The organism is Streptomyces sp. NPDC006193 (assembly GCF_040613915.1).
Taxonomy (GTDB): Bacteria; Actinomycetota; Actinomycetes; order Streptomycetales; family Streptomycetaceae; genus Streptomyces.
This window is the reverse complement of record NZ_JBEXTB010000039.1, coordinates 1-57671: the sequence shown is the minus strand read 5'-3', so window position 1 is coordinate 57671 and position 57671 is coordinate 1. Positions and strand designations below refer to the sequence as shown.

The 57671-nt window shown below is 74.2% G+C and carries 38 protein-coding genes (1 of these 38 running past the window's edge); 22 read left to right on the top strand and 16 right to left on the bottom strand.

All coding sequences use genetic code 11. The features are described from left to right. A protein-coding gene (locus ABZ261_RS26900) for a protein kinase (RefSeq protein WP_356863492.1) crosses the window boundary here: on the bottom strand, positions 1-162 show its 5' portion. Its footprint begins 1560 nt before the window's first position; the window shows 162 of its 1722 coding nt (coding positions 1-162); it begins with the start codon at positions 160-162; its stop codon lies off the left edge, out of view. Positions 163-531: 369 nt separating this feature from the next. Here ABZ261_RS26900 and ABZ261_RS26895 point away from each other — a divergent pair, with 369 nt between their 5' ends. The 6 genes from ABZ261_RS26895 (at position 532) to ABZ261_RS26870 (ending at position 13969) form a co-directional block, all read left to right on the top strand. Continuing rightward, positions 532-4296, top strand: coding sequence for an FHA domain-containing protein (locus ABZ261_RS26895; RefSeq protein ID WP_356863490.1), 3765 nt, complete (start codon positions 532-534; stop codon positions 4294-4296). A 179-nt stretch (positions 4297-4475) separates the two neighbouring features. Then, positions 4476-5855 (top strand): ABC transporter substrate-binding protein, encoded by a 1380-nt coding sequence (locus ABZ261_RS26890; RefSeq protein WP_356863488.1) that lies wholly within the window; start codon positions 4476-4478, stop codon positions 5853-5855. 70 nt (positions 5856-5925) lie between these two features. After that, a complete protein-coding gene (locus ABZ261_RS26885; protein ID WP_356863486.1) occupies positions 5926-7206 on the top strand; it encodes a sugar ABC transporter permease in 1281 nt (426 codons plus the stop codon). Beyond that, entirely contained in the window at positions 7203-8114 is a 912-nt protein-coding gene (locus tag ABZ261_RS26880; protein WP_356863484.1) for a carbohydrate ABC transporter permease, read from the top strand. The genes ABZ261_RS26885 and ABZ261_RS26880 overlap by 4 nt, the downstream gene beginning before the upstream one ends. A gap of 1439 nt (positions 8115-9553) precedes the next feature. After that, positions 9554-11755 carry a bifunctional glycosyltransferase family 2 protein/CDP-glycerol:glycerophosphate glycerophosphotransferase gene (locus ABZ261_RS26875; protein ID WP_356863482.1) on the top strand — a complete coding sequence of 734 codons (2202 nt, stop codon included), beginning with the start codon at positions 9554-9556 and terminating at the stop codon, positions 11753-11755. Between the two features lie 6 nt (positions 11756-11761). Next, positions 11762-13969 (top strand): CDP-glycerol glycerophosphotransferase family protein, encoded by a 2208-nt coding sequence (locus ABZ261_RS26870; protein ID WP_356863480.1) that lies wholly within the window; start codon positions 11762-11764, stop codon positions 13967-13969. Between the two features lie 52 nt (positions 13970-14021). Here the strand turns inward: ABZ261_RS26870 and ABZ261_RS26865 are convergent, their stop codons facing one another. Then, the gene (locus ABZ261_RS26865; RefSeq protein ID WP_356863478.1) at positions 14022-14435 is read right to left on the bottom strand and encodes an organic hydroperoxide resistance protein; all 414 of its coding nucleotides are present in this window, start codon (positions 14433-14435) and stop codon (positions 14022-14024) included. A gap of 117 nt (positions 14436-14552) precedes the next feature. Between ABZ261_RS26865 and ABZ261_RS26860 the strand changes: the two genes are divergently transcribed. Further along, a complete protein-coding gene (locus ABZ261_RS26860; RefSeq protein WP_356863477.1) occupies positions 14553-15017 on the top strand; it encodes a MarR family transcriptional regulator in 465 nt (154 codons plus the stop codon). Here the strand turns inward: ABZ261_RS26860 and ABZ261_RS26855 are convergent. Then, entirely contained in the window at positions 14965-16485 is a 1521-nt protein-coding gene (locus ABZ261_RS26855; RefSeq protein WP_356863475.1) for a glycosyltransferase family 39 protein, read from the bottom strand. The two genes, ABZ261_RS26860 and ABZ261_RS26855, sit on opposite strands and share 53 nt — an antisense overlap. Before the next feature lie 232 nt (positions 16486-16717). On the opposite strand from ABZ261_RS26855, the gene ABZ261_RS26850 reads away from it, so the two are divergent. Genes ABZ261_RS26850 through galE form a run of 3 tightly spaced genes read left to right on the top strand, consistent with a single transcriptional unit; the run spans position 16718 to position 20665 of the window. Beyond that, on the top strand, positions 16718-17989 hold the full coding sequence (locus tag ABZ261_RS26850) for a glycosyltransferase 87 family protein (RefSeq protein ID WP_356863473.1): 1272 nt from the start codon (positions 16718-16720) through the stop codon (positions 17987-17989). 45 nt (positions 17990-18034) lie between these two features. After that, positions 18035-19642, top strand: a complete 1608-nt coding sequence (locus tag ABZ261_RS26845) for a glycosyltransferase family 2 protein (protein WP_356863471.1) — start codon at positions 18035-18037, stop codon at positions 19640-19642. Between the two features lie 42 nt (positions 19643-19684). After that, positions 19685-20665 (top strand): UDP-glucose 4-epimerase GalE, encoded by a 981-nt coding sequence (gene galE, locus ABZ261_RS26840; protein ID WP_356863469.1) that lies wholly within the window; start codon positions 19685-19687, stop codon positions 20663-20665. A gap of 57 nt (positions 20666-20722) precedes the next feature. On the opposite strand, the gene ABZ261_RS26835 is transcribed toward galE, so the two are convergent. Beyond that, entirely contained in the window at positions 20723-21361 is a 639-nt protein-coding gene (locus tag ABZ261_RS26835; protein ID WP_356863467.1) for a TetR/AcrR family transcriptional regulator, read from the bottom strand. Positions 21362-21563: 202 nt separating this feature from the next. Here ABZ261_RS26835 and ABZ261_RS26830 point away from each other — a divergent pair, with 202 nt between their 5' ends. The 4 genes from ABZ261_RS26830 (at position 21564) to ABZ261_RS26815 (ending at position 27315) form a co-directional block, all read left to right on the top strand. Then, complete coding sequence (locus ABZ261_RS26830) at positions 21564-22478, top strand: ABC transporter permease (protein WP_356863465.1); 915 nt, start codon at positions 21564-21566, stop codon at positions 22476-22478. Next, positions 22471-23328 carry an ABC transporter ATP-binding protein gene (locus ABZ261_RS26825; protein ID WP_356863463.1) on the top strand — a complete coding sequence of 286 codons (858 nt, stop codon included), beginning with the start codon at positions 22471-22473 and terminating at the stop codon, positions 23326-23328. The genes ABZ261_RS26830 and ABZ261_RS26825 overlap by 8 nt, the downstream gene beginning before the upstream one ends. 112 nt (positions 23329-23440) lie before the next feature. Beyond that, positions 23441-25654 (top strand): CDP-glycerol glycerophosphotransferase family protein, encoded by a 2214-nt coding sequence (locus ABZ261_RS26820; RefSeq protein ID WP_356863461.1) that lies wholly within the window; start codon positions 23441-23443, stop codon positions 25652-25654. Next, on the top strand, positions 25651-27315 hold the full coding sequence (locus ABZ261_RS26815; RefSeq protein ID WP_356863459.1) for a glycosyltransferase family 2 protein: 1665 nt from the start codon (positions 25651-25653) through the stop codon (positions 27313-27315). The genes ABZ261_RS26820 and ABZ261_RS26815 overlap by 4 nt, the downstream gene beginning before the upstream one ends. A 157-nt stretch (positions 27316-27472) precedes the next feature. Here the strand turns inward: ABZ261_RS26815 and ABZ261_RS26810 are convergent, their stop codons facing one another. The 4 genes from ABZ261_RS26810 to ABZ261_RS26795 all read right to left on the bottom strand — a co-directional run bounded on the left by ABZ261_RS26810 (position 27473) and on the right by ABZ261_RS26795 (position 36006). Beyond that, on the bottom strand, positions 27473-28912 hold the full coding sequence (locus ABZ261_RS26810; protein ID WP_356863496.1) for a hypothetical protein: 1440 nt from the start codon (positions 28910-28912) through the stop codon (positions 27473-27475). A gap of 209 nt (positions 28913-29121) precedes the next feature. Beyond that, positions 29122-34065 (bottom strand): NAD-glutamate dehydrogenase, encoded by a 4944-nt coding sequence (locus tag ABZ261_RS26805; RefSeq protein ID WP_356863457.1) that lies wholly within the window; start codon positions 34063-34065, stop codon positions 29122-29124. A gap of 664 nt (positions 34066-34729) precedes the next feature. Next, positions 34730-35398: an HAD family hydrolase gene (locus tag ABZ261_RS26800; RefSeq protein WP_356863455.1), complete on the bottom strand. Its 669-nt coding sequence runs from the start codon at positions 35396-35398 to the stop codon at positions 34730-34732. Between the two features lie 95 nt (positions 35399-35493). Beyond that, positions 35494-36006, bottom strand: coding sequence for a hypothetical protein (locus ABZ261_RS26795; protein ID WP_356863453.1), 513 nt, complete (start codon positions 36004-36006; stop codon positions 35494-35496). Positions 36007-36332: 326 nt separating this feature from the next. On the opposite strand from ABZ261_RS26795, the gene ABZ261_RS26790 reads away from it, so the two are divergent. Beyond that, positions 36333-36833, top strand: a complete 501-nt coding sequence (locus ABZ261_RS26790; protein WP_356863451.1) for an Rv3235 family protein — start codon at positions 36333-36335, stop codon at positions 36831-36833. 1042 nt (positions 36834-37875) lie between these two features. Here ABZ261_RS26790 and secA read toward each other — a convergent pair. Continuing rightward, positions 37876-40686 (bottom strand): preprotein translocase subunit SecA, encoded by a 2811-nt coding sequence (secA, locus tag ABZ261_RS26785; protein WP_356863449.1) that lies wholly within the window; start codon positions 40684-40686, stop codon positions 37876-37878. Between the two features lie 252 nt (positions 40687-40938). On the opposite strand from secA, the gene ABZ261_RS26780 reads away from it, so the two are divergent. Both ABZ261_RS26780 and ABZ261_RS26775 read left to right on the top strand, forming a co-directional pair. After that, the gene (locus ABZ261_RS26780) at positions 40939-41508 is read left to right on the top strand and encodes a GNAT family N-acetyltransferase (RefSeq protein ID WP_356863447.1); all 570 of its coding nucleotides are present in this window, start codon (positions 40939-40941) and stop codon (positions 41506-41508) included. A gap of 52 nt (positions 41509-41560) precedes the next feature. Further along, complete coding sequence (locus tag ABZ261_RS26775) at positions 41561-42736, top strand: crosslink repair DNA glycosylase YcaQ family protein (RefSeq protein WP_356863445.1); 1176 nt, start codon at positions 41561-41563, stop codon at positions 42734-42736. Positions 42737-42767: 31 nt separating this feature from the next. On the opposite strand, the gene ABZ261_RS26770 is transcribed toward ABZ261_RS26775, so the two are convergent. From ABZ261_RS26770 to mtnA, 7 genes are all read right to left on the bottom strand, one after another. Further along, positions 42768-43514 (bottom strand): response regulator transcription factor, encoded by a 747-nt coding sequence (locus ABZ261_RS26770; protein WP_356863443.1) that lies wholly within the window; start codon positions 43512-43514, stop codon positions 42768-42770. Positions 43515-43717: 203 nt separating this feature from the next. Beyond that, positions 43718-44443: a ribosome-associated translation inhibitor RaiA gene (gene raiA / locus ABZ261_RS26765; RefSeq protein ID WP_356863441.1), complete on the bottom strand. Its 726-nt coding sequence runs from the start codon at positions 44441-44443 to the stop codon at positions 43718-43720. 276 nt (positions 44444-44719) lie between these two features. Continuing rightward, positions 44720-45586, bottom strand: a complete 867-nt coding sequence (locus ABZ261_RS26760; RefSeq protein ID WP_356863439.1) for a ComF family protein — start codon at positions 45584-45586, stop codon at positions 44720-44722. A gap of 278 nt (positions 45587-45864) precedes the next feature. Further along, the gene (locus ABZ261_RS26755) at positions 45865-47601 is read right to left on the bottom strand and encodes an LpqB family beta-propeller domain-containing protein (protein ID WP_356863437.1); all 1737 of its coding nucleotides are present in this window, start codon (positions 47599-47601) and stop codon (positions 45865-45867) included. An 85-nt stretch (positions 47602-47686) separates the two neighbouring features. Then, complete coding sequence (gene mtrB, locus ABZ261_RS26750; RefSeq protein ID WP_356863435.1) at positions 47687-49891, bottom strand: MtrAB system histidine kinase MtrB; 2205 nt, start codon at positions 49889-49891, stop codon at positions 47687-47689. 1 nt (position 49892) lies between these two features. Continuing rightward, entirely contained in the window at positions 49893-50582 is a 690-nt protein-coding gene (gene mtrA / locus ABZ261_RS26745; RefSeq protein ID WP_187279108.1) for a two-component system response regulator MtrA, read from the bottom strand. 4 nt (positions 50583-50586) lie between these two features. Further along, positions 50587-51729, bottom strand: a complete 1143-nt coding sequence (gene mtnA, locus ABZ261_RS26740) for an S-methyl-5-thioribose-1-phosphate isomerase (protein ID WP_356863433.1) — start codon at positions 51727-51729, stop codon at positions 50587-50589. 141 nt (positions 51730-51870) lie between these two features. Between mtnA and ABZ261_RS26735 the strand changes: the two genes are divergently transcribed. From ABZ261_RS26735 to ABZ261_RS26715, 5 genes are read left to right on the top strand one after another with little or no spacing between them, the layout of a single operon-like run. Further along, the gene (locus tag ABZ261_RS26735) at positions 51871-53244 is read left to right on the top strand and encodes a glycerophosphoryl diester phosphodiesterase membrane domain-containing protein (protein WP_356863431.1); all 1374 of its coding nucleotides are present in this window, start codon (positions 51871-51873) and stop codon (positions 53242-53244) included. A gap of 4 nt (positions 53245-53248) precedes the next feature. Then, positions 53249-54028 (top strand): DUF4129 domain-containing protein, encoded by a 780-nt coding sequence (locus ABZ261_RS26730; protein ID WP_356863429.1) that lies wholly within the window; start codon positions 53249-53251, stop codon positions 54026-54028. Further along, complete coding sequence (locus tag ABZ261_RS26725) at positions 54025-55221, top strand: DUF4350 domain-containing protein (protein WP_356863427.1); 1197 nt, start codon at positions 54025-54027, stop codon at positions 55219-55221. The genes ABZ261_RS26730 and ABZ261_RS26725 overlap by 4 nt, the downstream gene beginning before the upstream one ends. After that, the gene (locus ABZ261_RS26720) at positions 55221-56210 is read left to right on the top strand and encodes a MoxR family ATPase (RefSeq protein ID WP_356863425.1); all 990 of its coding nucleotides are present in this window, start codon (positions 55221-55223) and stop codon (positions 56208-56210) included. Before ABZ261_RS26725 ends, ABZ261_RS26720 begins: the two co-directional genes overlap by 1 nt. After that, a complete protein-coding gene (locus ABZ261_RS26715) occupies positions 56210-57520 on the top strand; it encodes a DUF58 domain-containing protein (protein WP_356863423.1) in 1311 nt (436 codons plus the stop codon). The genes ABZ261_RS26720 and ABZ261_RS26715 overlap by 1 nt, the downstream gene beginning before the upstream one ends. Positions 57521-57671: the final 151 nt, after the last annotated feature.

Here is a 57671-nt window from a genome sequence, read left to right as displayed (position 1 = left end):
CAGCTCCTCCTTCAGGACCTTGATGGCGACCGTCTCACCCGGCTGCCCGGGCACGGCCGCCTCCGCGCCCGCGGTCTCGCGCTGGCGGGCACGCCAGACGGTGCCTGTGGCGCCGCGTCCGAGCGGCTCCTCAAGCAGGTACTTGCTGCCGACTGGCCGCACGTCACGCGCTCCCTGCTGCTTGCTGTCGCTTGTCTGCCTGCATTCCGGTGTCCGACCACTTTAGTGCGGCCCTTCGGGGCGCCGCGTAAGCGTTGCCGGGCATGTTCGAAGGAAAGACGCCGGGTCCCGTCCCGTGGTTGCCGGGGGCGGACGTGACCGATCTCAACTGATCACGGGTGCAGTTCCGGTCAGGCACTTTTGGGGGCAGAGCCGACCAATCAAGATCACTTCTCACCGGGTTCGGGACGCGCTGTCGGCGGCAGGTGCGAGGATGCCTCCAGCAGCTACTGGCCGACGTGCTCGTGTGGGGTGGGGGGAAGTCCGCGCCCGCGCAGACCCGCGCCCGCGCAGAAGGGACCGCTGACGCCGATGCAGATCCGGCTGACCGTCGTAGACCCGCTGGCCCCGTCCCCGCAGCGGGGCCGCGCCGCGAGCCGCGACGTGCTGGTCACGGCGCCCACGGGCACGGAGCTGGCCGCGGTCGTGTCGGCGCTGGCCGGGGCGGTCACCGGGGAGGCGGGCTCCGGCCGGGACAGCGGCGGCGCGACCGTCCTGTACGCGGGCACGGAGCGGCTGGACCCGCGCCGCGCCACGCTCGGCGAGCCTCCCCTGATCGACGGCGCCGTGCTCTCCCTCGGCGCCCCGGCGGCCCCCGAACCGCACCCCGAGCTGGACGACGCCCCCACCCAGCTGCACGTGGTCGCCGGCCCCGACGCGGGCGGCGTCCACCTGCTGCACGGCGGCCGGATCACCGTCGGCCGCTCCGCCGACGCGGACGTCCCGCTGGACGACCCGGACGTCTCCCGCCTGCACTGCGCGGTGACCGTCGCCGCGGACGGCCGCGTCTCGGTCGCCGACCTCGGCTCCACCAACGGCACGTCGCTCGACGGCGTGCGGGTGACCGGGCATCCGGTGCGCTTTCCCGCCGGGGGCCTGCTGCGGATCGGCGAGTCCGCGCTGCGGGTCACTCCGTCCGGGGGAGCCGGGGCCCGGGTCCCCACGTCGCCCGACGGGGAGGGGTGCGTGCGGGTGGCGCCGGGCAGCGCCGGGCGACCCGGTGCGGGCGGCCGGGAACCGGAGCCGTCGTACCCGGACGGTGCGTGGGGCCCCGGCGCGGGGCCGTCGCCGTCGGGCGGTGCCGGTGTGTCCGGCGCCGGGTTCCCGGGGGCGGACGGCCGCGGGGCGCGCCCGGTCCCCGCGGGGCCGGACGGGCCCGGTGCGGGGTCGGCGGCGCCGGACGGTCCGGGGCTTCGCGGCGCCGTGCCCTCGCCCCCGGCCGGGGCGGGTGGCCGTGCCGCGGAACCGGCCCGTGCGGACGGCGCCGGCGGTCCGGAGCACCGGCGCGCGGAGCCGCCGGCGGTGCCGGGGCAGGCCGGGGCGCCGGACGTCGAGCGCCGCGGCGGGCCGGGCGCGTCCCGGACGGCAGCCGACGGCGACACCCACGCGGGGCGCTTCGGCGTCGGCGGACCGGGCGGCATACCCGCGGCCCCCTACGGCGACCCGTCGGACGGCGCCCCGCAGGGCGGCCGGCGCCGCGGGCTCGGCGCCTGGGCGCGCAGGCTGGCCGGCGGCCGCGGAGAGCAGCCGGGCGGCCGGGAGACCGCCGACGGCGCCGTCGCCCGCACCGGTGACGCCCCGGCGCCCGGCGCCCGGCGGCAGCAACCGGAGACCTGGCCCGATCCGGCCGCGCTGCTGCTGACCGCCCTCGGTCCCGGCCCCCGGCTGTGGGAGCGCGGCCCGGGTCACCCCGAGGCGCTGACCGTGCGGCTCGGCACGGCCGACCGGAGCGCCCCCGACGGCTCGGGGCTGCTGCCCGCGGTGCCGGTGACCGCCGCGCTGCGCGAGGCGGGCTCGCTGGGCCTGGCCGGTCCGCGCCCCCGGCTGTCCGGGCTGGCCCGCGCGGTGCTGGCGCAGCTCGCCGCCCTGCACTCTCCCGACCTGCTGGAGATCGTGCTGATCAGCGCGGACCACTCCCGTCCGGTCGCGGACCGCACGGCGGAATGGGCCTGGCTGGGCTGGCTGCCCCACGTCCGGCCGGGCCACGGCCAGGACTGCCGTCTGCTGCTCGCCTACGACCGGGAACAGGCGGCGGCCCGTACGCAGGAACTGCTGCGCCGGGTGGAGGACCACGCGGCGACGGGCCGGACGGCGGCCCACCCCGCCCCGGCGCGCCCGGCCGACCCCCCGGCGGCGCCCGGCGTCCCGGCCCGCACGGCGGCGCCCGGCGTCCCCGAGCACACCGCGCAGTCCCTGCCGGGCGCCGCGGCGCGGACGGCCCACGGCACGCCCGCGGGCACCGCGCCCTCCGACGCCCACGGCCTGCCGGAACCGGCCGGGGGCCCCGGACTGCCCGGCGTGCCCGCGCACCGGCCGCCCTCCGGGGCGCCGCACACCCGCGCGCCCGACCCGCGTTCCGGCGGCCCCGCCGGCGGCCCGCACCCCGGCGACCCCGCCCCGCAGCACGCCCCGCACCACACCCCGCACCCCGGTGCCACCGCCCGGGCCGCCGCCGCTCCCGCGCCCCCGGTCATATCCGCCGGCGCCGTCCGCCGTCCCTCCTGGGCGCAGGACGGCGCCGGTCCCGGCGGGGCCGGCGGCTTCCCGGGGCCGTACACCGTCGTCGTCGTGGACGGGGATCCCGGCGGGAGCGCGCTGCAGGACGCCCTGGCCCGGCTGGCCGTGGCCGGGCCGCGGGCCGGGATCCATGTGGTGTGCCTCGCCGAGACCGCGCCCGCCTCGCCCGCCTCACCGGTGACGCGCACGTACGAGGACGCGTGCGCGGTGACGCCGACGTTCCGGCACTGCGGTGCGGTGGCGATGCTCGGCGGCGACGTCGCCGCCGCGCTGCACCTGCTGCGGGTCGCACCGAGCGGTCCCGTCGGCCCGGGTGCGCTCGCCACCGTCGACGCCGTGTCCCTCGCCTGGGCGGAGCGGTTCGCACGGGCGCTGGCGCCCCTGCGCCCGGACGGCCCCGCCGGTGACCGGCACGCGCGCGTGGCCGTGCCGCTGCCGCGGTCGGCCCGGCTGCTGGACGAGCTGGGGCTGGCCCGGGCCACCCCGGCGTCGCTGATGGCGCGCTGGGCGGACGCGGCCGACGACACGGAGTCGCTGGGCGGGCGGGCGCGGGCGGTGCTGGGCGCCGGGCCGCACGGGCCGGTCGCCGTCGACCTGGCGGCCGACGGGCAGCATCTGCTCATCGAGGGTCCGGCCGGCAGCGGGCGCACGGAGCTGCTGCGGGCCGTGGTCGCGTCACTGGCCGCCGCCGAGCGGCCGGACCGGCTGGCCGTGGTGCTTCTCGACGGCCGGGACCAGGTCGGCGCGGCCGCCGGAGCCGGCGAGGGCCTGCGGGTCTGCACCGACATACCGCACGTCACCACGTACCTCCTCGCCAACGACCCGGTCCGGATGCGGGAGTTCGCGCAGTCGCTGACCGCCGAGCTGAAGCGGCGGGCGGAACTGCTGGGCCGGACGGACTTCGCCGGGTGGCACACGGGGCGTGAGATCTCGGGCCGGATGGTCGCGCAGCGCACGTCCGCCTCCGGGGACATCGAGTCGCCGCCCAGCTCCACCCTGCGCCTGCGCCCGGACGCCGCGGCCCGCCGGCGCGCCGAGGCCGTGCCGCCGCTGCCCCGGCTCGTGGTGGTCGTCGACGACCTGGACGCGCTGGTCTCGCCCGCGCTCGGTTCACCCGGCCGGCCCGCCGCCGGGTCGGTGATGCGGGCGCTGGAGGCGGTGGCCCGGGAGGGCGAGCGGCTCGGAGTGCATCTGGTGGCCGCCGCCGGGACCGGCGGACGTACCGCGGAGACGGAGCCGGCGCGCCGGGCCGCCCTGCGGGTCACGCTGGCCGCCCCGCAGCCGGGGCCGGACCAGCCGGCGCCGGGCCGGGGCACGCTGGCCCACCCGGACGGCCGGGCCGTCGGCTTCCAGGGCGGCCGGGTGACGGGCCGCATCCCGCGGACCGCGACCCAGCGGCCGACGGTGGTCCCGCTGGACTGGCAGCGCATGGGCGACCCGCCGGCCCGCCGGCCGGTGCGGGAGCTGGGCAACGGCCCGACCGACCTGGCGCTGCTGGCGAGCGCGGTGGAGCGGGCGGCCCGCCAGGTCGCCGCGGCACAGGTGCCGTCCCTGCTGTAAGAAGGACGCATACACCCCTGGTCACGAGCCGGTCACGATGAGCGGGTCGACACCGCAGGCGCTCTTGCCCACCGGGAGCGGCCCGGCGTAGACCGGACCGCACGGGACGGCGCCCCTCGGCGTTCGGCGAGCCGCTCCCGGACACGGACGTTCAACGGAGAACGACGAACGGGGAAGTGATGCACAGCAACAGCAGTCCCCTCCCGACCCACCGGGCCGTCACCGCTCTCGCCGCACTGCTGGCGGGAGCCCTCGCGCTCACCGCCTGCTCGGGCGGGGACGACGACAAGAAGGGCAGCGGGCGGGAGACCGGCACCGCCGCCGCCTCCACCGTCACCCTGCCGAAGCTGAACGGCGCGACCCTGGAGATCGCCGCCGTCTGGACCGGCCAGGAGCAGAAGAACTTCAAGCAGGCCCTGTCCGAGTTCGAGAAGCGGACGGGCGCCAGGGTCACCTTCGTGCCCGCCCAGGACCCGATCATCAACTTCCTCGGTTCGAAGATCGCGGGCGGCCAGCCGCCGGACGTCGCGCTGCTGCCGCAGCCCGGCGCGATCCGGCAGGCCGTGCAGAAGGGGTGGGCCAAGCCGCTCGGCCCGGAGGCCGTGAAGGAGCTGCGGGAGAACTACTCGCAGGGCTGGCAGGACATCGGCAAGGTCGGCGGCAAGCAGTACGGCGCCTACTACAAGGCCGCGAACAAGTCGCTGATCTGGTACAACGCCAAGGTCTTCGAGGACGCGGGCGCCGAGGAGCCCAAGACCTGGCAGGACCTGCTGACCGCCTCCCAGGCGGTGTACGACTCCGGGGTCACGCCGTTCTCGGTGGCGGGCGCGGACGGCTGGCCGCTGACCGACTGGTTCGAGAACGTCTACCTGTCCCAGGCGGGACCGGAGAAGTACGACCAGCTCGCCCAGCACAAGATCAAGTGGACCGATCCGTCCGTGAAGCGGGCCCTGACGACGCTCGCCCAGATCTGGGGCCGCAAGGAGTATGTGGCGGGCGGCCCGGCCGGCGCGCTGCAGACGGAGTTCACCAACTCGGTCACCCAGACCTTCACCGGCGGCGACCAGCCGAAGTCCGCGATGGTCTACGAGGGCGACTTCGTGCAGGTGAACATCGCCGAGACCAAGGCGAAGGTGGGCACGGACGCCAAGGTGTTCCCGTTCCCGGCCGTCGGCTCGGCCGCGCCCGTGGTCTCCGGCGGCGACGCGGCGGTGATCCTGAAGGACTCCAGGGCGGCCCAGGCGCTGGTGACGTTCCTCGCCTCCCCGGACGCGGCGACGATCCAGGCGAAGCTCGGCGGGTACCTGTCGCCGAACAGGAACGTGCCGGTCTCGGCGTACCCGAACGCCGTGCAGCAGAAGATCGCCAAGGCGCTGGTCGCGTCCGGCGACGACTTCCGTTTCGACATGTCCGACCAGGCCCCGCAGGCCTTCGGCGGCACGCCCGGCAAGGGTGAGTGGAAGGACCTCCAGGACTTCCTGAAGAACCCGAAGGACGTCGCGGGCGCCCAGGCGAGGCTGGAGAAGGACGCGGCGGCCGCGTACGGGAACGGGAGCTGATCCGGCCATGGCGCCGGCAGCGGCGGCCGGGGCCCCACCGCGCCCCGCCGCGCCCCGCGGTCGCAAGAGCGTGACCGGCACCCGGAAGACGGTGGCAGCGCTGTTCCTGCTGCCCGCCCTGGTGCTGCTGGGCGCGCTCGTGGTGTACCCGATCGGGTACTCGGTCGTCCGGAGCTTCTCCGACGCCTCCGGCGACAGTTTCACCGGCTTCGACAACTACCGGGCGCTGTTCACCGACGACGGCATCCGTACGGCGCTGAAGAACAACGTGCTCTGGGTGGTGTTCGCGCCGGCGGTCTCCACCGCGCTCGGCCTGGTCTTCGCGGTGCTCACCGAACGGGTGCGCTGGGGAACGGCGTTCAAGCTGGTCGTCTTCATGCCGATGGCGATCTCGATGCTGGCCGCCGGGATCATCTTCCGGCTGGTGTACGACCAGGACCCGGACAAGGGCGTCGCGAACGCGGTGTGGGTGGGCGTCCACGACACGTTCGCCGAGTCCTCGGCGTTCCCCAAGGCCCACCCCGGCCGCGAGTCGCCGCTGGTGGCCCAGGGCGGTGGCTTCGTCACGGAGACGGCCGTCCACGCCGGGCGGCCGGTCTCCCTGCCGCTGGTCGGGGTCGCCCCCGAGCAGATGCCGGACGGCGCCCGGAAGGCCGCCGCCGCCCCGGCCGAGCCGGGCCGGGTCACCGGCACCGCCTGGCAGGACTTCACCCGCGGCAAGGGCGTCGGAAGGCTCGGCGCGCCGGACCCGTCCGAGCTCGGGTACGCCGGCATGCGGATCGAGGCGGTCAAGGACGGCAAGGTGGTCGCCACCGCGAAGGCGTCCGGCGACGGCACCTTCAGCCTGCCCGCCGCGGCCGACGGGGCCCGGCTGCGGCTGCCCGCGAGCAACTTCCGGGAGCCGTACAACGGCGTCGAGTGGCTCGGCCCGTCCCTGGTGACCCCGGCGATCATCGGGGCGTACGTGTGGATGTGGGCGGGCTTCGCGATGGTGCTGATCGCGGCCGGGCTCGCCGGGGTGCCCCGGGAGCTGCTGGAGGCGGCGCGGGTGGACGGCGCCGGCGAGTGGCAGGTGTTCCGCAGGGTCACCGTGCCGCTGCTGGCGCCCGTCCTGGCGGTGGTCGCCGTCACGCTGATGATCAATGTGCTGAAGGTGTTCGACCTGGTGTTCATCATCGCGCCGGGCTCCTCCCAGGACGACGCGAACGTGCTCGCGCTGGAGCTGTACCGCAAGGGCTTCGCGGAGAGCCAGCCGGGCATCGCCAGCGCCATCGCCGTGTTCCTGCTGCTGCTGGTGATCCCGGTGATGCTGTTCAACATCCGCAGGCTGAGGCGGGAGGTGCGGCGATGACGGCGACCGCCGGCAGCGTGAGGAAAGCGGCGTCCGCCGATCCGCCGGTGCGGGCGCGGCAGTCGCTCGGCGCGAGGATCGCCGAGAGGCTGAGCGGCGGGCTGGTCCGGGCGTTCCTGCTCCTGGTCGGCCTGTTCTGGCTGGTGCCGACGATCGGCCTGCTCGTCTCCTCGCTGCGCGCCCCGGACGACATGAGCGCGAGCGGCTGGTGGACGGTGTTCAGCAAGCCGTCCCAGCTCACCGTGGACAGCTACCGGAGGCTGCTGGAGAACGGCGACATCACCGACTCCCTCCTGAACACCGTGCTGATCACGGTTCCGGCGACCCTGCTGGTCGTCGTGATCGGCGCGCTGGCCGGGTACGCGTTCGCGTGGATGGAGTTCCCGGGCCGGGACTGGTGGTTCCTCGGCGTGGTGAGCCTGCTGGTGGTGCCCGTGCAGGTGGCGCTGATCCCGATCGCCGAACTGTTCGGCGAAATCGGCCTGTTCGGGACGATCCTCGGGGTGATCCTGTTCCACACCGGTTTCGGACTGCCGTTCGCGGTCTTCCTGCTGCGCAACTTCTTCGCGGAGATCCCGCGGGAGCTGCTGGAGGCGGCCCGGCTGGACGGCGCGGGCGAACTGCGCCTGTTCGCGCGGGTGGTGATGCCGCTGGGCGGCCCGGCGATCGCCTCGCTCGGCATCTTCCAATTCCTGTGGGTGTGGAACGACATGCTGGTCGCGCTGGTCTTCACCAAGTCGGGCACCCAGCCGATCACGGTGGCCCTGCAGACGCAGGTACGGCAGTTCGGCAACAACATCGACGTGCTGGCGCCCGGCGCGTTCATCTCGATGGTGATCCCGCTGGCCGTGTTCTTCGCGTTCCAGCGGCAGTTCGTGTCCGGGGTGATGGCGGGCGCGGTCAAGTAGCCGCACAGCACCGGGACGCCGAGGGGGCGGGCCGTCACCGGCCCGCCCCCTCCGCCATGCCGTGCGGACCATGCGCCCGTCACCCCGAGCGCTTCGCCCCTCGGGTCCGTCCCGGCCCCGATCACCGTGACCGACCGCAGCCCGACCCCGCGCGACACCGGCCCCCGCCCCGGACCGGCCGCCGACCGCCCGCCCGCCTGCGGCGCACGGCACCCGCGCGACACCGGCCCACCGCGCCGGAACCGGCCGCCTGAACCCGAAACAGCGGGGCCGACCCGGCCCACGGACGCACCGCACGGCACCCGCGCGACACCGGCCGACCCAACCGGAACCGGCCTGGAGCCGAAACAGCGGAGCCGGCCGGCCCACGGACGCACGGCACGGCACCCGCGCAGGACCGGCCTCCGGCCGGAACCGGCCGCCGGGGGCAGACCCGAAGCGGCGATCGCCGGCCGACCCGGAGAGACGGGTGCCCCGGACGTCCCGGACTCCCGCCCCACCCCGCCCCCGGAGCGCCCCGGCCGGGCATCCGGCCACCGACCCCCGGCCAGTGCACCCCACCGGTGCCACCGGCGCACCCGGCCGCCGGCCTCCTCGCCACCCCCGCCACCGGAGGCGGCGCACGGTGCGGAACGCGGCCCGGCGGCCGGGTGCGCGGAGGCGGGGCGGTGCGACGCGGGGCCGGCTCGACGGACGCACGGCACGGGACCCGCGCAACCCCGGCCCCCTGACCCAGACCGCCCGCCGACCGCCCGCCCGACCCCCTGCGGCGCCCAGAACCCGCGCAACGCCGGTCCACCGGGCCGGCCCCGCCGGGGCCCTGGACCGCGGGGCCGGCCGAGGCGGCCGGCGACCGCCCGTCCTCCCGGACGACGCCGGCGCGCTCACCCCGACCCGCTGCGGGCGGCCGTCGGCCGCCCCGGACAGACGGGTGCCCCCAGCAACGGCTCGGTCGCACCCGGCCGTCCACCGGACACGGCGCACGGACCCGGAACGCGACCCGGCGACCGTGCGGGGCGACGGACGGCCCGCACAGCGGGTTGTACGAACGCCCACGCCGGGCATCCGCCCCCCGACCCCCGACCTGTGCCCCTCCCACCGGTGCCACCGGCGCACCCGGCTGCCCGCCTCCTCACCACCTCCCCCACCGGAGGCGGCGCACGGTGCGGAACGCGGCCCGGCGGCCGGGTGCGCGAAGGCGGGGCGGTGCGACGCGGGGCCGGCCGGGAGGCGCTGGGGGCGGCACCGGGCGGGGCGAGCGGGCCGCCGTGCCGTAACCCGCCGGTCCCCTCCCCGTCACCGGAAGCCGCCGAACGGCGTTGGTCCTACCGGGAGTCCCATGCCCCTCGGCTCGACGCGGCCTGCTCCCGGCCCGGCCGTCCACCCGGGCGTCCGGCGGGGCGGTCCGGCCGCGTCCGCAAGACGACAGAAAGAACGACATGCCCCGCTTCAGCATCATCGTCCCGTCCCACGGGGTCGCCGGCCGGCTGTCCCAGGCACTGGACTCGGTTCTCGGCCAGTCCTTCGGCGACCTGCAGCTGATCCCCGTCTGCGACGGCCCCGACGCCCCGGCCGCGGAGGTGGCCGCCGGGTACGCCGCGCGGGACTCCCGGGTGACCCCGGTCCACTCGCCGCCGTCCGCCGGTCCGGGCGGGGCGCGCAACGCCGGGATGCGGGCGGCGACCGGCGCGTACCTGGTGTTCCTGGACGGCGACGACCTGCTGCTGCCGGGCGCGCTCACCGCCCTGGACGCCCGGCTGACCGAGACCGCCGGCGTGGACGTGCTGTACGCCGAGCACGAGCGCGCCCCCTGGTGGGAGGGCGAGCCCACGAACCCGGCGGCTCCCCTGCTGGCCAGGGCCCCGCAGGGTGCTTTCGCCCCCGCCGACCTGCCGGAGCTGACCGGGGTGCGGCTGCCGGCCTGGAGCGCCGTCTACCGCCGCGACTTCCTCACCGCGCACGGTCTCGTCTTCCCCGAGAGCCACTTCACCGACCTCGGCTGGGGCGGGCTGGTCACCGTCGCCGCCGAGCGGATCGCGGTGCTGCGCCGGACCGTCGTACGGCACCGGCTGCGCCGCCAGGGCAGCCGGCTGCACCTGCCCGGTCCGCACCAGTCCACCCTGCTGGACCAGGTGGAGCGGGTGCTGACCGCGGCGGCCGAGCGGGCACTGCCCGACGAGCGGACCGGGCCGCTGTTCGAGCAGCTGTTCGCGGTGGTGCTGAAGACGGCGTCCCGGCCGGAGCGGCTGCCCGCCGGGCACCGGGCGTTCTTCCGCCGCGCGACCCGCCTCTACCGGCGGCACCGGCCGTCCGGCTACCGGGCGCCGGGCGGCAGCCTGGGGGTGCAGCACCGGCTGCTGGCGGCGGGGGCGTACACCGCCTTCCGGGCGCTGCGCGGCGCCAACCGGGCGGCCGGCGGCGCCGCCGGGCGGCTGCCCCGCCCGCACCTGCTGCGCACCCGGCTGCGCTACGCCCGCGACCTGCGCCGCCCGATCGACCCGCACCTCGCGGTGTACTGCGCCTACTGGGGCCGCGGGTACGCCTGCAACCCGGCGGCGATCCACGCCAAGGCCCGCGAACTCGCCCCGCACATCCGCTCGGTGTTCCTGGTGGAGCCCGGCCGGGAGCACACCGTGCCGGAGGACGTCGAGTACGCGGTGATCGGCTCCCGCCGCTACTGGGAGGTGCTGGCCCGCGCGAAGTACCTGATCAACAACGCCAACTTCGCCGAGGGCGTCGTCAAACGGCCCGGCAGCGTGCACCTGCAGACCCAGCACGGCACCCCGCTGAAGACGATGGGCGTGGACCAGTCGGTGTACCCGGTGGTGGCCGCCCGGTCGGGCAGCTTCACCAAGCTGCTGGGCCGGGTCGACCGCTGGGACTTCAACCTGTCGTCCAACCGCCACTCCACCCAGGTGTGGGAGCGCGCCTTCCCCGGCTCCTACGAGCACCTGGAGTACGGCTATCCCCGCAACGACGTCTACTGCACGGCGACCGCCGAGGACGTGGCCCGGGTCCGGCGGGAGCTGGGCGTGCCCGAGGGCAGGACGGCCGTGCTCTACGCGCCGACCCACCGCGACCACCGCACCGGCTTCGAACCCGGCCTGGACCTGGAGGCGTTCTGCGAGGCCGCCGGCGAGGACGTCGTCGTCCTGCTGCGCGCCCACTACTTCTACGACCGGGGCGGCTCCCGGGGGTCGGGCCGCATCATCGACGTCACCGCGCACCGCTGTGCCGAGGACGTGTGCCTGGCCGCGGACGCGCTGGTCACCGACTACTCGTCGATCATGTTCGACTACGCCAACCTGGACCGGCCGATCGTCGTGTACGCCGACGACTGGGAGGTGTACCGGGAGATCCGGGGCGTCTGCCTCGACCTGATGGCCGAGCCGCCCGGCGTGGTCGCCCGGACCCCCGCGGAACTGGCCGCCGTCTTCCGCGACGGCTCGTACGCCGGCCCTCGGGCCCGGGCGCTGCGGGCCGCGTTCCGGGAGCGGTTCTGCGAGTTCGACGACGGGCGGGCCGCCGAGCGGGTCGTGCGGCGGGTGCTGCTCGGCGAGCCGCCGCAGGCGCTCCCGCCGGTGATCCCGCTCGCGGACCGCACCCCCGCCCCCGCCGCCGCGACCCTCGTGAGGAGCTGACCCGCCGTGCCCCGCTTCAGTGTGATCGTGCCCTGCTACAAGGTGCAGGGCTACCTGCGCGAATGCCTGGACTCGGTGCTCGGGCAGTCCTTCGGCGACCTCGAACTGATCGCCGTGGACGACTGCTCCCCGGACGGCTGCGGCGCGATCCTGGACGAGTACGCCGCGCGCGACCCGCGGGTGAAGGTGCTGCACCTGCCGGAGAACGTGGGCCTCGGCCGGGCCCGCAACGCGGGCGTCCCGCACGCCGGCGGCGACTACCTGTTCTTCCTGGACAGCGACGACACGCTCACCCCGGGCGCGCTGCGGGCCGTCGCCGACCGGCTCGCCGAGTCCGGCGACCCGGACGTGCTGGTCTTCGACTACGCGCGCACCTACTGGTGGGGCGGCGCCCGGCGCAACGTGCTGGCCGGGGTGCTCGCCGAGGCCGGCCCGGACGCCTTCACGGCCGCCGCGTACCCGCGGATCCTGGACCTGCTGATGGTGGTGTGGAACAAGGTCTACCGGCGGGACTTCGTCGCGGAGCACGGCTTCGAGTTCCCGCCCGGCTACTACGAGGACACCCCCTGGACCTTCCCGGTCATGCTCAGCGCCCGCCGGATCGCCGTCCTGGACCGGATCTGCGTGCACTACCGCCAGCGCCGCCAGGGCAACATCCTGTCCACCACCAGCCGCAAGCACTTCGACATCCACGACCAGTACGAGCGGGTCTTCGCCTTCGTCGAGCAGCGGCCGGAGCTGGCGCGGTGGCGGCCGTACCTGCACCGCAAGATGGGCGAGCACTGTCTGGACATCCTCGCCAAGCCGGACCGGCTGCCGCCCGCGGACAAGGCCGAGTTCTTCCGGCGTACGGCGGAGCTGTTCCGCCGGCACCGGCCCGAGGGCGCCCGGGTGGACGGCGAGGTCGCCCTGCTGGAGGGCTCCTGGACCGGGTACCGGCTGCGGCGGCAGGCCGGCCGGGCCGGTCGGGAGGCGGCCCGGCGGGCGGTCCGGGCACGCCGGGCGGCCGGGGCCCGCGCCGGCGCCGGCTGGGCGGCCCTGCACGCCCGCCGGCCGCTCGACCCGCACCTCGTGGTGTACTCGGCGTCCTCCCACCGGGGCCTGCTGGGCGACCCGGCGGCCGTCCACGCGGCGGCCCGCGAGATCGCCCCGCAGCTGCGCGGGGTGTGGGTGGTGCGGGACGCGGAGACGGCCGCGCGGCTGCCGTCCGGGGTGGAGCACGTCGTCGTCGGCTCCCGGCGCTACCTGGAGGTCACCGCGCGGGCGGCGTTCTTCGTCAACGACGTCAACTGGCCCGGCGCCCTGGCCAAGCGCCCGGGCAGCGTGCACATCCACACCCACCAGGGCACCCCGCTGAAGCACCTGGGCGCCGACCTGCGGGACAGACCCGGCGCCCGGCTCGGCTTCGACGTGCCGCAGATGCTGCGGCGCGCCGACCGCTGGGACTACAGCCTGGTCGCCAACCGCCACTCCGAGCTGGTCTGGGAGCGGGCCTACCCCTGCCACTTCACCTCGGTGCGCACCGGCAGCCCGCGCAACGACGTGCTGGTCAACGGGGGCGCCGCCGGCGACTTCCGGGAGCGGCACGGCATCCCCGCGGACCACACGGTGGTGCTGTACGCGCCGACCTGCCGGGACTACCGCCGGGGCGGGTACGTGGAGCGGATCGACCTGGCCCGGTTCGCGGCGGACCTCGGTCAGGGGCACACCCTCGTGGTCCGGCTGCACCCGTCGCTGGCGAACGGCCCGGCCCGCGGGATGGGCCTGACCGAACTGGCGCGGCGCCGCGTGGTGGTCGACGCCACCGACGAGCTGCGCGTGCAGGAGGTGCTGTCCGCGGCGGACGTGCTGGTGACCGACTACTCGTCGGTCATGTTCGACTACGCCAACCTGGACCGGCCGATCGTGGTGCACGCCGACGACTGGCCCGCGTTCCGGGCGAGCCGGGGGGCCTACCTCGACATCACCGCCGAGCCGCCGGGCCATGTCACGCGTTCCTACCGGGAGCTGGCCCGGCTGTTCGCCTCGGGCGCGTGGCGGGACGAGGAGTCGGCGCGGCTGCGCGCGGCGTTCCGGACCCGGTTCTGCGAGTTCGACGACGGGCGGGCCGCCGAACGGGTCGTGCGGACGCTGCTGCTGGGCGAGCCGATGGACGCGGAGCCGGTGCGGATCCCGGGTCAGGCGGGGGCCCGGGACACGCTGACGTCGGCGTAGCTGCGCGGGGGCCGGCCCCGTCCGGGACCGGCCCCCGCGGGTGGCGCAGCGGTCACTCGACGACGAGGTCGACGTCGATGTTGCCGCGGGTGGCGTTGGAGTACGGGCAGACCTGGTGGGCGGCCTCGACGAGCTTGCGGCCCGTCGCCTCGTCCACGGCGGCGGGCAGTTCGATGCGCAGGGTCACCTTCAGGCCGAAGCCCTCGCCCTGCTTGCCTATGCCGACCTCGGCGGTCACCGAGGCGTCGCTGACGTCGACCTTCGCCTGGCGCCCGACCAGGCCGAGGGCGCTGCCGAAGCAGGCGGCGTACCCGGCGGCGAAGAGCTGCTCCGGGTTGGTGCCCTGGCCGTTGCCGCCCAGCTCCACCGGCATGGCCAGCGCGAGGTCGATCCTGCCGTCGGAGGAGACGGCACGGCCCTCGCGGCCGTGGGTGGCGGTGGCGACCGCGGTGTAGAGCGCGTCCATGGGAGACCATCCCTCTCGGTGTGGGTTGCCGGATCCGGGGATCCGCTGCGACCACGAGTCAAGCACACAATTAAGTTGTGCACAACTGAATGGGGTCGCAAGAGCTACCCTGGACCCATGACCGACACCCAGTGGCTGCGCCTGGACCGCCAGATCTGCTTCTCGCTGCACGCGGCCTCCCGCGCCTTCAACGGCGTCTACCGCGTGATCCTCAAGGACCTCGGGCTCACCTACCCGCAGTACCTGGTGATGCTGGTGCTGTGGGAGCAGGGGGACCTCCCCGTCAAGAAGCTCGGCGAGCAGCTGCGGCTCGACTCGGGCACGCTCTCCCCTCTGGTCAAGCGGCTGGAAGCGGCCGGGCTCGTCCGCCGCGAGCGCAGCGCCGAGGACGAGCGGTCGGTGCGGGTCCGGCTCACCGGGGAGGGCGCGGCGCTGCGCGAGCGCGCCCTGGAGGTGCCGCGCCGGATCATGACCGCGACCGGCTTCGGCCTGGAGGAGATCGCCGAGCTGCGCACCCGGCTGGACCGGCTCACCGCCGCTCTGGACGCGGCAGCGCGGGCGGAGACCCCGGCGGCGGGGTAGGGCGGACGTAGAGCCGTACGGCCACACGGCCCCGCACGGTCTCCTCGCCTCCGGCGAACCCCTCCCGGAGCGCGGCGAGCTTGGCCCGCTCGCCGGCTCCGCTCGGCCTCCAGCGCCCGGCCAGCAGCCGCCGGTCCCCCACCACCCACACCCGGTCCAGCCGCGCCAGCCTGCGCCGCAGCTCACCCGGCCCGGCCTCGCGCCCGTACAGCGTCCCCGACTCCGCGGCGCCCTCGGCCAGGGCCACGTCCCGCACCCCCCGGAACGCCCCCGGATAGGTGAGCGCCACGTTCCGCGACTGCGCCGGCAGGAACAGCACGGGGTCACCGGGGCGCACCTCGCGGGCGGCGACGCGGGAGACGGCGGCGAGGTCGTCGGGCCGGCGCGCGGGATCGCGGTCCTCGCGGAGGAGGGGGAACTGGTGCAGGAAGGACAGGGCCACGGCCACCGCGCCGGCGAGCGCGACCCCGGGCGACCGCGCGACCCCGGGCGACCGCGGCGCGGGGCGCCCGGCCCGCCCCGGCCGCAGGCGCCCCACCGCCCCCGCGACCCGCTCGGCCCCCGAGGCCACCAGCAGCGGCGCCCCCGACAGCGCGTACAGCACGTACCGGTCGACGTACAGCGGCGACACCTGCGAGGCCAGCATCAGCACCGCCGGCGGCACCACCGCCAGCGGCAGGGCCACCCCCGCGCACGTCACCTCCCCGCGCCGCCCCGCCACCCCCGCCGCCCCGGCCAGCGCCAGCCCGAGGCAGACCCAGAACACCGCGTCCCGCGGCCCCAGGAACCCGCGCAGCAACGCGCCCGCCGTCTGAGCGGTGGGCGCCCGCAACCAGGCGAGCTGCGCCGCCTGCCCCCGCGAGACCAGCGCCATCGGCAGCAGGGCGACGGCGACCGCCCCGGCCGTGCGCCCCCACGCCCGCCACACCCCTCCCCCGGCACGGGCCAGCGCCAGCGACACCGCGTGCGCGGGCAGCAGCAGGACCGCGAACTCGTGCAGCCAGCAGGTGAGGCCGAGGACCGCGCCGTACGGCCACCAGGCGCCGCCGCCCACGGCCCGCGCGAACAGGAGGGTGGCACCGGTGGCGCCGGCCGCGACCAGGGCGTACGAGCGGCCCTCCTGGGCGTAGTGGCCGGCCATCGGGGCGACGGCGTAGAGCAGGCCCGCCCACAGGCCGACCCGCGGTCTCGCCAGCCGGGCGCCGAGCGCGGCGACCAGTCCCGCCGTGGCGGCCGCCGCGCACACCGACGGCAGCCGGAGGACCACCTCCCCGGGGTGCAGGGCGAGGACGGGGTGCAGGAAGAGGTAGTACAGGCCGTGCACGGCGTCCACCTCGTGCAGCAGCCGCCAGATCTGCGGCACCGTGCGGCGCCCGACCTGGAAGCTGACGGCCTCGTCGCGCCACATGCCGCCGCGGTCGAGCCCCCACACCCCGAGCGCGAGCATCACCAGCACGGGCGCGCCCACGACGGCGGCCCGGCCCCGGCGCGCCCCGCGGCCCGCCGGGGCCCGCGGCGGGGTGCGGTCCGTCGCACCGGTCGGCGCGGCAGGATCCGCTCCGGCCGTCCCACGCGGCTGCGGTTGCACAGGAAGCCCGACGTTCACCATGGCCCGATCTTTTGCGATTAGCCAACATATGAGGGTCATTGACGGCGTATCAGCGGGGATACACCGTCCGTACCGCTTAGGCTCCCATGCGATGAACCGTCCCCGTGTCACCCCCGGCCCGGTCCTCACCCTCGCCGCCTCCTGGGTCTGCACCCGCGCCCTGATGCTGTGGCTGCTCGTGCACGACGGCTCCCGGCTGCTGGGCGGGGGCGCGGTGACCCGAGAGGTGTGGCGGCTGTACGTCCACTGGTACGGCGTGCTCGCGCACGGCTCCTTCCCGGCGCACGACACGCTGTGGCAGTACCCGCCGGGCGCGGGCCCGGTGCTGCTGGCGCCGGGGCTGCTGCCGGGCCTGACGTACTTCCAGGCGTTCGTGGCGCTGACGCTCGCCGTGGACGCGGCGACCGCGGCGGCGCTGGTCCGCACGGGCGCCCGGCCCGGACGGAGCCTGCTCGGCGCGGCCCTGTGGACCGGCGGCCCGCCGCTGCTGCTGCACCTGCCGCTCGCCCGCTACGACGTCCAGGTCACCGCCCTGGCCGTGCTGTCCCTGCTGGCGTCGGCGCGCCGCCCCCGCGCGGGCGGGGCGCTGGCGGCGCTGGGCGCGCTGGTGAAGGTGTGGCCCGCCCTGGTGCTGCTGGGCGCACCGCGCGGGCGCGCCACCCGCAGGGCGTGGAGCTGGGCGGCGGTCTCCGGGGCCGCGGTCCTCGGCCTGCTCGCGGCCCTCTTCGCCCGTCCGCTGTCCTTCCTGCGCGAGCAGGGCGGCCGGGGCGTGCAGATCGAGTCGCTCGGCGGGACGGCGCTCAACCTGGCGCGGCACGCCGGCTGGCCGGGCCGGGCCCGCTACCGCTACGGCGCGATCGAGCTGACCGGTCCGCACGTGCACGCCGTCGCCACGGCCTCGCTAGCGCTGACCGCGGCGGCGTTCGGGCTGCTGCTGCTGTGGCGGGTGCGGGCACGGCGGTGGAGCGAGGCCACGCCGTACGACGCGGCGCTGAGCGCGGTGCTGCTGTTCACGGTCACCAGCCGGGTGATCAGCCCGCAGTACATGATCTGGCTGATCGGGCTGGCCGCCGTGTGCCTGACCTCCCGGCGCACCAGCCAGCGGCTGGTGGCGGTGCTGATCCTGGCGGCGTGCGCGCTGAGCACCGTGGCGTTCCCGATGTGCTACCGCGAGGTGGTCGACGGCACCTGGAGCGGGTGCCTGCTCATGCTGGCGCGCAACGGGCTGCTGGCGGCCGCCGCGGTGCTGTCCTTCGTCCGGCTGTGGCGGGCCGCGCGGCCGCCGGCCGGAAAGCCGGCGCCGGCGACGCAACCCCTGGCCGGTCCCGACCGTCTACTGGATCGGGTGCTCAGCACCTCTTGATGAGGTATTACCGAATGATTCCTTCGCTCCCGGCCTGTGGACTTCATGCATCCAGACTCTCGAGAACCGCACCCGCCCGGGGTCGCCGTCGTCGTCATCGGGTACAACGACCGCGCCCACGTGGGCGATGCCGTGCGCTCGGCGCTGGCCCAGGGGCCCGCCGTCGCCGAGGTCATCGCCGTGGACGACTGCTCCACCGACGGCAGCGCCGAGCTGCTCGCCCGGCTGGCCGAGGGCGAGCCGCGGCTTCGGGTGGTGCGCCGGGACGTGAACAGCGGCGGCTGCGGCAGTCCGCGCAACATGGGCGTCGACGCGGCGGCCGCGCCGTACGTGATGTTCCTGGACAGCGACGACGTGCTGCCGCCCGGTGCGGTGGACGCCCTGCTGACGGCGGCCACGGAGGCGGACGCCGAGGTGGCGAGCGGGCTGTGCGTCCGCCGGGAGCTGCCCTCGGGGCGGGAGCAGCCGTGGCAGCTGGCCCTGTACGCCGAGCGCACCGTGCTGGCGGAGCCCGCCCGGCGCCCCCGCCTGGTCCACGACACGCTGTGCGTGAACAAGCTGTACCGCACCGCCTTCCTGCGGACCCACGGCATCCGCTTCCCCGAGGGCCGCTTCCGTTACGAGGACTTCGTGTTCACGGCGCGCGTGCTGGCCGCGAACCCGCGCATCGCGCTGGTGCCGGACCGGGTGTACGTCTGGCAGGTGCGCAGGTCGGCCGAGCGGCTGTCGATCTCGCTCGACCGGGGCCGCGTCGAGACCTGGACGGCGCGCCTGCGGGCGTGCGCGCTGGCGTACGACGTCCTGCTGGGCGCGGGGCAGAAGGAGCTGGCCCGGGCCGCGCGCGCCAAGTTCCTCGACCACGAGGTGCGCATGTACGCGCGCGAGCTGGGGCTGCGCGACGCGGACTACCGGCGCGCGTGGTGGCGGCAGACCCGCGAGTACCTCGCGCGCTACGACGCGGCCGACTGGGAGCGGCATCCGGGCGCCCCCGGCCGGCTGCTCGGGCGGGTCCTGCTGGCGTCCCCCGAGCCCCGCGACCTGCCCCGGCTGCGCGAACTCGCCGCCCGCCCGGCGCGGCTGCTGCCGCCCTACGCCCGTGGCGCCGACGGCGTCCCGGTCTGGTCCGCCGACCTGCCCGAGGTCTCCCTCGCCCCGCTGCTGACCCGGCCCGTCGCCGCGCTCCCCCTCGCGGTGGACGCGGAGCTGCGGCCCCGCGCGCGGGGCACGGTGCTGCGCCTGCGCCTGCACGAGCTGTACGGGCGGGTGGCCGAGGCCGGTCCGCGCGCGGCGGACGTGGTGTGGCACGCGCGCGACGACGACCGCACCCGCGGGCGCGTCACGGCGGCGCTGGCGCCCTCGGGCGCGGACGCCTGGACGGCCGAGGTGCCCGTCGACCTGGCCGGGCTCGGCTCCGGCACCTGGGACCTGCGCCTGACCCTGCGCTTCGCCGACGGCGCGTGCCGGGAGGTGACGGCGCACGCGCTGACGGGCGCCGGCCGGCTGCGCCGGCGCGCCGTGCCGAGCGTCCGGCACGGCGTCCTGCTGGCGCAGCCGTACGCCACGCACTCCGGTGCGCTGGCACTGCGTCTGGCGAGCGGCGCGCGCGGAGCGGCACGGGTGGCCCGCGGCCGGCTCCGCCGCCTGTTTCACTGAAGACGCGGACCAGACCGAGGAACGACGAGGGGACGGCCGTACATGACCTGGCTGATCACCGGCGGTGCCGGATACATCGGGGCGCACGTCGTCCGGGCGATGACCGAGGCGGGCGAGCGCACCGTCGTCTACGACGACCTGTCCACGGGCCTCGCCGAGCGGGTGCCGGCCGAGGTGCCGCTGGTGCGCGGCTCGACCCTGGACGCCGGCCTGCTCGCCCGCACGCTCGCCGAGCACGCGATCACCGGGGTCGTGCACCTGGCGGCGAAGAAGCAGGTGGGCGAGTCGGTGGACCGCCCGCTCGACTACTACCGGGAGAACGTCGAGGGCCTGCGGGTCCTGCTGGAAGCGGTGACGGCGGCGGAGGTCCCGGCGTTCCTCTTCTCCTCCTCCGCGGCCGTCTACGGCATGCCCGACGTCGACCTGGTCACCGAGGAGACCCCCTGCCGCCCGCTGTCCCCCTACGGTGAGACGAAGCTCGCCGGCGAGTGGCTGGTCCGCGCCACCGGCCGGGCGGCCGGCCTCGCCACGGCCTCGCTGCGCTACTTCAACGTGGCCGGCGCCGCCACCCCCGAACTCGCCGACACCGGCGTGTTCAACCTGATCCCGATGGTCTTCGAACGCCTCACCGAGGGCCTGCCGCCCCGCATCTTCGGCGACGACTACCCGACCCCCGACGGCACGTGCGTGCGCGACTACATCCACGTGGTCGACCTGGCGGAGGCCCATGTCACGGTGGCCCGCGCGCTGCGCTCCTCCCCCGGCGCCGACCTGACCCTGAACATCGGCCGCGGCGAGGGCGTCTCCGTCCGCGAGATGATCGACCGCATCAACGCGGTCACCGGCCACGCGCGCCCCCCGACCGTCACCCCGCGCCGCCCCGGCGACCCCGCCCGCGTCGTCGCCTCGGCCGCGCGCATCGGCACGGAGCTGGGCTGGCAGGCCAAGTACGACGTCCAGGACATGATCGCCTCGGCGTGGGAGGGCTGGGTCCGGCTGCATCCCGGGGCCGCGCGGTCGTAGGGCCGGACACACCCCGCCGGCGCGGGTGGTCGGCGCCCGGCCGCCCCGGCCGGCGGCTCACAACGCCCTGAGCGCCGCCGCCGTGGCCCGTGCCAGCCCGTCCAGGTAGCCCTTGGGGGGCTTCGGGGAGCGGATCACCACCGATCGCCAGTACAGCGGGCCCGAGACGAGGTCGAGGGCCAGGTCGCGGTCGAGGCCCGCGCGCAGTTCGCCCCGCTCCTCCGCCGCCGCCACGATCTTGCTGGCCACCCCCTCCTGGCCGTCCCGCAGCGCCTTCTGGAAGGCCTCGGCCAGGTCGGGGTTGCGGGCGGCCTCGGCCTGCAGGTCGGGGATGATCTGCGAGGCCACCGGATGGCGCAGGGCGCGGGAGGTGACCTCGTAGAGCAGGCGCAGGTCGCCCTCCAGACCGCCCGTGTCGGGGACCGGCAGGCCCGTCACCGCCAGCGCCGAGACCACGTCCAGCACCAGGTGCAGCTTGGAACGCCAGCGCCGGTACACCGCCGTCTTGCCGACGCCCGCCCGCCGCGCGATCCCCTCGATGGACATGCGCGCGTACCCGACGGCCGCCAGCTCCGCGAAGACGGCCGCCCGGATGGCCTCGGTCACGTCCGCCCGCAGCACGGCCGCCCCGGCGGGGGCACGGCGGCGCGGGCGCGCCGGCGGCTCGTCGGCGGACTCGGCGGCGTTCGTCGTCATACCGCACAGCATAGGGCGCAACGACGGAACGGTTGCGTTCCGACGTCCGTTGGGCCTACTCTCCCGTTGCGACGATACGGTCCCGTCCCGACGTGAGAGAACGGGCAGAGAAGCGTGCGGAAACGCCGGACGACGGGACCCGGACACGGCGGTCCGGCGGCAGCCGGACGCACCCCCCTCCCCCCGAGCGAAAGCAGCGGATGTGAGCCAGGTCCTCCACACACCGCCCCCGACCCGGGCACCGGCCGACGACGACCTCGCGGCGCTGGCCGCCCGGCACGGACTGTCGGTCAGCGGCGCCCGCCCCTCCCTGCCGGAGTACGTCCGCAGACTGTGGGCCCGCCGCCACTTCATCGCCGCCTTCGCCACCGCCAAGCTCACCGCCCAGTACAGCCAGGCGAAGCTCGGCCAGGTCTGGCAGGTCATGACCCCGCTGCTGAACGCGGCGGTCTACTACTTCATCTTCGGCGTGCTGCTCGGCACCAAGCACAACGTGCCGGACTACGTGCCCTTCCTGGTGACGGGCGTGTTCATCTGGACGTTCACGCAGAGCTCGATCATGGCGGGCACCCGGGCCATCTCCGGCAACCTCGGCCTGGTGCGCGCCCTGCACTTCCCGCGCGCCGCCCTGCCGATCTCCTTCGCGCTCCAGCAGCTCCAGCAGCTGCTGTTCTCGATGGCCGCACTGGTCGTCATCCTGCTCTGCTTCGGCGTGCCGGTCGCCGCCTCGTGGGCGCTGGCGGTCCCGGCGCTGGTCCTGCAGTTCACGTTCAACGCCGGGGTGTCGATGATCGTGGCCCGGATGGGCGCGAAGACCCCGGACATCGCCCAGCTGATGCCGTTCGTGCTGCGCACGTGGATGTACGTGTCCGGTGTGATGTGGAGCATCGACAAGGTCACCGCGGACGACAGTCTGCCGCGCCTGGTCACCGTCCTGCTGCAGCTCAACCCGGCCGCCGTCTACATCGACCTGATGCGGTTCGCGCTGATCGACAGCTTCCGCGCCGACGCCCTGCCCCCGCACGTGTGGGCGGCGGCCACCGGCTGGGCGCTGCTCGCCGGCGTCGGCGGCTTCATCTACTTCTGGAAGGCTGAGGAGACGTACGGCCGTGGCTGAGCAGACCCCCCGGACCACCGGGAAGATCCCCACCGTCGTCGCCGACCGCGTCGACATCGTCTACCGGGTGAACGGCACCGGCGCGGGCCGCGGCTCGGCCACCGCCGCCCTCCATCGCATCCTGCGCCGCGGGAAGACCGAGAAGGCCGCCGGCGTGCGCCGGGTGCACGCGGTGCGCAACGTGTCGTTCGCCGCGTACAAGGGCGAGGCGATCGGCCTCATCGGCACCAACGGCTCCGGAAAGTCGACCCTGCTGAAGGCGATCGCCGGGCTGCTCCCGGTGGAGAGCGGCCACATCTACACCGACGGCCAGCCCTCCCTGCTCGGCGTCAACGCGGCACTGATGAACGACCTCACGGGTGAACGGAACGTCTTCCTCGGCGGTCTCGCGATGGGCATGTCGCGCGAGCAGATCAAGGAGCGCTACCAGGACATCGTCGACTTCTCGGGCATCAACGAGAAGGGCGACTTCATCACCCTGCCGATGCGCACGTACTCCTCCGGCATGGCCGCCCGGCTGCGCTTCTCCATCGCCGCCGCCAAGGACCACGACGTCCTGCTGATCGACGAGGCGCTGGCCACCGGCGACCGCTCCTTCCAGAAGCGCTCCGAGGAGCGGATCCGCGAGCTGAGGCAGCGGGCGGGCACGGTCTTCCTGGTCAGCCACAACAACAAGTCGATCCGCGACACCTGCGAGCGGGTGCTGTGGCTGGAGCGCGGCGAGCTGCGCATGGACGGGCCGACGGAGGAGGTCATGAAGGAGTACGAGGCCTTCACCGGTGACAAGAAGCCGGCCCCGAAGAAGACCGCAGGCAACCCCGGGGCGCCGAAAGTCCCTCTTCCTTCGTGAGCCCGGCTTTTCCGCCGGTTCTTACGCCGAATCGGTTATCCCTTTCATACGCTTAGTGACAGTATGTTATGAAGGGTGTACCCGGAGATGACGAACCGAAGGAGTCCATCCGATGCCCCAGCTGAGTGTGATCGTCTACGGGCCGAACACCCAGGGGCATCTCACGGAACTCCTCGACTCCCTGGAGGCCCACCCGCTCCCCGACGCCGAGGTGATCGTCGCCGCGGTCGGCGACTGGGCGCGGGAGACGGCCGAGCGCCACGCCCCGGAGACGATCGTCGTCCCCCTGCCGGACGGCACCCGTGACGCGGACGCCCGGGCGGCCGGCGCCGCCCGGGCGTCCGGCCGCTGGTTCCACTTCGTGCACGCCAAGGACGGCCTGCCGGCCGGCGCGCCCCGCCTGATCGCCGAGCGGACCGCCGAACTGGACGGCGCGGCCGCCTCCCGGCCGCCCGTCGACGTGCTCCTCTTCGACCACGTCACCACCACCTGGCAGAGCGCCGCCACCCCCTCCCGCGACGGCCGCCACCTCGCCGCGGTCGGCCGCGCCGGACTGCCCCTGGACGAGGCCGCGGGCCTGCTGCGCCTCACCCCGCTGCTCGGCAACCGCGCCCTGCGCGCCGCATTCTGGCGGGCCCACGAGGAGCGGTTGACCACGGACGACGAGCCGTACGCCGCCCACGCGGCCCTGCTGCACGCCGAGCGCGTCGCCTGCCTGAACCAGGCGGCGTACGAGAACCGCGTGCTGCGCCCCGAGAGCCTGCCGCCGCGCCCTCCCGAGGACCGGCTCGCGCTCGTCGAGCGCTACGAGTCCCTGCTGGCGCTGGCCCGGGACCGGCGCGCCACCCTGGCGGTGCTGTACGACCTGATGGTGCGCGACCTGCTGCGCACCTTCGCCCGTGAGGACCTGCCCGACCCCGTGGCCCGCGAGTTCTTCCGCCGCGCCTCCGCGGCCGCGGTCCGCTGGCGCCCCGAGGGCCACCGGCGCCCGGCGGGCCTGGAGGGCGTGCGGCACGCGCTGCTGGAGGAGGGCGCGTACGCCAAGTACCGGGCCTTCCAGGCCGCCAACCGCACCCGCCGCTCGGTCAGGAAGTCGGTGCGGACCCGCAAGCGCCGGCTGGGCGCGAAGGTCCGCGACCACCAGTACCGCCGCGCCCTGGGCCGCCCGCTCGACCCGCGCCTCGCCGTGTTCTCCGCCTACTGGGACCGCGGGGTCTCCTGCAACCCGGCCGCGATCGCCGCGAAACTGGCCGAACTCGCCCCGCACATCCATCCGGTGTGGGTGGTGTCCAAGGAGAACACGGCACTGCTGCCGCCCGGCACCGACCACGTCGTCCCCGGCACCCGCCGCTACTGGGAGACCCTGGCCACCGCCACGTGGTTGACGAACAACGTCAACTTCCCCAACGCGGTGGTCAAACGCCCCGGGCAGATCCACCTCCAGACCCACCACGGCACCCCGCTCAAGCGGATGGGTCTGGACCAGATGGAGCACCCCGCCGCCGCCAAGGGCCTGGACTTCGCCGCCCTGCTGGCCCGCATCGACCGGTGGGACTACAGCGTCAGCGCCAACAGCCACTCCACCCGCATGTGGGAGCGCGCCTACCCGGCCCGCTACACCTCCCTCGACCACGGCTATCCGCGCAACGACGTGTTCTACCGGGCCACCGCCGCCGACGTGCGCGCCGCCCGCGACCGCCTCGGCATCGCCCCCGGCAGCACGGCCGTCCTGTACGCCCCCACCCACCGCGACTACGAGGCCGGCTTCACCCCCCGCCTCGACCTCGCCGCGCTCGCCGACCGCCTCGGCGAGAACACGGTCCTGCTGGTCCGCGCCCACTACTTCTACGGTGGCGCGGCCTCCCCGCTGACCGGGCTGCGCCGCTCCGGCCGGATCATCGACGTCTCCTCCTACGACCCCGTCGAGGAACTGTGCCTGGCCGCCGACGCGCTGGTCACGGACTACTCGTCGATCATGTTCGACTACGCCAACCTCGACCGCCCGATCGTGATCTACGCCGACGACTGGGAGACCTACCGGACCACCCGGGGGGTCTACTTCGACCTGATGGCCGAACACCCCGGCCAGGTCGCCCGCACCCAGGAGGAACTGGCGGAGATCTTCGTCTCCGGCGCCTGGCGCGACGACGGCGCGGCCAAGGCGCGGACCGTGTTCCGGCGCCGTTTCTGCGAGTACGACGACGGGCGCGCCGCCGAACGGGTGGTGCGGCGGGTGTTCCTGGGCGAACCGGAGGAATCGCTGCCACCGGTCGTCCCGATCGAGGACCGCACCCCCGCCCCGACGCCCGAGGAGGCCACGGCATGACGCGCCCCGACGTCACGGTCACTGTCATCGTCTACAACGACGCGGCGCGCCTGCCCCGCGCGGTCGCCTCCCTGCGCGCGCAGACGCACGCCAACATCGAGATCGTCATCAGCGACGACCACTCCACGGACGACACGCCGTCCGTGGCGCGGGAGCTCGCGGCCCAGGACCACCGCATCCGCTATCTGCGGCTGCCGGAGAACAGCGGCGGCTGCAGCGCCCCGCGCAACCGGGCCATCGAGATCGCCCGGGCGCCGTACCTGATGTTCCTCGACAGCGACGACGAACTCCCGCCGCGGGCGGTCGAGTCGCTGCTCGCGGCCCACCGCGAACGCGAGGTCGACTTCACCATGGGCGCGGTCCGCCGGGTCCGGGTGGACAACGGCCGCCGCTCGACGTGGATGCCGCACCTGGTCGCCGAACACCGCACGGTGGAGGGCATCGAGGCGGACCCGCGGCTGTTCTTCGAGCACCTGTCGACCAGCAAGATGTACGCCCGCAGCTTCCTGGACCGCCACCGGCTCCGCTTCCCCGAGGGCATCCACTACGAGGACCAGCTGTTCTCGGCGCAGGCGTACTGCCTGGCGAAGGCGTTCACGATCATCCCGGAACCGGTGTACATCTGGTACATCGAGCCGTTCGCCGCCGCGTCCTCGGCCTCCATCTCCAACCAGCGGCACAAGATCTCCAACGTCCGCGACCGGGTCCATGTGCAGCGCCTGATCGACGACTTCCTGGTGAGCAGCGGGCACGCCGGGCTGCGGGAGGACAAGGACTACAAGTTCCTCAAGCACGACTTCCGCATGTACGCCGGCGACCTGCCCTACCGGGACCAGGAGTGGCTGACGGCCTTCGCGGACCTGGTGAACCCCTATCTGGACACGCTGGCCCCCGAGGCGTACGCCCGGCTGCCGCGCCCCGAGCGGGTCGTGCTGGAACTGCTGCGGGAGGGCCGACCGGCCGACGCGCAGCAGGCGGCGCGCGGGCTGGGGCACCCGGTGGCGCCGCGGCAGGTGACCACCGACACCGCGGGCGTGCCGTACTGGGGCGACCGCGTGCCGTCCACCGACCGGGCCCGCCGGGAGCTGGACCTGTCCGAGCTGGAGCTGGACACCCGCCCGTTCCCCACCGCCCAGTTCCGCCACGAGATCACCTCCCTGACGACCGGCGCCGGGCCGTCCCTGACCCTCGCCGTCCGCACGTACGACCCCGGGCTGCGCCTCCCGGTCGGCCCCCAGCGCGCCTGCCTGCTGCTGTCCCCCGGCGGACGGCGCATGACGGTCCCCTTCCGCCTGGACCCGGTACGCCCCGGCGTCTTCGAAGGCACGGTCCGCCTCGACCTGGCCGCCGCGCCGCTCCCCCTCCAGGGCTTCGAGGGCGTGCGGCACCCCCTGATCCGGCTCGACCAGCAGGGCCTGGCCAACTCGGGACTCCTGCTGGCCCCCCTGGACTTCCCCGCCCGCACCATCCGCATCAACTACCGCTCCGGCACGGCCCCTCACGAGGTCACCGTCGAACCGGAGGGCCGCAACCCCGGCCGTCTGCAGCTGCGCTGGCGGCCGGTGGGAGTGACGGCACGGGTGGTCCGTCCGGTGGTGCGCCGGGTGGCCCGGCCGAAGGTGCGGACCGCGGCACGGCTGGTGGCGAGCGTCCTGAAGTGACCGGCGGCGCGCCCGCGCCCCGGGCTGTCCGGGCGCGGACGCCCCGCGGGTCCGCGCCGCCCGCGCCGCCCGCGCGGCCGCCCGGTCCTTCCCGGTGCCCGTGCCCGGTGCGGCTCGGGCCCTGCCGCGACGCCGGCGGGATCCGGCCGGCAGGGCCTCACGGCAGCACGCGGTACAGGATCTGGCCGCCCGGGCCCGCGGCCGCCTTCCGCAGCCAGGGCGCCGCCGCCGGCCTCCCCGCGACGACCCACCTCACCCCGTACTCCCGCAGGATCCCGCGCCGTTCCTGAGCGCCCGTCCCCGCAGCGAAGTACCGCTCCACCGCCTCCGCACGCCGGGCGGCGTCCCGCAGGAACACGTCGGGGTACCCCGGCGCCACGGTGTACGGCCCGTACGCCGGGATCTGCCGCGCGGGGAACGTACGGGCCATCACCACGTCCCCGTACCTCACCCCCGCCCGCATGATCCACTGGTAACCCGTCCACGGCGTGCGGTACTTGTCCGCGACCACCCCGGGCAGCGCGTCCCGCCCCACCACGTACCCGAGCGTCCCGGCCTGCGTCCACGCCCCCACCGCCAGCGCGGCGCACAGCGCCCACGCCCACCCGGCGCGCACCGCGCGCCGGCCGGCCGCCGTCGCCTCCAGCGCGGCCGCCAGCTGGGCCGGGACGAGCGCGGCGGGCAGGGCGCGGCCCCACGAGTAGTGGCCGGTCAGGCCGCCCGCGGCGAACACCAGCACACCGAGGGCGAAGAACAGCACCAGCGGATCCCACCGGTCGCGCCGCCACCGGGACCCCAGCGCCGCCACCCCCAGCAGCACCAGCCAGAACCGCTCGGCCAGGTGCTCGTACAGCGGCCGGTGGACGGCCTCCAGGTCCGCGCCCGCGGAGAACAGCGCGACGAAGTCGTAGTACGGCCACAGCCACAGCACCAGCAGCCCCGCCGCGAGCCCGGCGCCGATCCGCAGCAGCGCACCGCGCGCCGGCCGTGCCGCGAGCACCGTGGCGAGCGCCCCCAGGCAGGCCACCACCCCGGTGAACTGATGGCACAGCAGGATCAGCGCCCACAGCACCCCCAGCGCGAGCCACACCCCCCACCCGGCCGCACCGCGCACCGCCCGCGTCAGCCGCGCCCAGAAGTGGAAGGTGAGGCCGAGCGCGAGGACGCTGGGGTACGACACCGTCAGCGCGAGGGAGTTGAGGCCGAGGAAGCCGCTCCAGCTGAACAGCGTCGTGCCCCAGAGCAGCAGCAGGCTCAGCAGGGCGGCCGCGGGGGCGGCGCGGTGACCGCTGAGCGTGCGGACGTGACTGCGGACCCCCGTCACCAGGAGGGCCAGTCCGGCGAGCGCCGCCACCCGCAGCACCACGAACACCGACAGCCCGGTGAGCTTGGCGAGGCAGCCCAGCAGCAGCATCCACGGCGAGTAGTAGGGGCTCGGCGTGTCGGCGTCGACCAGCGGATTGCCGGGGTGGAGCGGGCTGTGCCGCAGACGCTGGACCGTGGCCGCGTGCATGCCCAGGTCGCCCGCCCACGGCAGGCGGACGACCACCAGGAGCAGCAGCGCCACGACGAGCGCGGCGGCGGCCTCGGGCAGCATCCGGCGGGCACGCGCGGCGGCGTGGGGCGGTGCCGTACGGCTCACCGTTTCGGTGTCAGACGGCGCGGTCGGCATCGTCACACCGCCGACCCTATCCGAATCACCCCGATGAGCAGGAAACGGTGGATAACCCGCACGCCGGGCGCCGGCGGTGAGAACACGGGCGCCCCGGGCCGCGCAGTGCCCGGGGCGCCCGTGGTGCCGTACGGCTACGAGTGCGTGCGCAGCAGCGTCCGCATCGTGCGCATCGCCACCGACAGGTTGGCGAGGTCGAAGGAGTCCGAGCTGCGGATCTCCTCCAGGGTGGTGCGGGCGCGGCTGAGGATCGCGGCGTTCTTCTGCTCCCAGGCCTTGAACCGCTGCTCCGGCGTCGAGGTGCCGTTGCCCGCCGCGAGGACGTCCGCGGTGAGCGCCGCGTGGGCCGCGTACAGGTCCTCGCGGATGGAGGCGCGGGCCATGGACTGCCAGCGGTCGGCGCGGGGCAGCTCGATGATGCGGTCCATCAGCTGGGTGATCCCGAGCCGGTCGGCGAGGTCGTAGTAGACCTCGGCGACGTCCAGCGCCTCCTTGCCCGTGCGGTCGGCCACCGAGACGATGTCCAGCGCCGGGAAGGCGGAGGAGAAACCGGCCACCCGGGTGGCGAGTTCGTCCGGGACGCCGGCCGCGGACAGCTCGTCGTACACGTGCTGGTACCACTCCAGGTCCGCGCCGCGCAGCAGCTTCGGCAGCTCCTGCCAGACCCGCTCCACCCGCTCGGCGAAGAACTCGACCGTCTCGGCGAGCTGCAGCGGCTGCGGCCGGTTGTTGAGCAGCCAGCGCGTGCCGCGCTCCACCAGGCGGCGCGAGTGCAGCCGGATGCGGGTCTGGACGGCCGCGTCGACCTTGTTGTCCAGCGCCTCCACCGCGTCCCACACCGGCGCCGAGCAGAAGATCGCACGGGCCGCGGTCTGGGCGCGGACGATCTCCTCCAGCGAGGCGCCCGTCTCCTCGCGCAGACGGTGCAGATACGTCGTACCGCCGGTGTTGACCGTGTCGTTGACCAGCACGGTCGTGGTGATCTCGCGGCGCAGCGGGTGGTTGTCGATCGCGTCGGCGAAGCGCTCGCGCAGGGCCGTCGGGAAGTACGCGTGCAGCAGCCCGCGCAGGTACGGGTCGTCGGGCAGCGAGGTGTGCAGCAGCTCCTCGGCGACCGTGATCTTGGTGTACGCCAGGACCACGGCCGTCTCCGGGCCGGTCAGGCCCTGGCCCTGGGCGAGGCGCTCGCGGATCTGCCGGTCGGTCGGCAGGAACTCCAGCGCCCGGTCCAGGTGGCCCTCGCGCACCAGGTGGCGGATGAACCGCTGCTGCGCGTGGAGCATGTCCTTGGCCTGGAACAGCGCGTTCGCCAGGGCCGTGTTCTGCGCGTAGTTGTTGCGCAGGACCAGCGCGCCGACCTCGTCGGTCATCTCGGCGAGCAGCTTGTTGCGCTGCTTGACGGTCATGTCGCCGTCCGCGACCAGGCCGTTCAGCAGGATCTTGATGTTCACCTCGTGGTCGGAGGTGTCCACGCCGGCGCTGTTGTCGATCGCATCGGTGTTGATCTTGCCGCCGTGCATGGCGAACTCGATGCGGCCGAGCTGGGTCAGGCCCAGGTTGCCGCCCTCGCCGACCACCTTGACGCGCAGGTCGGCGCCGTCGACGCGGATCGCGTCGTTGGCCTTGTCGCCGACGTCCGCGTTGGACTCCGACGACGCCTTCACGTACGTGCCGATCCCGCCGTTCCACAGCAGGTCCACCGGCGCCTTGAGGATCGCCTTCATCAGGTCGGCCGGGGTCATCTTGGAGATCTTCTCCTCGATGCCCAGCGCCTGGCGGATGTGGCCGTTCAGCGGGATCGACTTGGCGCTGCGCGGGAAGATCCCGCCGCCCGCCGACAGCAGCTCCGTGTTGTAGTCGGCCCAGCTGGAGCGGGGCAGCTCGAACAGGCGGCGGCGCTCGGCGTAGGAGACGGCCGCGTCCGGGTCCGGATCGATGAAGATGTGCCGGTGGTCGAAGGCGGCGACCAGGCGGATGTGCTCGGACAGCAGCATGCCGTTGCCGAACACGTCACCGGACATGTCGCCGATGCCGACGACCGTGAAGTCCTCGGACTGGGTGTCCACGCCGAGCTCGCGGAAGTGCCGCTTGACCGACTCCCACGCGCCGCGCGCGGTGATGCCCATGCCCTTGTGGTCGTAGCCGGCCGAGCCGCCGGAGGCGAAGGCGTCGCCGAGCCAGAAGTTGTAGGTCTCGGCGACCCCGTTGGCGATGTCCGAGAAGGTCGCGGTGCCCTTGTCGGCGGCGACCACCAGGTAGGTGTCGTCCCCGTCGTGCCGGACCACGTCCTGCGGCGGCACGACCTCGCCGGCCACCATGTTGTCGGTGATGTCGAGCAGCGCCGAGATGAACGTCTTGTAGCTGGCGATGCCCTCCGCCAGCCACGCGTCGCGGTCCACGCTCGGGTCGGGCAGCTGCTTGGCGACGAAGCCGCCCTTGGCGCCGACCGGCACGATGACGGTGTTCTTCACCATCTGCGCCTTGACCAGGCCGAGGATCTCGGTGCGGAAGTCCTCCCGCCGGTCCGACCAGCGCAGGCCGCCGCGCGCGACCTTGCCGAAACGCAGGTGCACGCCCTCGACCCGCGGCGAGTACACCCAGATCTCGTACGCCGGGCGCGGCGCGGGCAGGTCCGGGATGGCCTGCGGGTCGAACTTCATGGAGACGTAGTCGTGCGGCCGGCCGCCGGCCGCCTCCTGGAAGAAGTTGGTGCGCAGGGTCGCCTTGATGACGGTCAGGAAGGACCGCAGGATGCGGTCCTCGTCCAGGCTGGCCACCTGCTCCAGGGCCGCGTCCAGCTCCTCCAGCAGGGCGTCGGTGATCTCCATCCCGGCCTGCTGCCGGTCCGGGGACATCCGCGCCTCGAACAGGGAGACGAGGAGGCGGGTGGTGTGGACGTTGTTGCGGAGGGTGTCCTCCATGTAGTCCTGCGAGAACGTCGAGCCGGCCTGCCGCAGGTACTTGGCGTAGGCCCGCAGCACCATCGCCTGCCGCCAGGTCAGCCCGGCGCTGAGCACGAGCGCGTTGAAGCCGTCGTTCTCGGCCTTGCCGGTCCAGGTCGCGGCGAACGCGTCCTGGAACCGCTCGCGGGCGTCGTCGCCCAGGTAGTCGCCGCCGGAGCCGCCGAGCGACTTCGGCATGCGCAGACCGAAGTCGTAGATCCAGGCGGTGGTGCGGTCCGTGCAGCGCAGCTCGTACGGCCGCTCGTCGGTGACCTCGACGCCGAGCCGGCTCAGCACCGGCAGCACCTTGGACAGCGAGATCGAGCCGCCCTTCTGGTAGATCTTGAAGCGGCGCTCGTCGGGGGCCGCGCCCACCGGCTCGTACAGGCTCAGCGAGAAGGTCCGGTCCTCGCCCAGCTGCTCCAGGTGGACCAGGTCGGAGACCGCGGCGCGCGGGCTGTGGTCGGCCTTGTAGCCCTCGGGGAAGGCGTGGCTGTAGCGGCGCAGCACCTCGGCCGCGCGCTCCTCGCCGACCTCGGCGGTCAGCGCCTCGGCGAAGGCGTCCGCCCAGGACCGGGCGGCCTCGACCAGCCGGGCCTCGATGCGCTCCTTGTCGGCGTCGGACAGGTGCGACAGCTCGGTGCCGGACGGCACCCGGACCACGAAGTGCAGCCGGGACAGGATCGACTCGGTGTTCCAGGCGGTGAAGTCGACGCTGATGCCGCCCAGTTCCTCCTTCAGTATGTCGATGATCCGCAGCCGGACGCCGGTGGTGTAGCGGTCGCGCGGGAGGTAGACGAGGGCCGAGTAGTAGCGGCCGTACTCGTCCTGGCGCAGGTACAGCCGCAGCCGGCGGCGCTCCTGCAGGTACAGCACGCTGGTCGCGATGGACTGCAGCTCGGCGACCGGCGTCTGGAACAGCTCGTCGCGCGGGTACGTCTCGAGGATCTGCAGCAGGTCGCGGCCGTCGTGGCTGTTGGGCGAGAACCCGGCGCGCCGCAGCACGTCGTCCACCTTGCGGCGGATCACCGGGACGCGGCGCACGGACTCGGTGTAGGCCGCGGAGGAGAACAGACCGAGGAAGCGGCGCTCGCCGACGACGTTGCCGTCCGCGTCGAACTTCTTGACGCCGATGTAGTCCAGGTACGACGGCCGGTGCACGGTGGCCCGGCTGTTGGCCTTGGTCAGCACCAGCAGCTTGTGCTCGCGGGCCTTGGCGCGCGCGTCGGCCGGGAGCCGCTCGAAGGAGGGGCTGACCGGGTGCTGGTCCTCCTCGGCGTGGTGCGGGTCGGAGCGCAGTATGCCGAGACCGGTGCCGGGGACGGCGGCGAGCGTGTCGTCGTCGCGCAGCTGGTACTCGCGGTACCCAAGGAAGGTGAAGTGGTCGTCGGCCAGCCAGCGCAGCAGCTCGCGGGCCTCCTCGACCTCGGGGCCGGGCAGGTCGCCGGGAACGGGCTCGTCCTGGAGGTCGCCGGCGATCCGCATCGCGGCTTCCCGCATCTTCTCCCAGTCCTCGACGGCCTCGCGGACGTCGGACAGGACGCGCAGCAGGTCGGCGGCGATCTGCTTGAGGTCGGCGCGGTCGGTCTCCCGGTCGATCTCGACGTGGATCCAGGACTCGACGTGCGCGTCGTGCGGGAGGTCGCCGGTGGGCGCGGTCGGCAGCACCTCGATCAGCTTGCCGGTCACGTCGCGCCGGACCACGAACTGCGGGTGGATGACGACGTGGATGCCGCGGCCCTGACGGGTCAGCTCGTTGGTGACCGAGTCGACCAGGAAGGGCATGTCGTCGGTGACGACCTCGACCACGGTGTGGCTGCAGGTCCAGCCGTTCTCCTCCACCGTCGGGGTGTGCACCCGGACGTTCGCGGTGCCCTGGGGGCGGTTGCCGGCGAGGCGGTAGTGCGAGACCGCGGCGCCGAAGACGTCGACCGGGTCGCGGTCGGTGAGGTCTTCCGGGGCGGTGTGCAGGTAGTAGCGCTGGAGGAACGCGAGCAGGGTCTCGCCGTCCGGGGTGCCGGGGGTGCCCTCGCTCGTCGTCCCGGTCGGTAGGTGCCCCCCGGCCGGGCTGTTCTCAGCTACCCGCGCGGCCCTCTCGAGCAGCTCGGCCTTGGCTTCGTCCAGCTTGGTCTGCATTGTCCTCTGGCTCCTGTCGCGCGCCGTTGCGTGACGTAGAAGGAAATACGGTGTCTTTCCCTCCGGCTCGACGCCACGGCCCGGGGTATCCGGTCCGGTCCGACGCTATGCCGCGAGGTGAGATGAACGGGGGGTATTCGGCCATTCTCGGCACGTCCTCCGGCTGTGACGCTGCTCTCGGCACCGCCGCCTCCCGGAGCGTGCTCGGCGTCCTGGGGGCGTCCGCGCCCCCGTCCCGCCCGCGAGGACCAGCGACCGCCGCCCGGTCACGGAGGTGTTCCGTGCGGCCCGGGCGCAGGGCGGGAGCGGCATCGCGCCCGCGGGATATCGCGCTGATCACGCCACAAGGCTATCGCCCCGCACCGGGGGCCCGTCATGAGCCGTATGTGTACAAAACCGGGGGGCCAAGTTTGACGTTCTGCACAGCGCGGCCCGTACGGGGGTGACGTAACCGGTCCCCACCGGTCGCCGGCAGCCCGACACCGGCAGCCCGACGCCGGTCGCGGGCGGCCGGGTCCGCCGACGCCCGGCGGCGCGCTTGCCCGCGCCGCCCGGCCCCGCCCGCGGTCCCGCCGTCCGCCGGGTCTCCGCGACCGCGATCCGGGGCGCCGCGGGCCGCCGCCGCCCCGGTCAGGCCACCGCCCCGGTCAGGCCACCACCCCGGTCAGGCCACCGCCCGCCGGGCCTCCGCGACCGCCTCGGCCAGGGTGTCCACCACCGGCACGCCCGCGGCCTCCAGGCCGGCCCGGCTGTGCGAGCCCCCGGTGTACAGCACCGCCCGCGCCCCCACGTGCCGCGCCGCGACCGCGTCGTCCGCCGCGTCCCCGATCACCACGGTCCGCTCCGGCTCCACGACCCCCGCCAGCGCCTCCAGGTGCCGCACCATGTGCTCGGCCTTGCTGCCGCCGGACGGCCCGGTGCGCCCGTCGACCCGCAGGAAGTGCTCCTCGATCCCGAAGCCCCGCACCAGCGGCACCAGCTCCTCGTGCCCGTACATGCTCAGCAGCGACTGGCTGTGCCCCGCCGACCGCCACCCGGCCAGCAGCTCCGCCGCGCCCTCGGTGAGCCCGCAGCGCACCCGGTGTTCCGCGTAGTACCGGTGGAAGATGCCGTCCATCAGCTCCCACTCGGCGTCGGTCGGCAGCCGGCCGAGCAGCCGCTCGTAGAACTTCGGCACCGGCACGCAGTACAGCGACCGGTACTGCTCCAGTGTGATCGGCGCGAGGCCCAGCTCGCCGAAGGCCGCGTTCGTCGCCCCGATGATCGCGTCGTTGTCGTGGAACAGCGTCCCGTTCCAGTCCCAGACGATGTGCGCGTTCGCCTGCATCCCCATGCCCCAGACCGTACCCGCGCCCGCCGGCGCCCACGGCCTCCTTCTCCGGCCCCCTTCGCGTCCGGCGGCCGCCCGGGCCGGCCCCGTGCGACCGGTCAGCCGCGTCCGACCAGGTGCTCGATCTCCTGCGTGGCGTACCACAGCAGCTCGTGGTCCTCCGCGCCGTCCACGACGAACTGCGCGTCGTCGTCCCCGCCGTCCGCCGCCTCCAGCGCCTCCGCCGCCGCGGCCACGTCCGCCTCCGCGTCGTCGGCGTCGACGTGCACGGAGGCCGCCTTCGCCAGCGGCACCGTCACGGTCACCGTCACCTCCCCGAGGGCCGACGGTTCGAGGCCCCGGTCCGGGTCGGCGCTCGCCGCGCCGTCGGGCACGTCGACGGCGACCACGACCCGGCGCCGTGCCGCGTCCCGGTCCGCCGCCAGCATCCGCAGCGAGGCCAGCGCGGCCCGGCCGAGCGCCGCGTACTCCAGTTCCTCGATGTCCTCGGAGAGGTACCACTCGCGCAGCGCGGGTGTCACGGCGTACGCGACGAAGGGGCCGGTCCCCAGCTCACCCGTCCTGTGCGCCTCGGCGAGAGCGGGGAGGGTCAGGGGGACGTAGACGCGCATGCTGGCCGCTCTTTCCTGGTCAAGGGCTCCGCTGGGCTCCCGGAGAGCGGCTGGCGCGTCTCCGGAGGGCCTTCAGGATACGTGCGCAGGTCCCCTTTCGAGCCCCTGCCCGCACCCTCCGGGACGTCCACCCCGTACCGCCCGGCTCACCCTCCCCGGCCGCCCGACCGCACGGTTCCGGGCGCCCCGCGTCCCTCGGATAGGTGACTTCTCCGGCCCTTCCCCGGCCGCCGCGTCCTCCTTGCCGGTCCCTCCCGCGCCCCGTACAAGAGCCCCACCAGCTAGTTACCGCCCGGTATCACCTCGGCCCGCCGAACGGGGACCCCATGAACAAGGTCATGAGCCGCACCGTCCGCACCGTCCAGCACCGCCCCCGCACGCGTCACCGCCCGCCGACCCGCCGCGACACCCGCCGTCCCGGCGGCGCACCGCCGCGCACGCCCAGCCGGCCGGCGGCCGCCGCCGTCCCCGCCGGGACGGCCGGTACCGGGCCCGAGTCGGCCCTGCGGCAGCCCCGCCCGACCGACCTGTTCGCGGAGCGCCTGCTGGCCGTCCTGAGCGGCCAGCGGCCCGTCCACTGGATGCTCCGCCACACCGCGGGCCGCGCCTACGACGACCTGACCCGCCTCGCCGAACGCACCCCGCTGCGCACCCCCGGCTCCCGCCCGGCCGTCCACGACATCGGCTACTACGTCCCGAGCGACGGCGCGCTGGAGGTGTTCGCCCGCATCACCGCCGGGGACCGGCTGCGAGCCCTGGCCTTCCGCCTGGAACGCGGCAAGGACCTCCGCTGGCGCTGCACGGCGGTGGAAACGGCCACACGGTAGTGCCGACAGTCCGGGCAGCCGCGGACCCCACCCCACTGGGGCTGGCACCCGCGGAGGCCACCGCGGCCGCCGCCCAGGTGCAGCGACGCGGCAGGACCCTCCGGAGCCTCCGCTCCCGTGCCGACGGGAACGCACCGGAGCACAGCCGCCGGGCCCGTCCCGCTCCGGCGGGCCCGGCAGGTCTCCCCGAACCCCGGGGAACGACACCCGTCGCTCCCCGGCCCCGACGCGGGCATTTCCGGTCCGCCGGGAACGAGAGCCCGCTCCCGTGCCGACGGGGCCAGCCCGGAGGACAGCCCTCCGGGCCCGTACCACTCCGGCAGCGCCCGGATCCGGCAGCCCGGCAGGTCTCCCCAACCTCGGGGAACTGCACTCTGCGCTCCCGTGCCGGCAGCAGCCCGAGCGCGACGCGGCCCCGGCGGAGGAACCTCGGCCCCCCGGGGACGGCAGCCCCCGCATACATGCCCGCGGGGCCGGCACGGGAGAGCAGAGCCGTGACGCTCGGGAGGCCGCCCGGATACGGCGAAGCGGCACGCGCGGTAAGCCCGGACCCCGGGGACGACGCCCGTGCCGGCGGGGCGGCACCTAACCCAGCCGTCCGCAGCCGTACCGCTCGGACGGCCGTCCGGGAGCGGCAGCGCGGCCCCCGACACGGGGATGGCCGGTCCCCAGGAACGAGAACCCGCCCCCGTACCGGCGCGGCCGGCCCGAGGACAGCCGTCCGCATCCGTACCGCTCCGGCAGCCGTCCGGGAGCGGCGGCGCGGCCCCCCCCCACACGGGGATGACCGGTCCCCCAGGAACGAGGACCCGCCCCCGTACCGGCGGGGCCGGCCCGAGGGCAGCCGTCCGGGCCCGTACCGCTCCGGCAGCCGCCCGAGGGCGGCAACGTCCCTGTCGCTGAAACCCCGGCCCTGGGAACGACGGCCCCCGCACGCGTGCCGGCGCCGGGGCCGCGCGGCGGGGGGGACCGTACCTCGGCCTCGACGCGACAGGGCCGGGCCCCGCAGGAGACCCGGCCCCGTCCGACGGCTGGAGCGCCGCTACTTCTTGCGGCGGCGGCCGCCCTTCGCCTGCCGGCGGCGCTCGGCCCGCGTCAGCCCGTCCGACTCCGAGCGCACCGGCTCGTCGTCCTCCAGGTCACGCTCGGCGACACCGCCCTCGCCGTCCACCGTCGGCGCGGAGAAGTGCAGCTGGCGCCGCTGCGGCACGTCCAGCCCCTTCGCGCGGATCTCCGGACGCGCGCCCGCCTGGGCCGGCACCGTGTCCTGCACGCCCTCGGCCACCGGCTGGGCGTCCTCGACCGGGACCTCCTCGACCTGCTGCTCGACCTGGACCTCCAGGTTGAACAGGTAGCCGACGGACTCCTCCTTGATGCCCTCCATCATGGCGGTGAACATGTCGAAGCCCTCGCGCTGGTACTCGACCAGCGGGTCCTTCTGCGCCATCGCGCGCAGACCGATGCCCTCCTGGAGGTAGTCCATCTCGTAGAGGTGCTCGCGCCACTTGCGGTCCAGGACCGACAGCACGACCCGGCGCTCCAGCTCACGCATGATCTCGGAGCCGAGCTGCGCCTCGCGGGCCGCGTACTGCTCGTGGATGTCCTCCTTGATGGACTCCGCGATGAACTCGGCGGTCAGGCCGGCCCGGTCGCCGGCCGCCTCCTCCAGCTCCTCGATGGTGACCTTCACCGGGTACAGCTGCCGGAACGCGCCCCACAGCCGGTCCAGGTCCCAGTCCTCGGGGAAGCCCTCGGCGGTCTCCGCGGCCACGTACGCGTCGATGGTGTCGTCCATGAAGTGGTGGATCTGCTCATGCAGGTCCTCGCCCTCCAGGACGCGCCGGCGCTCGCCGTAGATGACCTCGCGCTGCCGGTTGAGCACCTCGTCGTACTTCAGGACGTTCTTACGGGTCTCGAAGTTCTGCTGCTCGACCTGCGACTGCGCGGACGCGATCGCGCGCGTGACCATCTTGTTCTCGATCGGCACGTCGTCCGGCACGTTCGCCATCGACATCACGCGCTCAACCATCTGCGCCTTGAACAGCCGCATCAGGTCGTCGCCGAGGGAGAGGTAGAAGCGGGACTCGCCGGGGTCGCCCTGACGGCCGGAACGACCGCGCAGCTGGTTGTCGATCCGGCGGGACTCGTGCCGCTCGGTGCCCAGCACGTACAGCCCGCCGAGCGCCTCGACCTCCTCCTTCTCCGCCTTGACCGCCGCCTCGGCCCGCTCCAGGGCGGCCGGCAGGGCCGCGGCCCACTCCTCGATGTGCTCCTCGGGGTCGAGGCCGCGCTGGCGCAGCTCCGCCTCGGCGAGGTCCTCGGGGTTGCCGCCGAGCTTGATGTCCGTACCGCGGCCGGCCATGTTCGTGGCCACGGTCACGGCGCCCTTGCGGCCGGCCTGGGCGACGATCTGCGCCTCACGCTCGTGGTGCTTGGCGTTCAGCACCTCGTGCTGGATGCCGCGCTTGCTGAGCTGCTGCGAGAGGTACTCCGACTTCTCGACGGACGTGGTGCCGACCAGGATCGGCTGACCCTTCTCGTGCTTCTCGGCGATGTCGTCGACGACCGCCTCGAACTTGGCCACCTCGGTGCGGTAGATGAGGTCCGACTGGTCCTTGCGGATCATCGGCTTGTTCGTCGGGATCGGGACCACGCCGAGCTTGTAGATCTGGTGGAACTCGGCGGCCTCGGTCATCGCCGTACCGGTCATGCCGGAGAGCTTCTTGTAGAGGCGGAAGAAGTTCTGCAGGGTGATCGTGGCGAGCGTCTGGTTCTCGTCCTTGATGTCCACCCCTTCCTTCGCCTCGATCGCCTGGTGCATGCCCTCGTTGTAGCGGCGGCCGGCGAGGATACGGCCGGTGTGCTCGTCGACGATCATGACTTCGCCGTCGATGACGACGTAGTCCTTGTCCTTCTTGAAGAGCTCCTTCGCCTTGATGGCGTTGTTCAGGTAGCCCACCAGCGGGGTGTTCACCGACTCGTAGAGGTTGTCGATGCCCAGCCAGTCCTCGACCTTGCTGACACCGGACTCGTGGATGGCGACCGTGCGCTTCTTCTCGTCGACGTCGTAGTCGCCGGTCTCCTCGATGCCCTTGAGGGGGTTGCCGGCCTCACCGCGCTTGAGGCGCGTGACCAGCTTGGCGAAGTCGCCGTACCACTTGGTGGCCTGGTCGGCCGGGCCGGAGATGATCAGCGGCGTCCGGGCCTCGTCGATGAGGATGGAGTCGACCTCGTCGACGATGGCGAAGTTGTGGCCGCGCTGCACCAGCTCGTCCTTCGACCACGCCATGTTGTCGCGCAGGTAGTCGAAGCCGAACTCGTTGTTCGTGCCGTAGGTGATGTCGCACGCGTACTGCTCGCGGCGCTGAGCCGGCGTCATGTTGGCGAGGATGCAGCCGACGCTCAGGCCCAGGAACTTGTGGACGCGGCCCATCATCTCGGAGTCGCGCTCGGCCAGGTAGTCGTTGACCGTGATGAGGTGGACGCCGTCTCCGGACAGGGCGTTCAGGTACGCGGGCAGCGTGCCGACGAGGGTCTTGCCCTCACCGGTCTTCATCTCGGCCACATAGCCGAGGTGGAGCGCGGCGCCGCCCATCAGCTGCACGTCGTAGTGGCGCTGGCCGAGGACGCGCTTGGCGGCCTCGCGCACGGTGGCGAACGCCTCGGGGAGCAGGTCGTCCAGGCTCTCACCGTCGGCGTACCGCTGTTTGTACTCCTCGGTGAGGGCCCGCAGCTCGGCGTCGGAGAGGTCGACGAAGTCCTCTTCGATGGAGTTGACCTGGTCCGCGATGCGGTGCAGCTTGCGCAGGATCTTGCCTTCGCCTGCACGCATGATCTTCGAGAGGACGGACACGGGGGCTGGTCTCCTTGCCGGTCGGGCCTGGGACGGTCGGTTTTCCTTCTGCGTAACTGAGCAACGGCCATCGTATGCGAGGACCCGGCTGCGCCGGGAGGCCCGGCGGCCCGACGGGTGCTCCACCGGGACAACGGACGGCCTATGCGGATAGTGCCGCATCGGGACACGGATTCGCACGAAACGTGATCGGCCCGTCACGCGACAGGAAAAGGAATGGCTCCGCACGGGCGTGCCGAGCAGAATCGGCCGATGGAACCCGTCACGCTCACCACGGACCGTCTCCTGCTGCGCACCGTCGGGCCCGACGACACCGACGCGGTGTACGCGGCCGCGCAGGACCCCGACATCCAGCGCTGGACGCTGGTTCCCGCTCCCTATCTGCCCGAGCACGCCACCGGCTTCACGGAGCGGACCGTGCCCGACGGCTGGGCCCAGGGATCCGTGTTCACCTTCGGCGTATTCCTGACCGGCGGTGAACTGGCCGGCATGCTCGCCCTGACCATGCGCTCCCTGGGCACGGCCGAGATCGGCTTCTGGGCGGCCAGGGAGCACCGCGGCCGCGGCTACGTCACCGAGGCCACGCTCGCCGCCTGCCGCTGGGCCTTCACCGAGGTCGGCGTCGACCGGGTCGAATGGCGCGCCGAGGTCGGCAACCACGCCTCCCGGGCGGTGGCCGAACGCGCGGGCTTCACCCTGGAGGGCACCCTGCGCTCCGGCCTCGACAACAAGGGCGTGCGCCGGGACTGCTGGATCGGCTCCCTGCTCCCCTCGGACCTGGGCCTGCCCTCGACCGCGCCGTACCTGCCCGCCCGTTCCTGAGGAAGGCGCAGCCCGTGGCGGGCTGTCAGTGGCAGCCTCTATCGTCCGACGCATGACCACCCTTCCGCGCCCCCTCGCCACCCTCACCGCGGACGACGCCCGCCGGATCGTGCTGCGGGCCCAGGGCCTGCTCGGCGCGCCCGACCGGCGCGCCGGCGTCCGCGGAGTGTTGCGCCACCTCGGCGCGGTCCAGCTCGACACGATCTCGGTCCTCGCCCGCTCCCACGAGCTCGTGCCGTACGCGCGCCTCGGCGCCGTCGGCCGCAAGGCCGTGGAGAGCGCGTACTGGACGGGCGCCCACGCCTTCGAGTACTGGTCGCACGCGGCGTGCATCCTCCCCGTCGAGGAGTGGCCGCACTTCGCCTTCCGCCGCCGCGCCTACCGCGACCGCCCGCACTGGAACCACGAACTCCCCGACGGCGCCTACGACCAGGTCATCAAGCAGTTGCGCACCGAGGGCCCGCTGACCGCCACGGAGCTGGGCGGCGCGAAGAGGACGAGCGACTGGTGGGACTGGTCGGGCGCCAAGGTCGCCGTGGAGCGGGCGCTGATGTACGGCGAGGTGGTGTGCGTGGAGCGGCGCGGCTGGAAGCGGGTGTACGACCTCGCCGAGCGCGCCATCCCGGACGCCCTGCTCCACGACGAGCTGGACGACGCCGAGTGCCTGCGCCGTCTGGTGCGGCTGGCCGGCCAGGCCCTCGGCGTCGGCACCCGCGCGGACATCGCCGACTACCACCGCCTCAAGGGCGAGCAGGTCGACGCGGTCATCGCCGACTCGGGTCTGGTGCCGGTGGAGGTCGAGGGCTGGGGCAGGCCGGCCTGGGCCGACCCGGCGGCCCTGGCGACCCCTCCGCGCGGCCGGCACCGCACCACGCTGCTGTCCCCCTTCGACTCACTGGTCTGGGAGCGGGCGCGCACGGAGCGGATCTTCGGCTTCGCCCACCGCCTGGAGGCGTACGTCCCCAAGCCGAAGCGGGTCTACGGCTACTTCGCGATGCCGGTGCTCGCGGGCGGCCGGCTGGTCGGGCGTGTCGACCCGGCCCGCGAGGGCCGGACGCTGGTGGCCAGGCAGGTCACCCTGGACGGTGTGAAGGCGGTCCCGGCGGTCGCGCAAGCCCTCGTCGAGGCGGCCTCCTGGGTCGACTGCACCGACGTGCGCGTCGAACGCGTGGACGCACCCGAACTGCGCGAGCCCCTCACCCGGGAACTGGCCGGGCTGCTCGGATAGGAGCCGTGGGACGGGCGCCGGCCGACAGGCGCTAGCGGATCTCCAGGATCTTCTCGCGCATCGCGTAGACCACGGCCTCCATCCTGGAGTGCAGCTGCAGTTTCTCCAGGATGTTGCGGACGTGGTTCTTCACGGTGTTCTCGGAGATGAACAACTCTTTGGCGATGTCACGGTTGTTCATGCCCGTGGCGACGAGCTTGAGCACCTCCAGCTCCCGGTCGGTGAGCCGGGGCGCGGGTACCAGCCGGCGCTCGTCGGTGCGCTGGATCATCGACTTGAACTCGGTGAGGAGTTTCGACGCCATCGACGGACTGATCTGCGACTGCCCGTCCGCCACCGCGCGGATGGCCGTGGCCACCTCGTCGGTCGAGATCTCCTTGAGGAGGTATCCGGTCGCGCCCGCCTTGATCGCGTCGTAGAGGTCGGCCTCCTCGTCGCTGATCGTCAGCATGATGATCTTGGCGCTGGGGGCGACCTCCTTGATGGAGGTGCAGGCCTCGATACCGCCGCGCCTGGGCATGCGGACGTCCATCAGCACGATGTCGGGCAGCAGGTCGGCGGCCTTGTCGACGGCCTCGGCCCCGTCGCCCGCCTCGCCGACGACCTGGATGTCCTCCTCGGCGGCGAGCACGATCTCCAGGCCGCGCCGGAAGAGGGCGTGGTCGTCCACCACCAGGACTCTGATCGGCTCCTTGCGTGCAGAGCCCGCGTCCGGGTCCACGCCGATGACAACGTCGTCGGCGTCCCCGTCCCGCATCGGTCCGAAGGTGTCCGCCATCGTTCCTCCCCCTGAAGGCTGTGGCCTGTGGTCCTGTGCCATCGCCAACCCAAGGCAGCGGCCCACCGGTTGGGCCGGTCCGGTCATGATTTCATGCCCGGACGGCACCGAGGTGACGTGCGAGGTGTGAAGTGGTCGCACACCGGTGCCCCTGGGGGCGCACACGCGCTCCAGGGGCACCGGTTCGGCTTCGGCCGGGCGGATCAGCCGCCCAGCGTGCCCCCTGCCTCGTGGGGCTGCGCCTCGGTGACCATCGGGTCCGTGCTGAGGTGGATGACGCCGTAGTCATAGGCGTGTCGCCGGTAGACGACGCTCGGTTCCTTCGTCTCGGCGTCGACGAACAAGTAGAAGTCGTGGCCGACCAGTTCCATCTCGTAGAGGGCCTGGTCGAGGCTCATCGGGGAGGCGACGTGGGTCTTCTCGCGGACGACGAGGGGGCCTTCGCCCTTGATCTCCAGCGAACCGATCTTCTTGGTCGGCACTCCGTCCGTCTCCTCCTCGTGGACGGGGAGGCCGTTGCTGTCGAGCGTGGCCACGCCGGGGACGTGGTCGGCGACCTCTGCCGCCGGGATCCGGCGCGCACCTCGGCGCGAGAACCGCTTGTCGTGCTGCTTGCGCAGCCGGGCATCCAGCTTCTCCGCGGCCAGATCGAGTGCCGCGTACGGGTCGCTGGCCGCTGCCTCCGCCCGGATCACCGGACCGCGGGAGCGGAGCGTGATCTCCACTCGGTCACAGCGGTCGGCCTGTCGGGGGTTGGGCTCCTTGGACACCTCGACGTCGAGGCTGATCACCTTGCCATCGAGCTTCTGGATCTTCTCCAGCTTCAGCTTCTCGGCCACGTGCTTGCGGAACCGCTCGGGCACCTCGGTCTTGCGGCCCTTGACGACGATGTCCACGCAGAACTCCGTTCCCGGATCGCTCCGCTGCATCGGCGGAGCATCTCCCTTGTGCACCAGGCCCGGTGATCACCGGGCCTCGGACTTGGTGACGTCCACCTCCTCCTCCCCCATGGGCGAGATCTCACCCCACCGGTGCGGGTGATTGCAGAAAAACCGCAGCACGGCATTCGGATATGAGAGGTGTGGCCTGCGCCTTTCCTCACACCGAACATATCTCGCCCGGACGGATGGCGTCACCCTCTACTGCGGCGTACCTCCGTTCCAGTGAATTGCCCTGGCACTACCTGCAACGATGCAAGTTGACGGTCAGTTCCTGCCTATTGCGAAAGAATCCCGCGGAGCGGCGACCACCGCCGCATGGAGCGTCTCCCCGAGGGCGTGACGCGCCGCAATTTCCGGTGCAAGGTGCACCCACTTTCCCCTCTCCGGCCGTCCGTTGATCCTTCGTTCTCCCCTACCTTCCCGAGTTGCGGCCTCGTACACGGACGTTGCGCCATCACGGCGGAACGCCGCCGCCTCGCGCACCGCGCGCGCCGCCTCCGCGAGACTGGCGCCCGTCGTCATCAGGTCGTCGACGAGCACGACACGCCCACCGCCGAGCAGCCGGCCGCCTCCCGCGGCGACCTCCAGGGCCCCCGCGAGGTTCTCCAGACGCCGCCGCGCGTCCAGTTCGGCCTGGTCCGCCACGGCCCGCCGCTGACGCAGCACGGCCGCCACCCGCGCGGGCGTCCCTGTGCGCCGCAGCTCCCGGGCCGCCGCGAGCGCCATCCGCCGTACCGGATCGTGCCCGCGCGCCCGCACGGCCCACGGGGCGGAGGGCACGGGAACCAGCAGCACCGGTCCACACGGCCGTCCGGCCGGCCCGTCACCGGCGCCGGCGCCGCCGAGCCCCGCCCGCACGGCGCCCGCCAGCGCCGTGCCCAGCACGCCCGTGAGCACCAGCGCACCCCGCTCCTTGTGCGCGAGCAGCAGCGCACGCACCGCGTCCCCGTACGGCGCCACCGCGTGCACCGCCGGCAGCCCGGCCGGCTCCGGCGCCGGGCGCACCCGCCGCGACGCGCCGCCGTCCAGCGCGGCACGGCACCGCGGGCAGAGCGCCGTACGAGGTGCTCCGCAGCCCGCGCAGTCGGCCGGCAGCACCAGGTCGGCGAGGTCCTGCCACCACCTCCGCATGCCCACCACTGTGCCCGCGCCGCCGCGGCCCGGCCACCCCTGTGGACAACGCCCTGTGGACGACTCGGGGCGGCGCGCGCAGCCCCGCACCCGTGTGAGGGAAGCACCGGCGCGAGACCGGGGACGGCACGGTGCGCGCAGGGGGGGAGCGGCGAGCCCGGGAAGCCCGTGTCCGCGAAAGCGCCGCCGGACAGCGGCGCCCGGTGGACCCGTCCGGCCCCGGACGCCGCGTTGTCAACCCGCTGTCAGCCCGTAGTCAGCCCGTTGTCAGCCCGTTCTCAGCCCGGGTAGACCGGGGCCGTGCCCTCCTTGTCGATCTTCTGCCACTGGGTGCCGGACGGCAGACGCACGACCCCGTCCTCCGAGTACGCCACCAGCGGCGCCCGCTCGTCCTCGGACGCGGCGATCGCCTTGACACCGGGAAGCGCGCCCGGCGCCGGGCCGTCCAGCGCGGAGCCGTCGATCTGGACGTACCGCATCTGCTGCACGCCCCCCTGCTCCTGCCCCACGACGAGCAGTCTGCTCCCGCCGGCCCAGGAGACGGCGCTGACCTGCTCGAGGTCCGGCGCCGCCGACCGCAGCCCGTCCACCGCTGTCTCCTGCCCGTCTCCCCCGCCCCGCCGGATCCGGCCGAGGAACAGGGACCGCTTGCCGCCCTTCGCCACGACCAGCGCGATCCGGACGCCGTCGCCGGCCACCCGCGCGTCCTCGATGCGCCCCGACAGGTGCGGGACGGCGACCGGCTCCGGCTCGCTGGCGCCCTCCTCCAGGACGAACAGCCGCGGCCGGTGCGGGTCGCGGTCGGCCACCCACAGGTCGCCCCGGGCGTCCCAGCTGGGTGTGGTGAGCCGGTCCGCGGGGGACGCGCCGGCGCTGGTCAGCACCGGGTCGCCGAGCGAGCCGCCCGACGCCAGCGACGACACGTACAGCGACCTGCCCCCGTTCCCGACGCCGGCCGCGGTGCGCTCGTCCCGCGACACCGCCGCCGACTGCAGTTGCCGGCCGCCGTCGCCGAACGGGCCCGGCACCGCGACCGCGCCGGTGCCCGTGCTCCTCATGGGCATCCGCACCAGCCGGCGCTTGCCGTCGAGGAAGTACAGGTACTCGGGGCTCCTGGCCGACCCGAGCCAGGCGGCGGACTCGGCATGCTCCTCGTTCAGCTCGCACAGCCGGTCGCCGCCCGCCCCGCGCAGTTCCACGGACTCCAGCGTCGGGGCCAGGTTCCGCAGGGTGAACAGCACCTGTGTCGCCATCTCGGAGCAGGTGCGCGCGGCGACCCGGGACGCCTTGAGGTTCAGCGGCACCGTCACCTTGTTCTGGTCGTCCGGCGCCAGCCCGGACACGCCCTTCTGCAGTGCCGTCCCGGCCGGGAAGCTGGACCTGACCACCGTCCCGAGCCAGGCGGTGGGCCCCTTGAGCAGCGAGCGGACCATCTGCGTCATCGGGTCCACCTTGCTGCGCACGAACACCGGATCGGCGACGGCCGCCGGCTGCCCGGTCGCCCCGACCGCCGTGCCGGAGGCGTAGTAGTACTTGTCGACGGACCGGTAGTTCCGCTGGAAGTCGGACTTGCCCATGACGACGCCGTCGGGCAGCCCGTCGATGCGCCACTGCCCGTTCTCGGGGTTCTTCGTCAGGTGCAGCTTCCTGCGGTAGGGGCCGCCGGCGGGCCGGTACGCCTGCTGCGCGTCGACCGTGGCGACCTGGGTGCCGGTCAGCACACAGGTGGCGCTGTTGGTCTCCTCCCGGCCGCCCGGGACGCAATCGGTCGTGATGCTCGGCCCGTTCGCGAGCACGGTGGTCGACCGCTCCGGCCGCCAGGCGCTCGCCGCCTCGGACGTCAGGTACTTGCGCGCCGTGTCGTACTCGGGGTCGTCGCTGGTGAGGGCCTCCAGGAAGCCCTGCATGATCTCGCCCGGGCCGGCGCCCTCGGCGGGCGGCACGGCGAACACCCGGACCCCGGTGTCCTGCAGCGGTGTGGACTCCACGTCGCGGAGGTCCCCGTTGTCGGGCATCGACGCGCAACCGGCCAGCAGAACGGCCCCCAGAACGGCGCACGCCGCCGCGCGCCCAGGCCGCCGCCATGCGCCCCCTGTGCGGTCAGCGGCCACGAAATGCCTCCCCAGCCTCGGTCGAGTCCTCCTGTGCGGCCGCGTCCGGCCGGTGCGGGTGGCCGTGGCCCGCCGCATCCGGCCGCTCCGCGCCCTTGCCGGGCGCCGGACGGACGCCGGACGCCGGTTCCGCGGCCGGTGCCGGTCCCGCCGCCGGTGCCGCGGCCGCCGCGGGCTGGTCGGCCGGGCGCCGGGCGCCGCCGGCGGGCCGGGGCACCACGCGCGCGCCGTTGCCGCTGCCGGGCAGGGCGGTCGGGTCGGCGGCCGGGGTGACGCCGGCCAGGTGCGGTCCGATCGCCGTCCGCGGCGGCAGCGCGGGCGCCTGCGCGCCCCCCGGCTGCACCGGAACCGTCGCCCGCTTCTCCTCGCCGCCACGGGGCGCGCCGGCGTCGCCGAGGCCGCGGTTGCGGCGCGAGTCCTTGGGCTCCAGCGGGATCGGCGAGCCCCGCAGCGGCTCGTCCGCGGTCCTGGGCAGCGTCAGCCGGAACTGGGAGCCGCCGCCCGGTTCCCCCCAGGCCTGCAGCCAGCCGCCGTGCAGCCGCGCGTCCTCCAGGGCGATCGACAGCCCGAGGCCCGTGCCGCCGGTGGTGCGCGCGCGTGCCGGGTCCGCCCGCCAGAAGCGGCTGAAGACCCGGGTCGCCTCGCCCGGCTTCAGTCCGACGCCGTAGTCGCGCACCGCGACGGCCACCGCCCCGCCCGCCGCGGCGAGCTTGACGACGACGTCCTTGCCCTCGCCGTGCTCGACGGCGTTGACGACGAGGTTGCGCAGGATGCGCTCCACGCGCCGGGCGTCCGCCTCGGCGACGACGGGCTGCTGGTCGCCGAGGACCCGTATCCGCGTGCCCTTGCGCTCGGCGAGCGGCTCGGCGCCGCCGACCACCCGCCTGACGACCTCCCTCAGGTCGATCGGCTCGGCCTCCAGCGCCGCCGCGCCCGCGTCGAAGCGGCTGATCTCCAGCAGGTCCGCGAGCAGCGACTCGAACCGGTCCAGCTGGTCGGCGAGCAGCTCGGCCGACCGGGCCGTCACCGGGTCGAAGTCCTCGCGCGCCTCGTGGATGACGTCGGCGGCCATGCGGACCGTGGTCAGCGGGGTGCGCAGCTCATGGGAGACGTCGGAGACGAAACGCCGCTGCATCCGCGACAGGTCCTCCAGCTGCCCGATCTTTACCTGCAGGTTCTGCGCCATCTTGTTGAACGCCTCACCGAGGCGCGCGATGTCGTCCTCGCCGGTGACCTTCATCCGCTCCTGCAGCCGCCCGGCCGACAGCCGCTCGGCGATCCCGGCCGCCATCCGCACCGGCGTGACGACCTGCCGCACCACCAGCCAGGCGATCGCGCCCAGCAGGACCACGACGAACAGCCCGGCGGTCGCCAGGGTGCCCTTGACCAGGCTGAGGGACTTCTCCTCCTGCGTGAGCGGGAAGAGGTAGTACAGCTCGTACGGGCGGCCGTTCGGGTCGTTGACCTGCTTGCCGATGACGAGCCCCGGCTGGGAGTCCTTGCCGTTGTAGTAGACGATGCGCGTGTAGCTCTGCGCGGCCGTCATGCCGCTGTTGACCCGCTCCCGCAGGTCGCCGGGCACGCTGGACGTCGGGTCGACGTTGCCGGAGCCGCGCGGGCTGCGCCCGCCGCCGCTGTCGTCGCCCACGGGCAGCGTGACGACGTCGAAGGCGCCCGCGCCGCCGCTGGACAGCGACTCGACGAGGTCGCTCATCCACTGGATGACGTTCTGGGACTGCCGCCCGTCCGGGGTCGCCGTGCCGTCACCGGCACCGGTCCCGGCGGCGCCGCCCGTGCCGGTCGCGCCGGCCGCCTCGTCGGCCTTCTGCTTGGCCACCGCGAACCCGCCCGTGGCCTGGCTCTGCGAGGCCTTCACCTTCGCGTCCAGCAGGCCGTTGCGCACCTGCCCGATGACCACGAAGCCCAGCAGCAGGACGACGCCGAGCGACATCAGCAGGGTCGTGGCGACCACCCGCAGCTGGATGTTGCGCCGCCACAGCCGCATCAGCGGCAGCAGCGGACGGCGGACCCAGCGCAGGAGCAGCCGCAGGACCGGACTGCCCTGGACGCCGCCCCGCACCAGCCCGCCCTCGAACAGACTCCTCAAGCGCGCACCCGCCGCCGCCCGGCCGACAGGCCGCCCCGGACGGGCCCCGGGCCTCCCGGGTGCCGAAGCGGCACTGTCCCCGGACATGTCAGCTCGGTCCGGCCTTGTAGCCGACGCCACGGACGGTCACCACGATCTCCGGACGCTCCGGGTCCTTCTCGACCTTGGAACGCAGCCGCTGCACGTGCACGTTGACGAGCCGCGTGTCGGCCGCGTGCCGGTAGCCCCACACCTGTTCGAGCAGCACCTCGCGCGTGAACACCTGCCACGGCTTGCGCGCCAGCGCGACCAGGAGGTCGAACTCCAGCGGGGTCAGCGCGATCGACTGCCCGTCCCGCTTCACCGAGTGCCCGGCGACGTCGATGACCAGGTCGCCGATGGTCAGCTGCTCCGGCGCCGGCTCCTCCGACCTGCGCAACCGCGCCCGGATCCGCGCCACCAGCTCCTTGGGCTTGAACGGCTTGACGATGTAGTCGTCGGCGCCGGACTCCAGGCCCACCACCACGTCGACGGTGTCGCTCTTGGCCGTGAGCATCACGATCGGCACCCCGGACTCGGCCCGGATCAGCCGGCACACCTCGATGCCGTCCCGTCCGGGCAGCATCAGGTCGAGCAGCACCAGGTCGGGCTTGGACTCACGGAAAGCGGCCAGCGCCTTGTCGCCGTCGGCTACGAAAGACGGCTCAAAACCTTCACCACGCAGCACAATGCCGAGCATCTCGGCCAGTGCGGTGTCGTCGTCGACGACAAGGACTCGTCCCTTCATAAACGACATCATCCCATTAGCTAATCGTTACTTGGCGTGACCTGGCACACAGCTCCTCGAGAGCCTCCGCGGTCACGGGTGAAACGGCTCCCTCCTCGGTGACGATGGCCGTCACCAGCTCGGGCGGCGTCACGTCGAACGCCGGGTTGTACGCCTGGGTCCCCAGGGGGGCCACCGGAACACCGCCTCCTGCTCCGGTCACCGGCACCTGGGGCGCCGTGACCTCGGTCACCTCGAAGCCGGGGCGCTGCTCGACCTCGATGGACGCCCCGTCCGGGGTGTCCGGATCGACGGTCGTGACCGGCGCCACCACGATGAACGGCACATGGTGGTACCGGGCCAGCACGGCGAGCGGGTAGCTCCCCACCTTGTTCGCCACCGAGCCGTCGGCAGCGATCCGGTCCGCGCCGATCAGCACCGCGTCCACCTCGCCCGCCGCGAACAGGGAACCCGCCGCGTTGTCGGTGAGCAGGGTGTACGCCATGCCGCTGCGGGCCGCTTCGTACGCCGTCAGGCGAGCACCTTGCAGCAACGGGCGCGTTTCGTCCACCCACAGCCGCCGCAGCCGCCCTTCCCGGTGGGCCGCCAGCGCCACCGCGAAGGCCGTCCCCTCCCCGCCCGACACCAGCGACCCGGTGTTGCAGTGGGTGAGGATCCGGTGCCCGCCGCCGGGCAGCAGCTCGTCCAGCAGCGCCAGCCCGTGCGCGGCCATCCGCGCACTGGCCTCCGCGTCCTGCTGGTGCAGGGCCCGTGCCGCGGCCAGTGCCGCCACCGCGGCGGCGGTGGGGTCGCCGGTCCGGGCCAGCTCCGCCTGGTGCGCGGCCTGGGCCCGGCGCACACCCACGGACAGGTTCACCGCGGTGGGCCTGGCCTCCTCGAGCGCCCGCGCCGCCTCCGCCACCTCGAAGCCCCGTGCGGCGGCGAGCGCGACGCCGTACGCCCCCGCGATGCCGAGCAGCGGCGCTCCGCGCACCGCGAGCGTACGGATCGCCTCCACCAGTGCCGGCGCGTCCGTGCACACCAGCTCGACCTCTTCGGCCGGAAGCCTCGTCTGATCGAGAAGGACCAGTACGGGACCCTCGGGTGGTTCCTCCCATCGGATCGCCGGTATCCCGGTCGGCCGCTTGTCCTCGCCGGTTCGCGCCTGCTGATCAGCCATGCGGTCAGTCTGCCCTGGATCCGGCGGACAATTGAAGGGTGCGCCGCCCCCACCACGGCCGGCCCCCCGATGACCGGCACATGGCACGATGGCTGCCAACCTGCCGCCGCGACCGCGGACGGGCACCGAGAAGGAGCTTCGATGACTGACACTCCGGGCTGGGCCTCGCCCGGATCCCCGTCGCCCGAGGGGCGGGAACCCGGTGCGTCCGGCCCTGCCGGGTCCGCCGGCCGCCCCGGCCCCGCCGAGCCCGCACAGCAGCCGGGCGCCGGCCCGCAGGGCCCCGGCGGGAAGTGGTCCGAGGAGCAGCCGCCGCCCGGCCAGTGGTCCGCGCCGACCGGCGCGCCGAGCCCGGAGCAGGCGCCGCCCCCGCCGCCCGGCCCGGGCTGGGGCGCCCCCCAGCCCGGCGGACCGGTTCCCGGCGGGTACGGCGGCCCGCCCGCGGGAGGCCCGCCGCCCGGTTACGGCGGTCCCGGCGTCCCGGGCCCCTACCCCGCCTGGGGCGGCGGCTGGGGCGGCCCCCCGCCCGCCGCCAAGCCCGGTGTCATCCCGCTGCGCCCGCTCGGCGTCGGCGAGATCCTCGACGGCGCCGTGTCCACCATGCGCACCTACTGGCGCACCGTCCTCGGCATCGCGCTGGCGGTCGCTGTGCTGACGGAGACCGGCCTCGTCCTCCTGCAGGGCTTCGTCCTCGACGACGCCCTCGGCACCACGTCCCTCGACAGCCGGAACGCCACGCCCGACGAGGTGTTCCGCGCCCTGCGCACGACCATGATCGGCACCGGTCTCGTCACCGTCGTCTCCGTGGCCGCCATCATCGTCGCGACCGCCCTGCTCACGACCATCACCAGCCGCGCAGTCCTCGGCAGGCCGGTCACCACCGGGGAGGCCTGGCGCGAGGCACGCCCGCAGCTCCCGAGACTGGCCGGCCTGCTGATCCTGCTCGGCCTGATCGTCGCCGGTGTCGTCGTCGCCGGGGCGCTGCCCGGCCTGCTGGTGCTGCTCACCGGCGGCAGCGAGGCCGGCGGAGCCGCACTGCTCGCCCTGGGCGTCCTCGCGGGCGTCGTCGTCGCGGGGTGGCTGGCCATCCGCTACAACCTGGCCGCGCCCGCCCTGATGCTGGAACGGCAGAGCATCACGAAGGCCATGAGCCGTTCCGCCAGGCTGGTACGCGGCTCCTGGTGGCGCGTCCTCGGCATCCAGCTGCTCGCCGGGCTGATCGCCAACATCGTCTCGTCGATCGTCACCATCCCCTTCGCGGCCGTCGGCGCCGCCGTGAGCGGCGACGACATGGGCAACATCCTCGCCACCGGCAACGGCCACGTCGGCTGGGCGTTCCTGATCATCCGCGGGATCGGCTCCCTGATCGGCACCACGCTCACCCTCCCGATCAGCGCCGGCGTCACCGTGCTCCTCTACATCGACCAGCGCATCCGCCGCGAGGCCCTCGACCTGGAGCTGGCCCGCGCGGCCGGCGTCCAGGGCTACGGCGCCGGCCCCGTCCCCGGGAGCTGATGCGGTGAGCCTCACGGGGGGTTTCCTCCCGGCGGCGGCCCCGCCCGGAGCCGCCGCCACGGCCGTACGGGGCCTGCTGCGCGCGGCGGGCACGGCCCGGCCGGCCGCGGGCGGCTCGGACGACGAGCCGCCGCTGACCATCCCGCGCGACCCCGCCCGGGAAGCGGCCCGGCGCGAGCTGTCCCGGCGGATGTACCACGAGAACGACCCGAGCCTGCTCCAGCGCGCCCTGGACGCCTTCTGGGAGTGGGTCGGCCGGCTGTTCGGCTCGGCCGCCTCCGCGACGCCCGGCGGCACGGTCGGCCTGCTCGTCGTGATCGTCTTCGTCGTCGCCGTCCTGGGCGCCCTGCTGTGGCGCCTCGGCACCCCGCGCCGCGGCCCCGCCTCGGCCGCGGCCCTCTTCGAGGACCGCCCCCGCAGCGCCGCCGAACACCGCGCGGCCGGCGAGGCGCACGCGGCCCAGGGGCACTGGAACCAGGCGGTCCAGGAGCGCATGCGGGCCCTCGTCCGCTCCTTGGAGGAACGCGCCCTGCTCGACGTACGTCCCGGCCGCACCGCCGACGAGGCAGCCGCCGAGGCCGGCCGTGTCCTGCCCGCGCACGCCGACCGGCTGCGCGCCGCGGCCCGGGAGTTCGACGACGTGACGTACGGCGGGCGCCACGCGAGCGAACAGTCGTACCACCGCGTCGCCGAGCTCGACCGTGACCTGGAGCGCGCCCGGCCCAGCCTCCCGAGCAGCGCCGCCGCCACGGACCGCAGCACCCGTCCGGGGGCCGTCGAGTGACCACGGAAGCCACCCCCGCGCCCACCTCCACCGCGCCCACCGGCCGCCAGGTCCGGACGCGCGCCCGCGGCATCGCGCTCGCCGTCGTCCTGCTCCTTGCCGCGGCCGTCGCCATGGCCGCCGTACGCTCCGCCAGCCGGCACGGCGAGCTCGATCCGCGCTCCGCCGACCCCTACGGCAGCCGTGCCGTCGCCCGGCTCCTCGCCGAACGAGGGGTCTCCACGCGCGTGGTCGGCACGCTCGGCGCGGCACGCGCCGCCGCCGGCCCGGACACCACGCTGCTGGTCGCCGTGCCCGACCTGCTGACCCACCGTCAGCAGACCCGGCTGCACGCGGCGACCGCGTCCTCCGGCGGACGGACCGTGCTGGTCGCCGCGGGCAGCTGGTCCGTGGAACGGCTCGCCCCCGGGGTCACCGCGGACCCCGCCACCAGCCTGCGCTCCACACTCACCCCCGGCTGCACCCTGCCCGAGGCCCGCCGAGCCGGCAGCGCCGACACCGGCGGCATCCGCTACACCACCAGCCACCTCGACGCCGACGCCTGCTACCGCAGCGAGCGCCTCGCCACCCTGCTGCGCGTCCCCGCGGCCTCCGGGGGCGGTGACACCGTCGTCCTCGGCGCGCCCGACATCCTCTACAACGACCGCCTCGACGAGCAGGGCAACGCCTCGCTCGCCCTCCAGCTCCTCGGCTCCCGCCCTCATCTGGTCTGGTACCTCCCCTCGCTGTCCGACACCCCCGCCACCGACACCGGCGACCGGAAGAGCCTCCTCGACCTGCTGCCTCCGGGATGGCTGTGGGCCACCTTTCAACTGTTCGTCGCAGCCGCTCTCGCCGCCCTCTGGAGGGCGCGCCGCTTCGGCCCCCTCGTGCCCGAGAGACTCCCCGTCGCGATCCGCGCCTCGGAGACCGCCGAAGGCCGCGCCCGTCTCTACCGCAACGCCAACGCCCGCGACCGCGCCGCCGCCGCACTGCGCGCCGCCGCCCGCACCCGGCTGGCCCCCCTCGTCGGCGTCCCCCCGGCCCAGGCGCACACACCCGAGGCCCTGCTCCCCGCCCTGTCCGCCCGCCTCACCGATGCCGGGCAGACCCTGCACCCCCTCCTCTTCGGACCGCCGCCCGGCGACGACGCGGCCCTCATCGCACTCACCGACCGACTCGACGCCCTCGAAAGAGAGGTACGCCGTTCATGATGGACCCGACCACTGACAACGCCGGGCGGAGCGGGGACGCGGACACCGCCCGGGCCTCGCTGGAGGCCCTGCGCGCCGAGATCGCCAAAGCCGTGGTCGGCCAGGATCCCGCCGTGACCGGCCTCGTCGTCGCCCTTCTCTGCCGTGGACACGTCCTGCTCGAAGGAGTCCCCGGGGTCGCCAAGACGCTGCTCGTCCGCGCCCTCGCATCGGCACTCGAACTCGACACCAAGCGCGTCCAGTTCACCCCCGACCTGATGCCGAGCGATGTCACCGGCTCGCTCGTCTACGACGCCCGCACCGCGGAGTTCTCCTTCCAGCCCGGTCCGGTCTTCACCAACCTCCTCCTCGCGGACGAGATCAACCGCACCCCGCCCAAGACCCAGTCGTCCCTGCTGGAGGCCATGGAGGAACGCCAGGTGACGGTGGACGGCCTCCCGCGCCCCCTGCCCGAGCCGTTCCTGGTCGCCGCCACCCAGAACCCGGTCGAGTACGAGGGCACCTATCCCCTCCCCGAGGCGCAACTGGACCGCTTCCTGCTCAAACTGACGATCCCGCTGCCCTCCCGCCAGGAGGAGATCGACGTCCTGACCCGCCACGCCTCGGGCTTCGACCCCCGCGACCTGCGCGCCGCCGGCGTACGCCCCGTCGCCGGCCCCGCCGACCTGGAAGCGGCCCGCGCCGCGGTCGCCGGGACGACCGTGTCCCCCGAGATCGCCGCCTACGTCGTCGACATCTGCCGTGCGACCCGCGAGTCGCCCTCCCTCACCCTGGGCGTCTCCCCGCGCGGCGCCACCGCCCTGCTCGCCACCTCGCGCGCCTGGGCCTGGCTGACGGGCCGCGACTACGTCATCCCCGACGACGTGAAGGCCCTGGCCCTGCCGACCCTGCGCCACCGCGTCCAGCTGCGCCCCGAGGCCGAGATGGAGGGCGTGACCGCAGACTCGGTCATCCACGCCGTCCTGGCCCACGTCCCGGTCCCGCGCTGATGGCACTCACCGGACGCGCCGCGCTTCTGGCGGCCCTCGGCTCGATCCCCGTCGGCATCCTGGAACCCAGCTGGACGGGCATCCTCGCGGTCGACGGCCCGCTCGCCCTGGCCTGCGTCTGCGACTACGCGCTCGCCGCGCCCGTACGCCGTCTCCTGCTCACCCGCTCCGGCGACACCTCCACCCGTCTCGGCGAGACCGCCGACGTCACGCTCACCATCACCAACCCCTCCCGTCGCCCCCTGCGCGCCCGTGTGCGCGACGCCTGGCCGCCCAGCAGCTGGGAGCCGGGCACCGAGGTGGAGGCGTCACGCCATCGGCTCACCGTGCCTCCGGGCGAACGGCGGCGCGTCACGACCCGGCTGCGCCCCACCCGCCGCGGCGACCGTCAGGCCGACCGCGTCACGATCCGCTCCTACGGTCCTCTCGGCCTCTTCTCGCGCCAGGGAACTCACCGGCTGCCCTGGACGGTACGAGTCCTGCCCCCGTTCACGAGCCGGAAGCACCTCCCCTCGAAACTCGCTCGATTGCGTGAACTGGACGGCCGCACCAGCATGCTGACCCGCGGGGAGGGGACGGAGTTCGACAGCCTGCGCGAGTACGTGCCCGGGGACGACACCCGATCCATCGACTGGCGAGCCACCGCCCGGCAGTCCGCCGTCGCCGTCCGCACCTGGCGCCCGGAGCGCGACCGGCACATCCTCCTGGTCCTGGACACGGGCCGCACCTCGGCGGGCCGTGTGGGCGATGCTCCGCGCCTGGACGCGTCCATGGACGCGGCACTGCTCCTCGCGGCCCTCGCCTCCCGCGCCGGCGACCGGGTGGACCTGCTCGCCTACGACCGCCGGGTACGGGCCCTGGTCCAGGGCCGTTCGGCGGGTCACCTGCTGCCGTCTCTGGTCGGCGCGATGGCGACGATCGAACAGGAGCTCGTCGAGACGGACGCCCGCGGCCTCACGTCCACGGTCCTCCGTGCGGCACCGCGGCGCTCGCTGATCGTGCTGCTGACGACGCTGGACGCGGCACCCGTGGAGCAGGGCCTGCTGCCCGTTCTTCCGCAGCTCACCCAACGCCACACGGTCCTCGTCGCCTCGGTCGCGGATCCGCACATCGCCCGCATGGCGAAGGCCAGGGGCACCGTCGATGCGGTGTACGAGGCCGCCGCTGCCGCGCAGGCACAGAATGAGCGGCGACGCACCGCGGAACAGCTCCGCCGGCACGGGGTCGTCGTCGTGGACGCGCTCCCGGAGGACGTGGCGCCGGCGCTGGCCGACGCGTATCTGGCCCTCAAGGCGGCTGGGCGACTGTGAACCCGCTCGTCGCCGGTGCCGGCCGTGGAGCCGGTCCGCCGAAATGCCCCCGGAATGCAGAAAGCCCCCGCATCGGATCGATGCGGGGGCTTCCCTCAACAATTGTTCGGCGGCGTCCTACTCTCCCACAGGGTCCCCCCTGCAGTACCAT

Bases quoted from the DNA above. Each gene is read 5' to 3' on its own strand.
- ABZ261_RS26810 (WP_356863496.1), bottom strand. From the start codon at position 28,912: ATGCTGCCCGAGGCCGCCGCCGCGCTCGTCGTGGCGCTGCTGCTCCTG.
- ABZ261_RS26795 (WP_356863453.1), bottom strand. From the start codon at position 36,006: ATGCGCGTCTACGTCCCCCTGACCCTCCCCGCTCTCGCCGAGGCGCAC.
- ABZ261_RS26720 (WP_356863425.1), top strand. From the start codon at position 55,221: ATGGACCCGACCACTGACAACGCCGGGCGGAGCGGGGACGCGGACACC.
- ABZ261_RS26755 (WP_356863437.1), bottom strand. From the start codon at position 47,601: ATGCCCGACAACGGGGACCTCCGCGACGTGGAGTCCACACCGCTGCAG.
- ABZ261_RS26735 (WP_356863431.1), top strand. From the start codon at position 51,871: ATGACTGACACTCCGGGCTGGGCCTCGCCCGGATCCCCGTCGCCCGAG.
- ABZ261_RS26715 (WP_356863423.1), top strand. From the start codon at position 56,210: ATGGCACTCACCGGACGCGCCGCGCTTCTGGCGGCCCTCGGCTCGATC.
- ABZ261_RS26890 (WP_356863488.1), top strand. From the start codon at position 4,476: ATGCACAGCAACAGCAGTCCCCTCCCGACCCACCGGGCCGTCACCGCT.
- mtnA (WP_356863433.1), bottom strand. From the start codon at position 51,729: ATGGCTGATCAGCAGGCGCGAACCGGCGAGGACAAGCGGCCGACCGGG.
- ABZ261_RS26865 (WP_356863478.1), bottom strand. From the start codon at position 14,435: ATGGACGCGCTCTACACCGCGGTCGCCACCGCCACCCACGGCCGCGAG.
- ABZ261_RS26875 (WP_356863482.1), top strand. From the start codon at position 9,554: ATGCCCCGCTTCAGCATCATCGTCCCGTCCCACGGGGTCGCCGGCCGG.
- galE (WP_356863469.1), top strand. From the start codon at position 19,685: ATGACCTGGCTGATCACCGGCGGTGCCGGATACATCGGGGCGCACGTC.
- raiA (WP_356863441.1), bottom strand. From the start codon at position 44,443: ATGCAGCGGAGCGATCCGGGAACGGAGTTCTGCGTGGACATCGTCGTC.
- mtrA (WP_187279108.1), bottom strand. From the start codon at position 50,582: ATGATGTCGTTTATGAAGGGACGAGTCCTTGTCGTCGACGACGACACC.
- ABZ261_RS26880 (WP_356863484.1), top strand. From the start codon at position 7,203: ATGACGGCGACCGCCGGCAGCGTGAGGAAAGCGGCGTCCGCCGATCCG.
- ABZ261_RS26820 (WP_356863461.1), top strand. From the start codon at position 23,441: ATGCCCCAGCTGAGTGTGATCGTCTACGGGCCGAACACCCAGGGGCAT.
- ABZ261_RS26845 (WP_356863471.1), top strand. From the start codon at position 18,035: ATGCATCCAGACTCTCGAGAACCGCACCCGCCCGGGGTCGCCGTCGTC.
- ABZ261_RS26850 (WP_356863473.1), top strand. From the start codon at position 16,718: ATGAACCGTCCCCGTGTCACCCCCGGCCCGGTCCTCACCCTCGCCGCC.
- ABZ261_RS26895 (WP_356863490.1), top strand. From the start codon at position 532: ATGCAGATCCGGCTGACCGTCGTAGACCCGCTGGCCCCGTCCCCGCAG.
- ABZ261_RS26770 (WP_356863443.1), bottom strand. From the start codon at position 43,514: ATGGCGGACACCTTCGGACCGATGCGGGACGGGGACGCCGACGACGTT.
- ABZ261_RS26805 (WP_356863457.1), bottom strand. From the start codon at position 34,065: ATGCAGACCAAGCTGGACGAAGCCAAGGCCGAGCTGCTCGAGAGGGCC.
- ABZ261_RS26760 (WP_356863439.1), bottom strand. From the start codon at position 45,586: ATGCGGAGGTGGTGGCAGGACCTCGCCGACCTGGTGCTGCCGGCCGAC.
- ABZ261_RS26860 (WP_356863477.1), top strand. From the start codon at position 14,553: ATGACCGACACCCAGTGGCTGCGCCTGGACCGCCAGATCTGCTTCTCG.
- ABZ261_RS26800 (WP_356863455.1), bottom strand. From the start codon at position 35,398: ATGGGGATGCAGGCGAACGCGCACATCGTCTGGGACTGGAACGGGACG.
- ABZ261_RS26815 (WP_356863459.1), top strand. From the start codon at position 25,651: ATGACGCGCCCCGACGTCACGGTCACTGTCATCGTCTACAACGACGCG.
- ABZ261_RS26835 (WP_356863467.1), bottom strand. From the start codon at position 21,361: ATGACGACGAACGCCGCCGAGTCCGCCGACGAGCCGCCGGCGCGCCCG.
- ABZ261_RS26790 (WP_356863451.1), top strand. From the start codon at position 36,333: ATGAACAAGGTCATGAGCCGCACCGTCCGCACCGTCCAGCACCGCCCC.
- ABZ261_RS26775 (WP_356863445.1), top strand. From the start codon at position 41,561: ATGACCACCCTTCCGCGCCCCCTCGCCACCCTCACCGCGGACGACGCC.
- mtrB (WP_356863435.1), bottom strand. From the start codon at position 49,891: ATGTCCGGGGACAGTGCCGCTTCGGCACCCGGGAGGCCCGGGGCCCGT.
- ABZ261_RS26780 (WP_356863447.1), top strand. From the start codon at position 40,939: ATGGAACCCGTCACGCTCACCACGGACCGTCTCCTGCTGCGCACCGTC.